Genomic DNA, 48,261 nt, shown 5'->3' on the forward strand with positions numbered 1-48,261 from the left:
TGGCGCCCCGCCCCTCGCGGTGTGGCAGGCATAACAGTCCGCGGCCACCGCGACATAGGCGCCGCGCTTGGCAAGATCCTTCATCTGATCGCTCGTCAAAGCCTGGTCGATGTCCTTTCCGACCACGCTCTTCTCAAACAGTCCCAGGAAAATAGCGCCTGCGACAACGGCGCCCAGGACGACCGCACCGGCTATGGTCCAAAACAATTTTCTGATCATGATCGCACTACGCCTTCACCAAACCGGGGGTCTGAAGGGCAAGATCGCGCACTGCCTCGAAATAACGGACATAGCCGGTACAGCGACAGATGTGGCTGCCGAGTGCATTCGTGATCGCCTGTTCGAGTTCAGCGCGCCTGACCGGCTCACGCCTGAGCTTATCCAGGAGGACGCTTGCAGCCGTCACGAACCCGGGCGTGCAATAGCCGCACTGAAAGGAAAAATGCTCGATGAAGGCCTGTTGTACCGGTGACAGTTCCGTGATCGCGCCATTGGCGTCACGCTTGGCGTGTCCCTCCACGGTTCTGACCTTGCGGCCGGCGAACCAGTGGGCACCAACAATGCAGGTGCGCATCTCTTCGAGCACACCATCATCCCTTTCGACGATGACGGTGCAGGCATGACAGATGCCCTGGCCACACCCCATGCGCGAGCCCGTCAGATTGAGGTATTCATAGAGGAAGTCCTGCATCATCATTGCTTCGGGCACGTCGATCGGGCCTACGGCCTTGTCATTGATGGTGAGCGACAGTTGCTTTGACGAAAGGGTCATGACAGCGCCTCCAGAATATTGTCCGAGGTGATTGGCAGGCTGTAGAACCGCTTGCCGATGGCATGCGCGACGGCGTTGGCGATCGCCGGGACGACGGCGATCATGACGACCTCGGCCATTCCCTTGGGCGTGTCGGTTTCAGAGAGCGGCGGCAGGATCTCGTAGGTCTGCGACCATACGGCAACATCCTGTGCCATCGGAAGCTCGTAGCGGTTCCAGTTCCACGTGCCATCGCCCGGACCATCCTCATAGAGCGGCAGGAACTCCTTAAGGGCATGGCCGATGCCCATGGCAAGGCCACCCTGGATCTGTCCCGAAACAAGTTCCGGCACGATCTGCCGGCCGCAATCCATGATCGAGTGATGCGAAAGCAGGGATACGTCACCCGTTGCGGTATCGACGACAATCTCGGCAAGCGTCGCCATAGGAGTATAGTAGGTTACACCGGCATTGTTGCGCTGGACCTGTGGGTAATCAACGCTCTTGCGGTCGACGAACTGCCACCCATCCAGCGTCATCAGCGCCTTGCGGTCAGCCGGAGCGCCATCACCATAGCGCACGGCCAAGGCGTCAATGGCGAAACGATGCTGCCCGAGCGTGCCGAGGTCGAACTCCGCTTCTGCCCATTGCCAACGATTGAAGGTATGGACCGTCACGCCGGTGACCAGCCCCTGTCGATGCGCTTCGGCCGCGACCTCTGCAAAGGTTAGCGGTTGCAGTCCGGCGGCGTTGACTATTCCGCCCGCGAGCCGCAGGTCGCGCCGCCGCACCGCCTCGGGCGCAATCTGTCCGCCGCCGATGCCTCGAGACCATAGCGCCTGAGCCGCTGGCCAAATCGCAAGATCGATCAGGGCCTGCGCCGCCTCGCGCGTAGCATGGCCGAGATAGTAGACGCTGTTAGACGCGCTCATTGGCGATGTGAAGGAAGGGGTCCAGCGCGGATTGCGCATCCGCTGGTTCTCCTCGTCCTGTGACATTGTGTAGGGCTGATCGGTGGTTTCCAGTGGCATTTGCGGCCAGCGCACCTTGCCATATTCGGTATCATCGGGCGCTACGCCGAGAATATCGGCCACCATGATGGCCTGCGATGTCGTCGCACCCGTGCCGATTTCATGGGCGACATGGACGAGCTTCAGCCGCCCCTTGGCATCAAACTCGATCGTGGCAAGCGCAGCCTCTGCGCCGGTCCCATAGTCCTTGTGGACATGTCCGTAGCCGACACCATATTTCTTGCCTGGATTGGCCGCGTCGAACGCCTCTTTCTTCTTCTGCCGATCGCGCCATAGCGGATGCGCGCGCGCTCTGCGAATAATCTCCTCATGGCGCATGGCGCCGGCGGGAACGGCACCCTGTTGGTTCTTCATGCCCGAACGCAGGACGTTTTTTAGCCGCAGGTCCATGACATCAATGCCGATCAACTCAGCCACCTCATCGACCATCATCTCGGTTGCCGACATGGTTTGGAGCGTGCCGTAGCCGCGGGTCGAGCCGGCGTCGACTGCCCGAGACGCGACCGCCGCCGCCGAAAAATCGCTTTTCGGCAGGTAGTATATCCCTTGTGCCGCGGTCGCCCCGACCGCGCCGACAGAGGGAGAGAAATTCTCGCGGCCGCCACCATCGTTCTTATAGACACCGGTCATGGCACGAAACTGCCCGGTCTTGCGGTCGACGACTAGGACATTGTCCATCCAGAACGCATGGCGCTTCAGCCCCATCTGAAACTGCTCGTAGCGATCATTGGCGAGACGCACCGGATGACCGTTGCCGTAGAGCCCAGCTAGGACACAGTAGAATGGGAAGATCGCGTGATCCTTGGTACCGTAGCCGACAGTATAGCCGACGCGAAGATCCACTTCCTTCAGAGGATATTTCGACTTCGAGACCATATGAGCTGCAACCTCGGCGACCTCATAAGGCGACTGCGTCGCGATCATCGCATGCAGAATTCCACTTGTGGGATCATACCAGACATTGCCGTTGTCGGCCTCCATCGCAGAGGCATCCGTCGACTGAGAAAAGAAATGACGTTTCAGGACCAATACATCGCCACCAGCTGTTGCGATTTCCCGTTCGATTTCGGCAGCTGCCGCCATGCCGCGCGCCATGGCGTCGCTGTCACCGGGGGCCGGCCATTGCGGCTCATCACCCTTGAAGCCGGCTCGGATCACCGTGTCCTTGAGGGATGAATAGCGGTCCTCCGCAGCGGGATCGCCCCCGTCGATACGCACATAGCGCGCAGAGGCGTAAGGACCGGGTGTGGTGGATGCCGCCTTTTCACCATATTGGACCACACGGTCGTCAAAGCGTACTAAGCGCTTGGCCGCGTCATAGCGGGCGAAGTCGTGATAGATGAGCAGAGCCACGGGCTGGCCAAGCAGGCGCGCCGTCTGCCCCTTCGGCACCAGAAAGACGTCACCATAAAAACCCGGCACCGGAATTTCGACGCCGTCGGCCGCCAGATCCTCGTGCAGCACCATGCGATCCGGCTTCAGATCCTCACCGAGCACCTTGAGGTCTATACCGGCAAAAGCGAGGTCCGTTCTCGTCGCATGCAGCAGAAAGGCATGCGACTGTTCCTTTGGCCATCCTTCGAGGTCGCGCGCACGATAGTCGCGTGAGAAGGTCTTTTCACCGGTGACCTTGGCGATGGCATCAAGCCGGTATTTCGGCTTGCCTGCGTTGTTCAGCCAGTCGGGGCCGGGTCGGGGCGGCGTCTCGATCAGCCGTGCCTCGGCCGCAGGCGCAAGAAACGTTACCTTGATCGCAACGCCTGCAGCCACACTTGCTTTCAGAAAATCCCTGCGAGAAAAGGCCCTGTTCATGGCACTGACTCCGTCGTGCTTTCGGATCGTTCCCAACTGCTAGTTTAGATCAACAGACTGATTTTTCGCAAGAATGTTGTGAGGCCGATCGAAAACTCGCGCCAGTGTCAGGCGTGACTGCGCCGGCCTCTCTCGGCGGCCTGCATCATCTCGATGAATCGTCTCACCTTGGCGGGACGAAAGCGGGCAATCGGCAGCACAGCATGGATTCCGCCGGCAGGCAGCGTCCACTCCGGAACCAGGCGCTGTAAGCGTCCGGTCGCGATATCATCGACGACCATATAGTCTGGGAACACCGAAACACCGATGCCGGCCTTCACACAGGCATAGGCAGAGGGTGTCTTGTCCGCGCGCACCGCGGAGCGCATCTCGACGATCTCCGATTGGCGCCCTTCTTTGGAAAAGACCCAGCGCAGCGGCTGGCGCAGAACGGCGTTCTCGATCCACGGCAGCGCCGACACATCGGCGGGCTCCATGGTCTTGGGGAAGCGTGCCGCGAGCCCCGGCGTCGCCACCAGATATTGCTGGAAAGTACCAAGGCGCTGCGCCTTGTTGCTCATATCTGTGAGCCACCCAACCCTGATAGCCAGATCCACCTGGCCATTGGCGAGGTCAATCACGCTGTCGTCGAATATGAGATCGACGCGCATTTGCGGGAAGCGATCGCGATAGGCAGCAACCACCGAGGCAACGACTGCGGCGCCATAATCCAATGGTGCGGTCAGCGTCAGAGTGCCGGCAGGTTCGCTCGCATGTAGGGACATTTCTCCATAGGCGGCTTCCGCTTCCCGCAGGATGATCACGCAGCGGTCGTAGAACACCCGTCCTTCTTCAGTTGCATGCAGCCGCCGTGTCGTCCGCATCAGCAATGAGACGCCAAGTTCCTCCTCCAGGCGCGCCACCTGGTGGCTGACCACGGCCTTGGCGACGCCAAGCCGCTCGCCTGCGGCCGTGAACGACCCCGTCTCCACGACGGAGGTGAAGAAAACCAGCCTGTTGAGATTAAGGAGCTCGCTCATGTCATTGTTTGATCAGATCATACGGTTTGTACGATTGACTGATATTTATCCACACGGCAAGAGCTGAGATGATCCGGCTCTAGAATCAAAGAAGTAGAGCATGATGTCGTGCGAAAACCGCATACACTTTTCGGCATCCTGCTTTAAACAGAGGACCCGAGCCATGCAGGAATTGTCAGCTACCTATCTCTTCGACCCCTTGTGCGGCTGGTGCTATGGCGCAAGCCCGATGATCGAGCGCCTGCTGTCGGCGGGCATCGACGTCCGCCTTCTGCCGACTGGCCTGTTTTCCGGATCCGGTGCCCGCGAGATGGATGCAACGTTTGCAGCCTATGCCTGGTCGAACGATCAGCGCATCGAACGTCTGAGCGGCCAGCCGTTTTCCGAGGACTATCACTCCAAGGTCTTGAATAAGGCAGGCTCGCTGTTCGACTCCGGCGCCGCCACCCTTGCTATCACAGCGACCGGCATTGTGGACTATCGCCGGCGCTTCGATGCGCTGCGCGTCATACAGCATGCCCGCTATGTGACGGGGCTCGACGTCACCAGTCTGCCTGTCCTCGCCGATCTGCTCGCCTCCGAAGGTCTCGCAGACGCAGCAAGCCTGCTGATCGAAGCGCCGGACGAACTCCTTGCCAGCAATCGGCACCTCATCGCGCAGGGTCAGGATCTGTTTCGCCGGCTTGGCGCGAACGGAGTTCCGGCGCTTGCGATCGAAAGAAACGGGCAACAGCGCCTTCTCGACGCCAGTGCTCTGTTCAGCAGCTATGACAACCTCGTGGCACATCTGAAAGCCGCTTGACCCCCGCGAACGATAAAGGAACCAGCATGTTTACCAGACGTGACGCACTGAAACTTTCGCTTGCCGCCAGCACCATCTCGATTATCTCCATGGCTGCCTCCCGCGCCGCAGGTGCAAAGCTCAACTGGCAATATTTCCAGGCGCCCGAGACAGGCTTTCGCCGCACGCCCGTGTTGCTCACCGGAAAGAAGGAGGCGATCCTCCTCGACGGCGGCTTCACCCTTTCCGACGGGCGCGCCGTCGCAGACGCCATCAAGTCGACGGGTAAGCAGTTGAGTACCATCTATGTGAGCTGCAATGATCCCGATTATTACTTCAGCCTCCGGCCGATCGTTGACGCTTTTCCAGATGCGAAGGTCATTGCCAAGCCTGCCACGGTTGCGGCCATCCATGCCAATGTGGAAGGCAAGCTCGCCACTTGGGGACCACAACTGAAGGAAAACGGTCCGCAGAAATTGGCCGATGTCGTCATTCCGACTGCGTCGGATCTGAAGGTACTCGAGCTCGACGGCGAAAAGATCGAGATCGTCGACATTCCCGACATGCATGATCGCCGCTATTTGTGGGTTCCTTCCCTCAAGGCCATATTCGGCGGCGTGCTGGTATCCTCAGGCATTCATGTCTGGGTCGCCGACGAGGCCACTCCTGAAAAGCGCCAGGCATGGATCAAGGCGCTTGACGAACTGGCGGCACGCAAGCCGGAGATCGTCGTCCCCGCCCATCAGACGGAGGGCGCGCCGCAGGGGCTTGATGCCGTCAAGTTCACGCGAGACTACCTTGTCGCCTTCCATGAGGAAGAACAGAAGGCCAAGGACAGCGCAGCTTTGATCGCCGCGATGACAAAGCGATATCCCAATCTCGCCGATGTCGGTTCCCTTGAACTGGGTGCCAAGGTCGTAAAGGGTGAGGTAAAATGGGGATGAGCGGCTTAATATCGGCTTAGCGACTGTCGCGCCAGGTCGTTGTGATGTCGCGATGCGGCCGAATGCCCTAGATCCGGCCTCGGGTTGCTGTGTGCGGACAAAAAGCTCACATTGGAGAGCTCTTCATCACGCCTGCACGAAATGATGGTCGCTAAGCTGACGATAATTGCGCTGCGGTGGCACATAGTCGACGGGCCGCATCGGGCTCTTCAACTCTTCCACCTCCATCATGTGGCGCAGATGTCGACGTTCCGGATCGGGGATTGGCACCGCAGACAGCAGTTTTTTCGTATAGGGATGCTGCGGGTTTTCGAAGATTTCCGACCGCTTGCCGATCTCGACGATTTCGCCCAGATACATGACCGCCACGCGATGGCTGACGCGCTCCACAACGGCCATGTCATGGCTGATAAACAGATAGGCAAGCTTGAGGCTCGCCTGTAGTTCGAGCATCAGGTTTATGACCTGCGCCTTGATCGAAACGTCGAGCGCTGAGACGGATTCGTCCGCGACGATGATTTTCGGATCCATGGCCAATGCGCGGGCGATGCAGACGCGCTGCCGCTGGCCGCCGGAAAACTCGTGCGGGAAACGATCGGCCATATCGGGCTGCAGGCCGACACGCTGCAGGAGATCCGCCACCTTTGCACGGGCCTCGACCTTTGTGCCCATACGGTGCTCGAGATAGGGCTCGGCAATGGCCTCGCCCACCCGAATACGCGGATTGAGGCTGGCGAAGGGGTCCTGAAAGATCATCTGCATCTTGTGGCGCATTTGACGCAGCGCCTTGCTGTCGAGCCGCAGCACCTCCTCGCCATCGACTTTGACCGATCCTCCCTGCGGCGCGATCAGGCGCATGATGGCACGGGCAGTCGTGGATTTGCCGCAGCCGGATTCCCCAACGAGCGACAGGGTTTCACCCGGTTGCAGGGTGAGACTTATATTCTCAATGGCATGCACCCGCCCCTGCAGACGGCCGAGCAGGCCGGCATGGATATCGAAACGCTTGACCAGATTCTTCACCTCAAGCACCGGTGGCGCAGCGTGGTCCACCGTATCCGGCGACACAACCGGCTCCTCGGGCAGACCTGTCTTTGGATCGAGATCGGGAAAGCGCAGCGGATGAGAATAGGGCTTCATGGAGCCGAGCATGGGCACTGCCGACAAAAGCGCCCGCGTATAGGGATGGCGTGAGTTGTGGAATATGTCGGAGGTTGGACCACTCTCCACCGCATCACCGCGGAACATGACCACGGTGCGATCGGCAATCTCGGCCACCACACCCATATCATGGGTGATGAAGAGGACGGAGGTGCCCTCTTCCTGCTGTAAAGTCTTGATGAGATCGAGGATCTGCCCTTGGATTGTCACGTCGAGCGCGGTCGTCGGCTCATCGGCGATCAAGAGCTTGGGACGCGCGGCAAGCGCCATCGCGATCATCACGCGCTGGCGCATGCCGCCGGAAAAGCGATGCGGATATTCATCGAAACGCGAAGAGGCAGACGGGATGCGCACGCGCTCAAGCAGGCGGATGGTTTCGGCGCGTGCTTCCTCTCGGCTCATCGGCGTGTGGCAGATCAGCGCCTCGGAAATCTGTTCGCCAATAGTGAAGAGCGGATTGAGCGAAGTCATCGGTTCCTGAAAGATCATCGACACTTCGCTGCCACGCACCTGCCGCATGATCGGTTCGTCGAGCGCTAGGATATCGCGCCCGTTGAGCATGATACGACCTTCGATGCGGCTGGTGTCCTTCTGCAGGAGCCGCATGATCGAAAGCGAGGTCACGCTCTTGCCCGAGCCGGATTCACCCACGACCGCTACGGTCTCACCTGGATTGACGGTAAAGGAGATATCGCGCACCACCGGCTTCCAGGCACCGTCCACCAGAAAGGACGTAGTGAGATTCTCCACTGAGAGCACAGGCTTAACGGTGTCATTCAGGGTCATGATCTCTATTCCTGTCTCATTCCACATTGTTCGGCAGATCTTTGCCCCAGAGCCAGTTCAATCTTGAGGAAGACAATAGCTCAATCGGGCCAGCGGCGAAGAGTGTCGAAACGGCGCCGGTTGCGGTCGCTAAGCGACGTCGCGATGATCTCATTGGATGCGCGTGCCTTGTCGAGTTCCTCGCCAAGGCGTTTGGCGACCACCTCTTCCTGGCCTGGATGCAGATTGCAGGGGTCGAGATAGAAGTAATGATGCTCCACCTCGTGGTCTCGCGCGATGACAGGCGGATTGCCCCGCGCCAAGGCATCGACAAGATCCCAGGCGGTGATATGCGCGACTGTTGGGTCGATGGTCACGCGCAGGCGATCAAGCGGATTGTGGGTGGGATCGGCCTCGATCACCGCACTTACTCCGCCATAGGCGCCGAGCGCCTCGCGCCAGAGGTCGAGATAGGATTTTTCGCGCGCGCGAATGGCGGCATGATCGCGCCTTTCCCAGGCCTCGAGCGCCGCCATGACGCCGTAGATGCTCTCCTTTCCGACCTTCATGCCGCGCCCTATGCCAGCGTTCTGAAGGAAGGTATTGCGCACCATTTCTTTCGGGCCGGCCACAATGCCGCTGGTCGGACCGCCGAGGAATTTGTGGCCTGAATAGAGCACCACGTCGGCGCCGGCTTCGAGAAAACCACGCAGATCATATTCTGATGCGGCATCGACGATCACCGGAACATTGCGCTCATGGCAGATTTCCGCGAAGCGGGTCAGTTCCAGAAGGCCGTAATTGACCACATGATGCGAGACGACGTAGACAGCCGCTGCGGTACGTTCGTTGATCGCGCCCTCCAGATGATGTTCAAAAGCGCTGGTCGCCTGCCCAATCAGCACCGGCTTGGCTCCGGTGATGCGGATCGCCTGATCGACCGGCGCGCCGTAGCTCACCACATGGCCCATCTGCACGATGATCTCGTTCTTCAGCCCGGTCGTATCCGGCAGACGCTCTATAGCAGCGAGATTGTCCTGCGTCATGCAGCCCGCAACAGCAAGCGTGATACCAGCCGAGCAAGAGGCAGTAACGAAGCCGGCTTCTGCTCCCGTCAGCCGGGCAATCACTGCACTCGCCCTGCGCTGAAGATCATTGATCTCCACGAATTGCGGCAGGATACGGCTCATCGCCTCCGCCACTTCAGGCACCGCGATGGAGGCGCCAAGCCCGGTCATCGTGCCCGAAACGTTGACGACTTCGCGCAGTCCAAGCATGTTGCGAATATTTACATTGGTCATCTTCATCTCCCGACCGATGCGCCGACGGCTCGGCGTTCACATTGTGGCGGATTATTCCATAAATCTGGTATTTACTTCGGTTTTATGTAACAAACGGCAATCGCGCCGCGGGAATATTGTGTCGCAACCAAAGCTTCGACGGAGCCATTTCATGCCCCCTGAACCCGCTCTTAAAACCGAACCTGCGTCCGCTGCCGAAAAGGCCGCCCGCCGCTCGCGTGTCAGTGGCATCGACCGGGTATTGCAGGTGCTCGATTTCCTCTGCGATACCGGGCGTCCAAGCGGCGCCTACGCTATCGCCAAGTCCATCGGCGCGCCGCTTTCCACCGTCTATGTCATCGTGGAGGACATGGTCGAGAAGGGCATGCTGTCGCGCGGATCCGACGGCAATCTCTGGTTGGGCGATCGCCTTTACCGTTACGGCCTCGCCTATGCGCGCTCGCTGGATTTTCTGAGCGTCGCCAACGGTGAAATGCACGAACTTTGCCGCCATATCGGCGAAACGATCCAGCTTTGCGGGCTGGACGGTGATCACATGCAAGTTCTCGCGATGGCCGACGGCCCCGGCCATTTCCAGGTCACTTCGCGGGTCGGAACCCGCGTTCCCCTCAACTGGACGGCATCGGGACGTCTGTTGGTTGGCCATCTGCCCGACGACGAACGGTTGGCCTTGTTCAGACGCTGCGCCACAGCTTCGCCCACCGGTCGCGCAGATACCGACCCGCAAACCCTTTCTGATGCGGCCAAGCGCGCCTTCGCTCAACGGCTTTCCATCCAGGCTGGAGAGTCCGACTATGCGGTCGCCTGTATCGCCTCGCCGGTCTGCAATGAAAAGGGTGTCTGCGTCGCGACCATTTCGATCGTGCTGCCTGAGCAGAAGATCGCGGAAAACCCGGCACATTACACCGAAAGTGTCCGGCAATCCGCCGAGCGGATCGAGAAGGCGATGGGCTGGCGCAATCATTGATCCATCCTGGTTCTTTGCCGGGCCGTTCTTGCGAGTAGAAAACCGGTCGACATGTTTCCTGGAGCCGCCCTATTCATGCAGGGCGACGATGGCTTCGATCTCGACGGAAATATTGTTGGGAAGCGAGCCCACCCCGATTGCCGAGCGTGCATGGTGGCCGGTCTGACCGAATACTTCGATGAAAAGATCCGAGCAGCCGTTGATGACGCGGGGATGTTCACCGAAGTCCGGCTCGGCATTGACCATGCCCAGCAGCTTGACGACGCGTTTGACCCGGTTGAGGTCGCCTAAAGCCTGATGCATGACGGCGAGAAGGTTGATCCCCGTCAAACGCGCATGCCGGTAAGCCTCTTCGATGGACACGGTGGTCCCGACCTTCCCCTTGCACAGGGTCCCGTCGGTTCCAAGCGGTCCCTGGCCAGACAAATAGAGCACATTGCCCTCTTGCACGTGCGTCACGAAGTTGGCGATCGGCGGCGGCGCTTCGGGAAGTTGGATGCCGAGAGCCTCGAGACGCTTGTAAGGATCGATCTCCTGGCCGGTCGTTGAATTTGCGATGCGGGTCGACACGGGAACTCCTGTCATTCTGCGGCGCTGGATCGGCTGCCGCGCTCTTTCTCAATAGGATCAGCGGCAATCATGGCCATGACTGTGACCGGCACAGCCGACCGCATCAGGCTGGTAACGGTTTGCCGGGAAGACGTCGCCGCCGATGACGGCGTATCGCGGCTCGAAAAGCCGGTTGAGAACCGCTTTGTGGCCGAGCGAGTCCGTCACGGTCAGTTCGGAATCGACAAGGTCGAATATGGTGAATTCACTCCGCGCCCCAGGCTTCAGCAGATCATTCATGGGCAGACGGATGACTTCTGCCGGAGCATGCGTCACCGCCTCCACGACCTTTTCAAACGGCATGCCGACACTTAGGAGCTTTGACATGGTCGTGCCGAGATCCCAGACCGACTGGTTCATGCTGCGCAGATGTACATCGGTCGAAATGGAGAAAGGCAACAGGCCGCGCTCAATTGCGATTTCCGCGACCTTGAACGAGAAAGACGCCCCGCCATGGCCGATGTCGAGGCGAATGCCGTCTCTCGCGCAGCGTTCGGCCAGTTGGAACAAGTCCTCGTCTTCGATGATGCTGCTGCCGACCTTGCCGTTGAAGCAATGGGTCACGATATCGCCGGGGCCGAGGATTTCCAGCACTTCGTCATAGAGCGCGGGCGGCTCGCCGACATGCACCATCATCGGGATCTTCAGGATTTTGGCGATCTTCTTACCGACCTTGACCGGCGTGACGCCCCATGAGCCGGTGATGACATGGCTTGCCCGAACCTTAATGCCGACAATATGGTCCCGATTGGCTTCGTAGCAGGCGACGATACGGTCGAGATCGATGGAGCGGATGTCACTCAGTTCGCTGACGCGGTTGCAGGCGACAAGGCCGATGGAACCGAGATTGAGGAAGGCTTTAATGCGCTCACGCGATTGTTCGATAATATATTCGCGAAAGCCGTGAAAATTAGCCTCGCCCGCTGAACCTGCATCGACGATGGTGGTCACACCGCGTTGCACGCCGCACAGATTGGGACGAACGGAAATATCCGTGCCGCCGTGCCAGACATGGGCATGCAGGTCGGCCCAGCCGGGTGAAATCCATGCGCCTTTGCCATCGATCACCTCTCCGGCGCCCTCTTGTGAGAGGTTCGTGCCAACGGTCGAGATCGTGCCATCCGGGCCGACCAGAATGTCGATTGGTCCCACATGGCCGTCAGCGCCGAAGGCTACGGGTTTGACATTGGCGATAAGCAGCGAAGCATTGGGGGAAGCATGCGCCGGCATGAGATCATATATCCTTTTTCAGGCGAGGATCGAGAAGGTCGCGGAAACCATCGCCCACCAATTGCAGTGACAGAACGGAGAGCACGATAGCGGCACCGGGAAACAGCGTCATCCAATCGGCCTGTCCGACATATTGCCGACCGGCAGCAATCATCGTGCCCCAGGTCGGAATGTCCGGGCTGACGCCGAGGCCAAGGAAGGACAGGCCCGCCTCGGCCAACATCGCGCTCGCAAACAGGAAGGTTGCCTGCACGATGATCGGCGACACCAGGTTGCGCAGCACATGGCGCGTCAGGATATGCCGCGTCGAAATGCCCATGGATACTGCAGCCTCGACGTAGGGCAGCTCGCGGATCACCAGCGACGAGGCACGCACCACCCGGGCAAGGCGCGGCGCATAGACGATGGACAGAGCCACGATCACGGTCGCCAGCGACGGCCCGAGCGCCGCGACCAGTGCAATCGCCAGCAGAATATCCGGGAAGGCCATCATTGCATCGATCAGCCGGGCGACGGGCGCATCGAGCTTTGGAAAGAAGCCCCCCAGCAAGCCCATCGTTATGCCGATGACAGAGGTGAGCGTAACGACGGCGGCGCCGACAAGCAGCGACAGCCGTCCGGCGTAAATGGTACGCGAAAAGACATCGCGTCCGAACTCGTCCGTGCCGAACCAGTAAACGCCCGATGGCGGCTTGAGACGATTAACGATCGAGAGCTTGTAGGGGTTGTAGGGCGCAATCCAGGGCGCCAGAACGGCAAGTAGCACAAAGACTACGAGGATCACAAGACCGACGGCAACGGTCTTGCGCTTCAGAAGGCGGCGCAGAAATTTCATGCGCTCACTCTGAATTCTGGTCTTACCGGTGGATTCGATGGCGGTATTGGTCATCAGTAGCGCACCCTCGGATCGACCAGCAAGTAAAGCATGTCGATGGCAAAATTGATCAACACATAGAGCGCGGCGATAACGAGAAGCGCCCCTTGAATGACAGGGTAATCGCGCCTCAACACCGCCGAGACCACCAAATTGCCGACGCCAGGCAGGCCGAACACAGTCTCCGTGACCACCGCGCCCGAAATTAACACGGCCATGGTAAGCCCGATGACGGTGATGATCGGGATCAAGGCGTTCTTCAATGCATGTCTGAGGACGACCCGTCGTTCATCGAGCCCCTTGGCACGCGCCGTGCGCACGTAGTCGTCGCCCAGAACATCCAGCATCGATGCGCGAGTAAAGCGCAAGATGAGCGCGGAGGATACCAGGCCGAGGGCAATAGCCGGCAGGCACAAATGCCACATCCGGTCGAGAAAACCGGCATCCGGTCCACCGTAACCCGATACGGGAAACCAACCCTGGCGTACCGCGAAAAACTGGATCAGCAACAGGCCGAGCCAAAAGCTCGGAACGCTCGCAGCAAACATGGCAAGCGCGGTCGCCGCCTGATCGACGAGGGAACCACGCCTGTAGGCGGCGTAGATACCGACCGGCAAGGCGACGACACAGGCGATAATGATCGAAAACAGCGTCAGGAAGAAAGTCGGTTCAGCCCGATCGCTGAGTGCCGACAGCACCGGTTGATTGAGGAAAATCGACCGACCAAGGTCACCTTTCAGCAGATTGCCGAGATAATAGATATATTGCAGGATCAGCGGCTGATCGAGCCCCAGTTGCGACCGAAGAGCGGCAATGTCGGCCGGCGTGGCATCCGGCCCCAACATGACTGCGGCCGGATCGCCAGGAGTGACGCGAACGATGATGAAAACGATCGTGACGACCAGAAACATCACGACGATCATGCCGATCAATCTTTGTACTATGTAGCGTATCATGACCCACGACAGTCCCGGCGGCTCGACAGGGGAACGCGAATTCCGGCCGGGCTGGCCCAGCCGGATGGAGCGTCCTATTTCTTTACCGATGCATTCCAGAAATAGGGCCACGGCGCCGGCGCTACCCCGTCCACCTTCTTGGATTTGGCAGAGACCGCGTTGAAATCACCTACCTTGATGAAGGGTACTTCATCCATGATCACCTTCTGTACGTCAGCCCAGAGGGCGACACGCTTCTGCGGGTCGGATTCCGCGTTGAAGGGGTTTACCACCTTTGCCCGATCCGGCGTGTCCCAATGACCCGGCGCGCTGGTCGACAGCATGCCGATCAGCGACGGCTCCGGCAGGAATGGCGAGTGGGTGATATAGATGTCCCAAAGCTTGGGATCGCTGCGGCGCTGAGTTAGCGTGGCCCAATCCACCACCTGCAGATCGACCGTAAAGCCGGCAGCTTTCAGATATTCGGCGGCGACCTGCGCCATCTTGTAGTGAAACTCGTATTGGCGGCTGGTGAGGATGCGTAGCGGCTCACCCTTGTAGCCGGCCTGCTTCAGCAGTTCGCCGGCTTTGGCAGGATCGCCGACGTTATAGTGTCCTTCGACGCCATCTTGCGTGTTCCATGCAAAACCCTTCGGATAGAGCGCACCATCCGCCGAATAGAAATCCTTCGATCCGAAGGCCGCGGTCATCATATCCTCGTCACCGAGTGCTGCCTGCACTGCCTGACGAAGCGCCTTGTTCTTGGTGATACCCTCGCCGGAATTGAGAACAAACAGTGCCATTCCGAACGGCTTCAGCATGACGGGTTCGGATGCAGCCGATGCCTTGATGCGATCATAGGATTCGACCGGAATGGAATCCACATAGTCATATTGGCCGGAGATGGCCGCCTCGATACGGGTATTGGCGTCGGGCACCGGCACGAAGCGGATCTCGTCCAGATACTGGTGACGCGCACCGCCATAGCCGTTGCTGTCGCCCGAGGGAGACTGATAGCCGGCAAAACGCTCCAGCTGGATATATTGATCCGGCTTGCGCTCCTTCAGCTTGTAGGGTCCTGTGCCGATGAATTCGGTCAACGGTTCCGCCTGCTTGGAGGCGGGCAGGATGATGGCGGCGGAATTGTTGAAGGCGAGCAGCGAGACCAGTGGCGCGTAGGGTGCAGAAAGCGTGATCTTGACGGTCAGCGAGTCGACCGCTTCGATCTTTTGTATCATGGTTGCGGTCTGCTTGCCGCGCGAGGCCAGCTTCGTCCAGCGTTCAAGCGACGCGACCACATCCTTCGCCGTCATTTCCGAGCCGTCGTGGAATTTCACGCCCTGCCGGAGCTTGATTACATAGGTCTTTCCGTCACCACTGATTTCCGGCAATGCCGATGCAAGAAGCGGCGTCGGCTTCCAGTTCGCGTCAAAAGTATAGAGCGTTTCGAAAATATGCTGACTGACGATGCCAACGAGGTCGGCCGTCGAAACCATTGGATCGAGCGTGGGTGGCTCGCCAACTGTGGCAACCGTAATCACACCCCCCTTTTGCTGCGCGAAGGCAAATGGCTGCGACGCGATCAACGCCGCGGAGACGAGCATAGCAAGCTTCAGGTGTTTCATTCCTTCTCCCCTTATTATACAATTATGGAATAGAAGATTTAATAGTGGAATGATAGATCGTAGAGGAGCCGTGTCAAGAGCCGAAGCGCGGGATGAGGAGAATGCACCTTCGGCATCGGACCGACGCGCTGATGATGTCTGTCGCCTGGTGCTTCTAGTCTCGGAAACGCCGAAGTTGAAAGGGCAACCCCGCCCTTCAAGCCAAAGGTCTCTGGAGACGAAACCGAAATTCGCAACTGAGCCTTTGCTGATCGGCTAAATATCACCACGCATTAAGCAATTGAGGAGCGCACCCTCAACGCAAACCTATCGTGCGACATCAGCAGTTCTGATGAAGTCCACGAAGGCCCTCAGCGCCCCCGGCAACTGCCTTCGGCTCGGATAGTAAAGATAGAATCCCGCATAGTAGGGGCACCAGTCCTCAAGGACGCGTTCCAACCGCCCTTCGGCAATTTCGGCCTCCACCTGGCCTTCAAAGGCAAAAGCGATGCCGGCGCCATCAAGTGCTGCCTTTACGGCAAGATCCTGATCACTGAGCGTCAGCCCGCCATTCACTTCGACCGTAAGGGCCGATCCGTCGCGCTCGAATTCCCAGGCATAGTTGCGCCCGTTGCGGAAGCGAAAGCCAATGCATGGTAGTCCCCGAAGGTCTTCTGGCCTCCTTGGCCTCGGATAGCGGCGAAAGAAGGCGGGAGAGGCAACATAGGCTGAGCGCTGTTTCGAGCCGAGCGGCACGGCAATCATGTCCTGAGCGACAGTTTCGCCAAATCGAACGCCCGCATCAAAACCTTCCGAAACCATGTCGACCATCGCGTAGTCGATTGTGATCTCCACGCTGATCCCCGGAAAGGCAGCGAGAAATCGCGTCACGAGCGGCAGCAATACCATCTCGGCGGATGCCCGGGCGGCATTGATGCGCAACGTGCCCGACGGGGCTCCTCTAAATTTGCCGAGATCCTCGATCGCGTCATCGATATCCAGAAACGCCGGGGCTACACGGGCAAACAGCTGTTCGCCCGCCTCGGTGAGCGCCACGCTGCGTGTCGTCCTGTTCAACAGGCGTAGCTCAAGCCGCTCTTCAAGCGTTCGCAGGGCATGACTAAGCGCTGATGGCGTACAGCCGATTTCGTCGGCCGCTTTGCGAAAGCTGCGATGCCGGGCAATCGCCAGAAATCTCGCCAAATCATTGTGGTCGACCCCACCCATTACTGAAATCTCTTCACTACTTCAGCAAAAACATAGCAGATTATTTCATGAGCAGGAAACCACTAGATTTCCCTAGGGAGGCCGGATCGGCCGGCATCGCAATTGGAGACATCCCATGAACACTTGGTTTATCACCGGCGTGAGTTCGGGCTTTGGCCGCACGATCGCCCAAGCGGCGCTTGATGCCGGCGACCGCGTCGTCGGCACGCTTCGCTCAGAGAAGGATCGAGCAGACTTCGCCGCCATTGCCCCTGGACGTTCCCACGGGGTGCTTCTCGATGTGGCGGACGCGGCGGCAATCTTACCGACAATCGAGCGCGTTGAACGCGAGATAGGGCCAATCGACGTGCTGGTGAATAATGCAGGCTACGGCCACGAGGGCATTGTTGAAGAATCCACCCTCGAGGAGATGCGCCGCCAGTTCGACGTGAACGTATTTGGAGCTGTCGCCGTGACAAAAGCGGTGCTGCCCGGCATGCGTATCCGGCGCGCTGGCCGGATCATCAATATCACCTCGATGGGCGCCTTCATCACAATGCCCGGTTTGGGCCTTTACCATGCCAGCAAGTTCGCGCTGGAGGGCTTCACTGAAACGCTTGGTAAGGAAGTCAAGGATTTCGGGATCCATGTCACAGCCGTCGAGCCGGGGTCATTCCGCACCAATTGGGGAGGCAGTTCGATGGTCCGTACGTCCCGATCCATCGCCGACTACGATTCTTTGATGAACCCGCTTCGCGAGCGCCGTAAGGCCTATGACGGTCGGCAGATCGGCGACCCAGCCAAACTTGGCGCGGCAGTTGTGACATTGGCCGGCTCGGCAAATCCACCTGCACATCTGCTCCTCGGGTCAGACGCACTCAGGCTGGTGGAGGAAAAGCTCGCCTTGATGCAGGCAGAGATTGCGGCGTGGAGGCACATCACGCTTGCCATGGACTTTGCAGAGTAAGCTCTTCGTCCTGACGCGTGAACCAACCCTGACGCGCTCAATTCAACACGTGACGGGATCGCCGCCGCCCGAGGGCTCAAGCGGCGACACCAGCATGCCGTGCGCTGGCAACAACTGTCGTATCAGCCCATGAGTTTGGGCAGTGTGGTTGCGAGCGCATCGACGGCAAGGCGAATCTTCTGCGGCAGATGCGGCGTCTGCAGCCATAGGCAGTTACAGTCATAGAGAAAGTCGGGCTGACCCGGCAAGACAAGGGCAAGCGCGCCTGCCTCGATCCATTCGCGAACGAGCCAATGTGGCAACCAAGCCAGACCCATGCCGGCACTTGCGGCATCAGCGATGGCGTCGAGGTCGTCGAGCCGGAGCCGGCTGCGTGGCGCAACCTCCGTCGCCGGCTGGTCCTGGTGCGGAAACAGCCATGGGGCGACCCGGTTAAGGCGGCTGTAGACGACGGCATGGTGTGCGTCGAGATCTTCGATCTGCTGTGGCCAGCCATGAGTCTCAAGATAACCCGGCGCACCGCAGACGACCATGCGCTGGCGTGCCACGCGACGCGCAATCACCCCGGCCCTGCTCTCCAAGGCGCCTGTGCGGATAACAAGATCGTAGCCATCGCTGACAAGATCAACGAACCGGTCGCTAAGGGACAGATCGAGTTCCAGTGAAGGATATTGCTGCGCAAGTTTGATGAGGATCGGGACAATGCAGCGCCGGCCGAGATGCACAGGCATGCTCACCCGCAGCTTGCCATGCGGCACGGAGATCTGATCGGCGGCGAGAGCATCCGCCGCCTCGGCTTCGGCAAGGACCACCCGGCAGCGGTCGTAATAGGCGTAGCCGAACTCCGTCAAGCTCTGGCGGCGTGTGGTCCGGTTGATGAGGCGGATGCCCAGGCGGTCCTCCAGAAAGCGGACATGCTTGCCGACCATCGGAGCAGACAAGCCCAACGCATCAGCGGCGGCCGCGAACGAGCCGAGCTCGATCGCTTTCACAAATACCGCCATGCTCGTAAGACGATCCATATTCGAAACCAATAGTTAATTCTGCCAATCTCGATGACCAATTTAACGGCAAACCTTAGGGCGATAAACACAATTATAAACCATTGTTTAGGAGAAGCAGACATGCGTGCAGTCAGATTTTATAAGCGTGGTAGCCCCGAAGTCCTGACCTTCGACGAAATCGAAACGCTGCGACCAGCATCAGGAGAGGTCGGGATTAAGGTCAACGCCTTGGGCCTTAACCGCGCCGAAGCGCTCATGCGGGCAGGCACCTATATCGAGACACCCTCGCTGCCGTCAGGGCTTGGCCTGGAGGCGGCAGGCATCGTCGAGAGCGTCGGAGAAGGTGTCGACAATTTCAAGCCAGGTGATGCCGTCAGCGTCATTCCGCCGATCTCGCAGTCAAAATCGCCGACCTATGCCGAGCACATCAATGTGCCGGCGGAGCGTGTTGTAAAGCACCCTTCGACCTTGAGTTTCGAAGAGGCTGCAGCGGCATGGATGCAATACATCACCGCCTATGGCGCCTTGATCGACATCGCCGGGCTGCGCAAGGGTGACTTCGTCGTTATCACCGCAGCATCAAGCAGCGTCGGACTTGCCGCGATCCAGATCGCCAACATGGTGGGCGCAACACCGATCGCCGCAACGCGCGCCTCCGGCAAGAAGCAGGCGCTTTTGGATTTCGGGGCCGCGCATGTCGTCGCGACAGCGGAGGAGGATCTGGAGGCTCGCCTGAAGGAGATCACCGGCTCGCAAGGGGTGAGGGTTGTGCTCGATTCGATCGGCGGCCCGATTTTCGAGCCGCTTACGGCCGCGATGTCTCGGGGTGGTATCCTCATCGAATATGGCGGCCTGAGCCCCGAGCCGACGCCATTTCCACTGTTCGCAGTCCTGAGCAAGAGCCTGACCTTGCGCGGCTATCTCATGCACGAGATCGTGCGCGACCCTGCCCGGCTGGAGGCCGCCAAGGCGTTCATTCTCGAGGGCTTGAGAGCCGGCTCGCTTCGGCCGCGCATCGCCAAGATTTTTTCTTTCAATGACATCGTCGCCGCTCATCGCTTCCTTGAGTCGAACGAGCAATTTGGCAAGATCGTAGTGAAGGTCTGAGGATCCGGCGGGCGGCGGGCTGGATGCGGAAAGAGTTTGTCTGTACATCCAGCTCCCGATTGACCTTGGCAAACGGGCGCTCAGGCTTCGCCGAGCGCTCTTACTGGCCCTGCCGGGAACGATCATGCACCCTGCCTAGTCTGCGCATTCAATCCGACCACCGTCATTCCCGCCACTCGTAAGAGCAAGCCTTTTTCAGGCGGCCGGCAAGCGGATGACGACCTCAAGTCCGCAGCTGCTGGACCGTTCAAACGCAATCGTTCCGTTGTTGAGGGCAACGATTTCGCGGGCGATCGCCAGGCCGAGGCCGGTACCGGTGCCCGCCTCGTCGACACGCTTGCCACGACGGCCGATCGAATTGAGATCGGACTGCGCAATGCCCGGACCATCGTCAGAAATCTGCAATTCGACCATTGCCCCGCCCGTTCTTGCTTGAACGTGGACCTGCGTTTTCGCCCACTGGGCGGCATTCTCCAGGATGACACCCACAAGCTCAATGAGATCGTTCGGGTCGATGTCCACGTTCAGGTCGTCGTCGATATCGACCACCCACTCGAGCTGCTCGCCCGTCAGCGTCTTCTTCAAGACCGCCACCGCGCCGGACACGATGCTGTTCAACGATGCGCTAAGGGCTTGCATCCGCGTACGTTGACGCAGGCGGACGAGACGCAGCTGATAGTCTATGCGGTCTCGCATTTCATTCGTGAGGCCAATGATCGAGGCTGCGCTGCGCGCATCACCGCGCCCTTCGAGTTCGTAGGCAAGCGTGCCGAGCACGGCAAGAGGCGTCTTCAGCCCGTGCGCGAGATCGGACGCCCTTGATCGCGCAAAGTCCATCGAAGTCTGCTGCAGGGCCAAGAGTGCGTTGACCTCGCTGACGACGGGAACGACCTCGCGCGGATAGGTGGCCTCGATTGCCGGAGCAATGCCCTTGCGGATGTTTTCGATGTCCTGACGTAGTGTCCGAAACGGCGACAGGCCGAATTGCACTTGCAGAATGGCGGCGACGACCAGGGCGACACCGAGGATTGCGAGTGCCACGGCCAATTCCTGCCCGAAGCGGGCGATCGCTTCGTCGAGGATTGACCGGTCTTGCGCGACCACGATCTGATACCGCCGCTCGCCCTTGGCTTTCGGAAAGCGTGCCGTCAGGGAAAAGGCGAGCAACCATTGGCCGACCGGACCCTGCATGGTCGACAGCTGCCCGCCTTCCACGGGAGAGCTGGCCTTGAGAACATGATCCCAAAGCGAACGGGAGCGAATGGTCTGCTGCGTGCCCAAATCCGTGATCTGCCAGTAGAGGCCGCTGATCGGCGTGTCGTAGCGCGGATCAGGCAACGCACCGGAGAGCACCGGCGCGGGACTGCGCGCGCTCGGATCGATGAGTGCGACAAGGCGGGACGTGGTTGCCGACAGATCCGCGGAGGCGCTGCTCTCGACGCTCTTCGTGAACAGATACCCGATGGCAAGCCCCGCCAATACCAAAGCAATGGCGATCCAAACGCCGGCCCCCAGTATCAGACGAATCCTTAGGGACTGGATCCTCACGCCTCATTCCCGCCGAGGATATAACCGAAGCCTCGGCGCGTTGCGATGATATCAGCGCCCAGCCGCTTGCGAAGACGGCCGATGAGGACTTCGACCGAGTTCGAACCGCCCTCGAAATCCTGCGTATAAAGATGCTCGGCGATTTCGAGCTGCGAGACGACGCGACCACCCTGATGCGCCATGAAGGCCAGCAGCCTGTATTCCTGTGGTGTCAGTGCGACCGGAATGCCCGCCCGCGACACCTGCCGCATCCGCGTGTCGAGCATGAACTCGCCGATTTCGATCTGTGACGAGGCAAAACCGCTCGCCCGGCGCACGATGGCCCGGATACGCGCCACGACTTCCTCCATGCGAAAAGGCTTTACCACATAGTCATCGGCGCCGGCTTCTATTCCCTCCACCCGCTCGTTCCATTGGCCGCGCGCGGTGAGGATCAAGACCGGTGTCTTTCGCCCGGCATGGCGCCAGCGCTTAAGGATCGTCAAGCCATCCAGCGTCGGAAGACCGAGATCGAGGATCACCACGTCGAATGGTTCGGTGTCGCCACGAAACCAGGCGTCCTCTCCGTCCGTGGCGTATTCCGGAACGAAGCCGGCCGTCGACAGCGCAATGCCGAGCGATGCGGCTATGCGACGGTCATCTTCGGCAACGAGCACCCGCATGTCTATCTCACCTTCACCAGTTTTCCCGTACGGGCATTGAAAGAATAGCTGCGAACTTCGTTATTGGTTTCGAGCACCTTTAGCTCATATCGCAACACGCCCTTGACGGTATGGAGACGGGTATCGATGATCTGCCCATCTGTCAGCCGTCGGGTGATGGCGACAATACCATCCAGCGGCAGCGCGCGATCGCTTTGAACGGCCTCCAACGCACCGTTTGGCCCATCAAACCTGTTGCCAAGCCCGGGATTGCCGTGTCCCTCGGAGGAGTAGGACTGGTCGTCCTCAGACCCGCCGGTATCGGCATCGTCGCCGGCCGAGCCCTTGTCCGTGTCTCCCGAATCCGAATCCTGCCCCGAAGACCCATCTGAATCGCCACTGTCGGCCACCAGCATAACGCGAAAGCCGCGTTCCATTGCCTGTGCGCTTGCGACAGCCGAAAACTGCGGCGCAAGGGCAATGGCTGCGAAAAGCGCGCAAAGTCTCATGGTCGGGAAACGCACACACCACTCCTTGGGTCATCGAAGCCGTCGGACGACAAGCATAAGCGGGCAAAGCTGACAATTCGCTGACAGCCGCCTCACGGGATTTTCAGCCACCCTGACGTATAGCAGTCACCGTCGAGACAAAACAAGACGACCACGGACAAGGGTTCGTCACGGCTCGACCGCAACTGAAGGAATAGTTTTATGCATATGCCGTTTCGATTTGCGTCAGCGATCATCTACGTGACCGTGCTGTCCGCCCTCTTCCTGTCGATGCAGCTTATGCGGCCGCCCCATTCCTGCGGGCCGTTTCATATCTTCAGGCACCACAGGACCAGCCAGCCGATGTCATGCCAAGGCAAGCAAATCGCCGATCTCGGTAACGATGGCGACACGCATCTCACGCCGGCGCCCCTAAGAGTCGTTCGATAATGCCGTTGAGGACTGACATCATGCTGAGGCTCTTTTCCGTCGCACCGGCCATCGTCTATGTCGCGGCGCTGCTTTTCGTTGTCCTGTCGATGCTGATCGTTCAGCCGTCACGGGTGAGCAAGCCATTGAGCCTGCATTGCGAAAACGCGCGATATTCCGATTGCAGGCTCCTGCGCTGATCGAACGATGCGGCTGCTCGTCCAACGCTTAACCCACCCGCCTTCAGTGAAGATGCATGCGGGAACGCTCCAACACAGAGACAAACCCAAGGTTTTCCATATGCCTCCAAAATCGATGTTGAACAGGATCGTGTCAGGCGGCCTGATACTGACGATGTCCAGCTATGCGGTGAACACGATACCGGTCGCCGCCGCGATCTACGCGGCGCAGGTGGCGTTTGCCTCCTCCGCAGCCGCCTCCACGCCGGAAACCAAGCGCAATGCCAAGGGGCTGCTTGCGGACATGCGTATCTCGCTCGGCATGGTCGCGCGCAGCTATAAGGGCGATGCATCCGGAGCTCGCCACAGAAGCGCCACCAGCGTCATCGAGGGCGTTACGCGAGCCGCGCGCGCCAACGAGCAGATGGAGATTGCGCTTTCTGGACGTAACGGCAAAGCCATTGCCGAGGCCACCGGCAACCTGTCACGAGCCATTGGCGACCTGCAAACGCGATACGCCCTAACGCCAGCGCAAAACGCCGAGGCCGAAAAGGGGATGCGCTATCTGAACGCTGCGTGGCGAAGCTATTCCTCGCGTTACGTTCTTGGGAAATCTGGCGGCAAAGCCGGAAAGGTGGACCAGGCTCAGGTCCGAGCGCTGCGCAGGAAGGTAAACACTCTGGAAAAGCGCGTCGGGGCGCTGGAAGACCAGGTTGCCACCAATGCGGCCCTTCGACGGCAGGTGACGCGATTGAGGCAAGATCTGGCCTATTACGACAGTCGCCCCGATGACTACCTGACCTATCAGGCCATGTTGCTGACGCTATCAACAGTATCCGGCTCCTTCGAGGCGCTTATCTACACGACGCGGGTCTACTATCCGACCTACTACACCTATTTCGAGCCTGTCGGTCCCGACTTCCACGCCTGGCGCTCGTACTGGGACGGCTATTATGATGGCTATTACGATGGCCGCGACTCTGTGTGGTATGATGAACCGGTCGTTATCAACGATCCTATCATAGTGATCCAAGAGGTCGACAACAGCACGCAGATTACATATCAGACTATTTACAACACGGCCGACGAGGTTCGCGTCGAATACGAGGCCTTGCCTCAAGAAAACCTAACGGCGGTGGAAATACCGGCTGCACCGCAAGACACTGTCTTCACCACCAATACAATGATCCACATAGAGCAAGAGAACGTCTCGCTCGACGCGGCCGAAGCAGCGCGCGAGCCAGAACCAAGAGAATCCAATGCTACCGTCCCATTTGACGATGAAGAGCGACCAGAAGCTGCACAGGCACGCGATAACAACATTGCCGACGAGAAAGCAAACGCTCCGGAGCGTGACGATGATCTGATCGAGAAGACGGAGGCTCCAAAGCAGGACAGCGATAGTCGCGATGATGACGAGGAGAGCCGCGAACATATTGCGCCGACCGAGCGGAGTTCCGAACAAGACGACAACTCTCGGCTTGAGATTCAGGATCGTCAGTATACGCAAAAATGTGAAGATAATTCCGCCAATTGCTGATCCACCGACATGAAATTTAATTCGGTTAAATGATATTCCTTTGGCGTATTTGAGATAGAACCAGCAAAGCGCATCCACATGGACCGGCGTCTAATTTACGGTCGTACCAGGAAGCATATAGATTTCGGTCAATATCAACTGACGGCGCTCCTGTAGCGGATGTTGATCTATGTCCGAATGAGAATGGCATAGACACTGTAAGGTACATTGGAAAATGATATGAAGATATTTGAATTTAGGGCTATAATCGAACTTCATTCGACGTTTACATCCAAATCAGATAGATCTTGGCAATATGAAAACTATCTTCAATGCCTCTTCATGGCGATAGCTGTCATCGTCATGACAATATATGGCGTATCACCGGTAGCCGCCGATCCAGTTGTTCTGCCGCCGATCAAGGGCCAGTTCGACTATCAACTCGGCGGCGCTTATGATCCGGCAACAAGCGTCAAGATTGTCGTGCGCGACCGGCTAAAGCCGCCGGCCACAGGAAAATACAACATATGCTACGTGAACACCTACCAAACCCAACCGGATGAGGGAAAATGGTGGGCATCGAAACACCCGGACCTGCTGGTCAGGAAAGATGGGAAATTCGTGGTCGACAAGCAGTGGAATGAATATCTGCTCGATACGTCGACGGACGCAAAACGAGCCGCTCTCATGGAGATAATCGGGCCCTGGTTCGATCGATGCGCAACGGATGGTTTCAAGGGCATCGATGCGGATAATCTCGATTCCTGGACAAGGTCCAAAGGCATTTTGGCGATGGCCGACAACGTCGCATTCGCCAAGCTGCTGGTGAAGCGCGCGCACGTCGCCGGTCTTGCCATCGCGCAGAAGAATGCGAGCGACCTCGCCCCGACCGGGTCCTCGAAAATCGGCTTCGATTTCGCAATCGTCGAGGAATGCCAGATTTGGAAGGAATGCGACAAGTTCACCGCCGCCTATGGCGGCTTGATTTATGAAATCGAATTTAATGACAATACCAAGGATTCCGAGGGTAATCCGGTTGATCCGCTCAGCATTTTCAACGCCGCATGCTCAGCGCGCGGCAATAAGATTTCCGTCATTTACCGTGACCGCGGATTGGTGCCTTCCAAGTCGCCGGATTACGTCTACAAGCTTTGCAAATAGCCTGTGGGAATGCGCCGGCGGAGTAGATGTTGCGCGAGGCAGCAAGCCTGCCTCTCCGCCTATCATTGTTGGTTGCAGGCTTTGCGAGGTTTCCCCTGCGCCTATGAGATATCCGTGCAGGGAAAGGCCGTGATCAAGGAGCTCGGACACAAACGTCGCAACCTTGGCATTTTCGCCATTCCTGTGTGCAGTCCTTTCAGAGACACGCCGCATCACTGTATGTCTGACGGCTATCGCTCCCTTCGACCAGATGACCGGATAACAATCGCCTCCTCGCGACTAGCAATCGGGGCTGGACCTCTCAGCAATACAATGGCGCTTCAGGCGCAAAGCCAAATTCAATGCAATTAGGTCCGGCGGGATCCTAGTGGTCTCTCAATAGCCGCAGCACAAGGCCGCGATCAACGCGGATGATTTGGCCAGCCTGGGCGACGGAGAAGGCGGCACCCCTGACAGTTCGGCTCATCCACCCGGCTTGGCCGTCGGCCTAGGCTCGATAGTGCATCATCGCGCTCAGGAGCTACGCACCAAATCGGCGGCCCCAGTTCAGAACGATCGACGCAAAGCACTTGTCGTTGCACACAGCGTGTGCATAATAAGATCAACGCCGATCTCGGCGACAATGGTCATCCTGCATTTGCCGGGAAGGAGAGAAAGAGATGAGTGAGAGTGCCGACGCCGCAAGACCGCAAGAGCCGGACTTCACGACGATCACGCCGGAGGAGCTGATCACCTATCGAGACGCCGAGAACCGGTTCCGCGCCTCCACGACGGCGCGGAAATTTCTCGGAGAGCCGGATCCGGACGCCATAATTGAGTGGCAGGACATGGCTCTGCCAGGACGAAATCTTCCCGTACGCGTGTATCGACCAGGACCTGCCATAACCAGCAAACTCACCCTGAGGCACGCCCTACCGCTTGTGATCCATGTGCATGGAGGCGGCTTTGTCGGCACGGCAACGCAATGCGACTGGACGAACAGTCACCTCGCCGTGCATTTGCCTGCAGTCCTCGTCTCGGTGGAGCACCGCCTTGTCGCGCCGGACAGCCCGCTTTCGAACGCCGCCGCAGATACCTGGGATGTGCTGTGCCATGTGATCGAGCGCGCCGATCAATGGGGCGTTGATCCGACGCGCATCGCCCTGTTCGGCGAGAGCTTCGGCGCTCTGCTCAGCGCCCTGAGTGCCATCCGCGCCAAGGAATCTGGCCTCGCCCTCAAGGCGCAGGTACTTGTCAATCCCGTTACGGACGTCACTGAGACGATGTATGACTATCCCTCAATTGCCGAGTATGCATACAATCCGACATGCGCACTCCCCCTACTCAAGTTCCTCCAGCGGCTCGCCGTGCCGCCAGGTAGCGATGCCCGTGCCTACTCGCCACTCTATGCTACCGACCTAAGCGATCTGCCTCCGGCGCTTGTCGTGGTTCCAACCCGGGATGCTCTCGCCGATCACGGGCGCCGCTATGCTGAACGGCTCCGCGAGGCCGAAACCTCCGTGCGTCTCTCCGAGTATCCGGGAGCGAAGCATGCATTCCTCACCCTGCCAGGCGTGGAGCCGCAGGCCAAGACAGCTCAAGGAGAGATCCTGAATTTCCTCACGCAGGCGTTGGCGGAATGATGGCCGAATAGGGCTGTCGCTCAGCAGGCTCCACCTTCGTTGGGAGGGCACTGCAACACGCTTGGTTACTGCCGTGACCATGCAACCGGCTCGTCTTCAAAGGTACCGGCCCTTCATCGCGCGTCTATCTCCTGTTGGATCTGGTTCAAATGCCCAGCAAGAAGCGCGGCAAAGGCGGCCTGACGGTCGATCTCGATCGGATGTAAGTCGCGGGCAAAGTGCGCCAATGCCGGATATTCACCAGGGGCTGCCCCGAGAACCGCGACCCTGAACAATTCCATGCCCTGCTGCCGCTCCTCTCTCGTCAGGGTGCTGATCCCACCGTCTGCGGCGATCAGCGCCGAGAGCAGAACCGCAGTGCGATGATAATGAATGCAGATCCGCTCGTCCGGCAGGCCGGTTTCCTGCAACGCCCGAAGCAGCGCCTCCATGACCGCGCGGGAACCGGCGCCGCTGGAGGCGTAGCGCGCCCACACCGTGGCGAGTTGCGGCTGCTGGGCGAACTTCTCGCGAAGGCGATGCGCGATGTCGGCGATACGCTGCTTCCAGTCACCTTCGAACCGGTAGTCCTCCATGGCCGAAAGAAGCACACGGTCGCCAACGGCACGCAAAAGCTCCGTCTTGTTGCGAAAGTGGCGATAGAGGCTGGACGCGTCGGTGCCGAGGGAGGCCGCCAGGCGGCGCACACTGAAGGTTTCGGCGTCTCCATGCTTCAGGAGTTCTGCCGCCACGTCGAGGATACCCTCGCCGGACCAGCGCTTTCGACGTATCATGACCGCGAATCTCTCCATCTCGCCGCCGTAACCATAGCTCATGCACCTGACTTTACGTATAGATTTCAAGCTGGAAGTGAGTGATTTCTCTCAATCGCGGCTACTCGTTTCATTCACGCATTGGCAATATGCCAGCGTCGAGTCCCGACCTCCTCACCTGAGGGCGGTACCGGCTGGAGACGCAATCTTTTGTACCTCGGTGAAACGCGACGGCGGTGACGTCGGCGTGTGTTGGCTTGATGACTAAAAGATCAAAGGCCAATATCACCATGTAGACCGTCAACGATCAAAGCCATTGCTCTTGACCTGGGGTCCTCGCACAAGCTGTTTGGCCTATCGGAGGTTTCCGCCAAAGCCAGTGACTGGCCGAGGCCGAGGCGATGCTGCTCGGGCGCGACATCGCCTCGTGGACGACATCAGGCGATCCTGCGGGCGACAGCGATCTGGCTTGCGCCGATGCTGGCAAGAGCGACGCTGAACAGGGTCGGGTTTGTGGCCGTCATCGTGGGAATGACGCCATTGCCGGCAACGTAGAGGTTCTCGAAGCCCCAGACCTTGGAGTTCCTATCGCAAACGCTGGTGCCATCGTCGTGTTCGCCCATGCGGATCGTGCCCTGATAATGCAGCGACGAGCCGACAGGCTGCACGAAGGTGGCAAAACCAGCTGCCGGGCGACCAATAATGGCAGAAATCCGCTGTGCGAGCCCCTTGGCGTCCTCAAGACGCGCCTTATCGCCGTCGGATTGGCGCCAGTGAATGGAGATGGCTGGCAGGCCAAGCCAGTCACGGCGATTGTCGTCGAAGGTTACGCAGTTGTCGGCGCTGATATCGGAGGGCACAAAAACGCCCATGCCAACCGGCTGACCACTCATTTCACTGGTATGCGGCATCGAGCGCAGGCTCGCCGGTGCGATGGTGACCGAATAGGGAAGATCACTTGTAGCCGGAACCCAGCTCATCGCGCTCATGGGCACATCGGTCTGCATCTCTGTGATCTGTGAGACGATGTAATGGTCGTTGATGTAGCGGCCAAGCGCTTCGGGGCGGATACCTGAGGCATAGAGCAGCTGCGGGGTGTGCAGCGAGTCACAGGCAACGACGACCGTGCCGGCGCCGACGATGAAAGTCTCTTGAGAGCCGGCGCGGGCGAGCTCGACACCCGTGACCTTGCCATGGTCATGGATCACGCGGCGGCAGGCGGTTTCGCAGAGAATATGGAAGCGTTCCGCCGGCTCGTCGACAAGATTGCCGAGCACGACGTCGGTGCCGTGATAGCGCAGGCCAGCGGGACCGGGCGTTGCGGCAAGCGGCATCGGCTGAACGAAGCGGTCGGACGTGCGACCGGGATTGAAGACTTCGCCCAGGCGCTCACGCATTGCGATGGCGGCAGCATCGCCGGCGTGGGGATCCTTATTGGTACCGAGCAACTGCGCCGATACGGCGAGAGCCCTGTGCATTTCATCGGAGGGGATGAAGGGCACTAGTTCGATCTCAGACGGCACCGGCGTGCCCGTCGACCATTTCGTACCCATGCCGCCGACATTGGCTGCTGAGAAGCCGGCAAAGAGGTTTTCGTCCTGCTCATCGGCATCGTTGGCAATGAAAAGGCCCGAGCGTCGCAGCAACGAGTGATCAAAACCGCCGGCGCGGCGGGCTTCCCACTCTTCCTTGTTGATCGGCATGCGCGGACTGCGGTCACCGCCCTGGGCCTGCACTTCGAAGGCCGCGCGTTCATCAAGATCGGCGATATTGTCGAGATGTGCGCCCTTCTGCGGCAGAATCTGCGGGCCGGCTTCCACCATCAGGATACGCGCTTCCGGCCAATTGTTTCTGATAACACGCGCATAGGCCGAGCCGGTCGGGCCACTTCCGATAATGACGACGTCGGCAGACTGACGAGACATTCCTGCTATTCCCTATTGTTAAATCAATTTGATTTTAGACAAAGATGTATCGTAGCCGAAGTCAACAGGCATTGTTAAGTTGTCGAACAAAGTTTTAGTGAAAGCGCTCGAGGAGAGGCATTATGAAGATAGGTTTGAGTTCATACAGTTTCCGTTCGTTGATGCAAAGCGGCGCCATGCAGATCGAGGATATCTTTGAGTGGGTCGGCGAACATGGCGGCGATCATCTCGAACTGTCGACGCATTCCGTCGCGCCCGAAGGCCAAGACGTCCAGTATGAACTCGGCAATGACGCGGAAATGCTGAAACGGCTGACCGACGCATCTCAGAGAAGCGGCGTACCCATTTCCGGCATTTGCACATCAGGAAATTTCATAGATGACAGCGAGCGAGCATTCCAGCTCAGCCGACTAAAGCACTATGTCGAGCTTTGCGACAAGCTCGGCGTCCGCTTCCTACGCCACGATGTCGTGCCATGGTCGCTGCGTGCGACCGACCCAGGTCAGTTCGAAGCGGCCTTCCCAGTAATCACCGACGCCACCCATGAGCTTGCCGCGCATGCGGGCCGCTATGGCGTCACCACCAGCGTCGAGGATCACGGCTTCTTCATGAATTCGAGCGAGCGGATCAAGCGGCTTCAGCACGCCGTCAACCTGCCGAATTTCAAACTGACCGTCGATATCGGCAATTTCCTCTGCGTCGATGAGAATCCGCGGACGGGCACGCGGGCCTGCCTCTCTGAGGCAAGCTTCGTCCACATCAAGGATTTCTACGTGCGCCAGACAGCTCCGGGCGCGGACTGGCTGCAGACTATCGGCGGCCAGGCGATCCGTGGCGCGGTCTTCGGCTATGGCGATCTGCCGGTCAGGTCGATCGTCGAAGACATCGTCGCCTCAGGTTATGACGGCTTCGTCTCGCTGGAATATGAAGGCAACGAGCCGGCGCAATTCGGCTGCGAAATCGGGCTGAAGAATGCGAAGGCAATGTTTGCGGCCGCGGCCGGCCGCTGAACATTGCCCTTTAGCCTTTCCGTATTTCTTGGAAATGCGGAAAGGCTCTATCTCCTTGTTTCAAGCAATTCCGGACGGAAAACCGCTACGCACTTTTCCTGGAATTGCTCTTGCAATCTGAAAATCAGAGCGCGGCGATCCGGTCGACGCGCTTCTTGAGATCGGCGAGGCGCTTGCGGTCGCCTCCCGGCACCTCGATCGAAGCCCAGCCGGAATAGCCGATATCTGCCAGGGCCTTGTTGACTGCAGCCCAATCGCACTCGCCGTCGCCGAGCTCGACATCGAAGCCCTTCCACGGGCCTTCGCTGTTCATCTTTTCAAGACTGTATTCCTTGATGTCGATCTTCAGAATGCGCTTGCCGAGCGCTTCGATCCAATCTGTCGGCCGACCGTAGCGCAGAACATTGCCGACATCGAAATACCAGCCGAGCTTCGGATGGCTGAAGCGATCGATGAAGCCAGCGGCCTCAAGCGGGCTCAGCAGGAAGTCATTCCAAACATTTTCGAGCGCGATCGATACGCCGCTTTCTTCCGCGGCGGGCAGGATCTTGGCGATTTCCTCGCCGGCTCGCGCGTAAGCCGTCTTGTAGCTGGTGCCTGCATTGACGACACCGGGGACGAGCAACACGGTCGTTGCGCCATAAAGCTTTGCGTCATGGAGAGCCCTGACCATCGAATCGACACAGGCCTGGCGCGCCAAAGGATCGGGATCCGTCAGCGGACGCTTCCAATGTACGGCATTGACGAGACCGGGAATAGCAAGGCCGGTCTTGTCGCGGGCGTTCAAGACCTCGTCGAGCGGCAGATTATTGGGTGAATCGAGCTCGACGCCGTCATAGCCGAGATCCCGCAGGAGCTGGAACTTCTCCAGAATGGAAAGTGAAGGCTCCTCGACCATACCCCATTTCAGGCTGATTTTCGTGAGCGGACGAGCGGAAGCGGGCAAGGAATTACTGACAGATTCGGTCATCGATGGGTCTTTGCTTGGCGTGGACGGATAGACGGCGGCACTATGTCAGCCAACAGGAGGCCGATCAATCGGTCATTGGAGACCAAGAAGCGATACTGGTCGCACCGCAACTGGATTGGAGGTCTCGGAGGCATAGCCAGCTGAGGGAGATCGATGTGTCAGGCGAAGTGAGAAATTGCCCCCCCGGGGTCAAATCATCACTTCGCTTGACACGATGCTCTCATGCTTCCGCACTCGATGCCGTTTTCCGTAGAAAACGACTACGTACGGCTGCTCATATTTGCCCCACGGGTCCTTTCCTCCAAAGTGACTTCTGGCCACCACGGGAATTCTCCAGCTTTTGCAGTTGGTTATCCCCCATGCTGATCAGCAGGCGCCGTCAACGTCTGCAACAAGGCCCCTGCCATGTTTGTCGAGCACATAGTCTCGCTGATGCAGGATCAATTCGGCTGAATTACCTTCGTCCAAGCATCATTGGCTCAGACGACCAGCCAAACGCGTCATGAGATCCATCCGCTCATGAAAGATGGCCACAATCAGAGCCGGCGCGCCCTCGCGTGACAGACAAAAGACTTAGTGATGCTCGCACCGTGCCATTCTCAACCCGGGGCAAAGCGCACTCATATCCTTGAACGGCCCCCTGCCTTCCGCAAGGCTTGCGATGCCGCGCTCCAAAACCAGGACGTAGCGGCGCACCTGAGGGCTACCCCATTGCGCACGCGTGTAACGGATTACGGAGCGCAGATCGGTTCTGCCTCTGTCGTAAGGATATAGGCCGTCAAGCACGATCCTCGGCAGTCTCTTCATCGAGAATATCGCTTACGGTCTTGGTCGATAGTTTTCCGGCGAGCCCATTGTTGATGCGTGTGTCCATCAACGTCTTCAACTCCTGCCAGGCTCGATCTCCATCCGTGTCGCCAGGAAATAAGCGCTCAAGTGCGTATTGCTTGATTGTCTTGCCCTGCAGAGCAGCCAACGCCTTGAGGCTTTGATGTTGCTGGTCCGTCATGTCGATTGTCAATCGGCTCATCCAATGTACTCCCTGCGCTACGCAGCCCACATCAGCACATATGTGGGGCCGTTACCACTGCACAATGCTTCCCAACAGTTCAGTACACCTTCCCCGCGAACTGGCCTCGATGTCCACTGAGGCGAGAAGCAACGCTCAGTTTCGCGAAAAATGGATCCGGCTCCTTTCGGAGCCGGATCTGCTTTCAGAAAAGCAGCCCCCTACGCAATTTTGGGGATCAGATCGCCAACGGATGCTTTGGCATCACCATAGAACATTCTCGTATTCGGTTTGTAGAACAGCGGATTCTCGATCCCGGAGTACCCCGTACCCTGACCACGTTTGGAGACGAACACCTGTTTTGCCTTCCAAACCTCAAGCACGGGCATGCCGGCGATCGGGGAGTTGGGATCTTCCTGGGCTGCCGGATTGACGATGTCATTCGAACCGATGACGATCACCACATCCGTCTCGTGGAAGTCCTCATTGATCTCGTCCATTTCCAGGACGATGTCATAGGGAACCTTTGCCTCCGCCAGCAGAACGTTCATGTGCCCTGGAAGGCGGCCGGCAACCGGATGGATTGCAAATCGAACGGACTTGCCGGCGGCGCGCAGCTTGCGGGTGAGTTCCGATACGGCCTGCTGCGCCTGAGCGACGGCCATGCCATAGCCGGGGACGATGACAACGCTGTCAGCATCATTAAGGGCCGCGGCAACACCTTCGGCATCGATGGCGATCTGCTCACCCTCGATTGTCATTGTCGGCCCTGTCGTTGCGCCAAAACCACCAAGGATGACCGAGATGAAGGAACGGTTCATCGCCTTGCACATGATGTAGGAAAGGATTGCGCCGGACGAGCCGACGAGCGCTCCCGTCACGATCAGGAGATCGTTGCCGAGCGTGAAGCCGATTGCCGCTGCTGCCCAGCCGGAATAGCTGTTGAGCATCGAGACAACGACCGGCATATCAGCGCCGCCGATGCCCATGATCAGGTGATAGCCAATGAAAAAGGCCACGGCGGTCATCAGGATCAGCGTCCAGGCACCGGAGCCGCCGACATACATCCAGAGCAGGATGAGCGAGAGAACCGCAGCGGCCGCGTTGAGAGCATGCCCACCGGGGAGCTTCTTGGCCTTGCCGTCCACCTTGCCGGCGAGCTTGCCAAAGGCGACGACCGAACCGGTGAAGGTGACCGCACCGATGAAGACGCCGAGGAAGACTTCGACCTTCATTATGGCAAGTTCAACCGATGTCTTGTGGGCGAGGATGCCGGCAAAGCCATCGAGCGTTGCTCGCATGGTCTCATCCATGCCGGCAACACGCCAAGCCTCGATATGGGCGTTAAAGCCGATAAAGACCGCGGCGAGACCGACAAAGGAGTGAAGGGCAGCAACAAGCTGCGGCATTTCCGTCATCTGCACGCGGCTCGCCACATAATGTCCAAGCACCGCGCCGCCGGCAATCATCAAGACAATGATGAACCAATTGCCGATGCCCGGCCCAAAGACGGTAGCGATGACGGCGAGCGCCATGCCGACAATGCCGTACCAGACCGCACGCTTTGCGCTTTCCTGTCCGGAAAGGCCGCCAAGTGAAAGGATGAAGAGAACAGCCGCAGAGATGTAGGCGGCCGAAACGATACCGATCGTCATGTTGATAACCTCCTAGCTGATCACGACCTTTGGAACATGGCGAGCATGCGCCGCGTCACGAGGAAACCGCCGACAATATTGATCGTCGCGACCAAGACGGACAGGGCGGCGAGAATGACGACCAGCCAATTGCCGGAGCCGATCTGCAGCAGAGCACCGAGAATGACGATGCCGGAAATGGCATTCGTGACCGCCATGAGCGGCGTGTGCAGCGAGTGGGAGACGTTCCAGATCACCTGGAAGCCGATGAAGCAGGCAAGCATGAAGACGACGAAGTGGTTCATAAAGCTCGGCGGTGCGAATGCACCTGCCAGAAGCAGCAAGGCAGTTCCGCCGGCAAGCAGCATGCCCTGGCTCTTCGTCTGCGCCTTGAAGGCCTCCGTCTCCTGTGCCCGCTTCTGCTCGGGCGTCAGCTCCGCGGCTTTCGGTTTTGGCTTTTGCGCCGCGATCGCCTGCACTTTCGGCGGTGGTGGCGGGAAGGTGATCGCGCCTTCGAAGGCAATGGTCGCTCCGCGGATCACGTCGTCCTCCATATTGTGAACGAGTTTGCCATCCTTGCCGGGCGTCAGATCCGTCATCATGTGCCGGATGTTGGTGGAATAGAGTGTCGAGGCCTGCGCCGCCATGCGACTTGGAAAGTCGGTGTAGCCGATGATGACGACGCCATTGTCGGACACCACACGTTGATCTGCGATCGTAAGGTCGCAATTTCCGCCGCGCTCGGCGGCAAGATCGACGATCACCGAGCCCGGCTTCATCGCGGCCACCATGTCCGCCAACCACAGTTTGGGCGCATCACGACCCGGGATCAGCGCGGTGGTGATGACGATATCCATGTCCGGCGCAAGCTCCCGGAACTTCGCGAGCTGCTTCTCGCGAAATTCAGGCGATGACGGCGCCGCGTAGCCGCCGCTTGCCGCGCCGTCCTGCTGTGTACCGGCAAAATCAAGATAGACGAACTCAGCTCCCATGCTCTCGATCTGCTCGGCAACCTCGGGGCGCACGTCGAAGGCGTAGGTAATGGCACCAAGCGAGGTGGCGGTACCGATTGCGGCAAGCCCGGCGACACCTGCCCCGATGATGAGGACTTTCGCGGGCGGTACCTTGCCTGCCGCCGTCACCTGTCCGGTGAAGAAGCGACCGAAATTGTTGCCAGCCTCAATGACCGCGCGATAGCCCGCAATATTGGCCATCGACGACAAGGCATCCATCTTTTGCGCGCGCGAAATGCGTGGCACCATATCCATGGCGATGACATTTGCGCCCGTGGCTCTCGCTTGATCGAGCAATGTCGCATTCTGCGCCGGATAGAAGAAGGAAATGAGCGTCTTCCCCGGTCCGAGCTTTTCGATTTCAGCCACTTCCGGCGGACGGACCTTGGCGATCACATCAGCGGATGCGTAGAGCTCGTCGCAGCTCTCGACGACCGTAACACCTGCATCACGATAGGCCTTATCTGAAAAGCCTGCCGCCTTACCGGCGCCGCTTTCGATAAGACATTCGTAGCCGAGCTTTTGCAATTGCAGCGCGCTTTCGGGTGTCATCGCGACACGCGCTTCGGCAGTGGACCGCTCCCTTGGAGCTCCAACTCTCTTCTGCATTTATGTTTAATCCTCTCTCCACTCGTCCGCTCCACATCGGCCGAGCACCAAACGATGCAGCAACAACAAGGAAAATTGAGATTGTCTAGTGCACAACGACGCTAACATGACTGCTTTTTGCGGACGATCGAGATCTCTAATCGATTTTAATCGTATCGAGCCGCCAGAAGCCATATGACATAGAGAGGTGGATCAGTGGCCTGCGGCAAATCCTACCCGCGCGCACTTGGTAAATGACAACCTGCCCTTCCCCGCTCTGCCAGTTCAAAGCTGCAGGTTTCGCCACCTCCCCTACTGAACGGTATCATCGTGTCATGCGTATTGCGCGAAGCCCCGACCGAGCGACCAGTTCTCCTTCTCGACTTCGACAAGCGACACAAACACGTCATCCGATCGAAGGCCCGGATTCTCGCCAAGCAATTCGGCGATACGGTGGAACAGCACTTTCTTCTGCTCGACAGTGCGGGTGTTGTTTGCGGTGATCTGGATAAACACGAGATCGTCGCTGCGGACCATGCCAAGATAGGCCGGGTCGTAGCGGAAGTTCGCTGCCTCATGCTCCGTGATGATCACGAAGTCATTGTCTTCGGGCACGTTGAATGTTTCGTGCATCGCACGGTGGAAGCTGTCGCAGATCGCCTGGCGATAGCCTTCGGGCTTTCCTGCGCGCAGAGCGATGTGAGTGAGCGGCATCGAGAGATCCTTTCGAATTTGTCCTGGACTGCAGGTTAGCCGCCGATCTATTATTTTCATACGCTATGGATAGTGATTTTAATAATAACGACTGGAAATGATGAGCGCTCCACTTGATCTCGACGCCGTCCAGGCATTCCTGCACATTGCAGAGCTCGACAGCTTCACACGTGCTGCCGAGGCCATGCAGACGACGCAAGCTGCGATCAGCCTGAAGCTGAAGCGCCTCGAAAAGCGGCTCGGCCACCGGCTTGTCGAGCGAACGCCCCGCCATGTTCAGCTTTCAGCACATGGTGCAGCATTCCTCGAACCGGCTCGCCACCTGCTGGAGGCACATGATCGCGCCCTCAGCACATTTGCGCAGACCCGGCAGCGTCTCACCATAGGCATCAGCGATCACGTCGCAGGCCCGGAGCTTCCGGCATTGATCGCGCGTATGAACGCACAGGATCCGCAATTGCTGATCGAAATCCGGATAGGTTCGTCAGGTGACCTGCTACAGAGCTTCGACAGACGCGAGATCGACACGGTCATTGTTCGCCAATATTTTGGGCGGAGCGACGGAGAACTGCTGACGGAAGAACAATTCGGCTGGTTTGCCGCGCCAAACTGGCAGCGACGCGCGGGCGAGCCCCTGCCGGTTGCCACGATGGCCGAGCCGTGCGGCGTGCGCGCCTTGGCCGAACAGCATCTCGATGCCGGCGGTGTGCCATGGACAGAGGTGTTCGTTGGGGGCGGTGTTCCCGCAGTCGTTGCGGCTGTCATGGCAGGGCTTGGTGTTGCCGCATTGGCGCCGCGCATGTTGCCGTTTGGCGCGGTCGATGTCGGCGCCAGGCTCGGCCTTCCCGATCTCCCACGCTTGCCGATCCTCCTGCATACAAGGATCAGGGCCGGTCGGCCAAGTGACGCGCTTGCGGCTCTTGCGGCGGCGTTCAGGAGTGCGGTGCGAGGCTAGCAGGCTCATCCGCCCAAACGCAGTTGCTACCCATGGCGTCCTGCCGAAACCGCGCTTTGTTCAACAAGAGATGGGTGCGAGAGCGATTTTCGCATCCACCAGAGTCGAGAGGGCGGGGCCGAACCGTTCAGCCTCAGAAATGCCATTGATCAACTGGTTACGTCGCAGCTCTGCTGACAGACGGCGCGAAATGCGACATTGGGCAGATCGCGCCGAAGGTGGACATGTTGTTGTGCCGTCCGGTGTGGTCAGTAGCGATAGTAGCGGCGATGGTGGTGATAGCGGTGGTGGTGGTGACGAGCCTTGTACCAACCGCGATGATGGCCACGCCAATAATGGCTGCGGTAGCTGCGGTGCGACCGCCAGCGGTGAGGACGATGATGTCGCGGACCATGCCAATGGCGACGATGATCATAACGGACCGTCTGAACGGACGATTGGATCTCCGGCTTCGTCATGTTCGTCATCGGCGCCGCGGACGCAGCACCCGCACCGATAAGCATGCCGAGACCAAGAAGCGACGCGAGCAGATATTTAAAGATTTTCATAGCGAACCTCCGTCAACGTGATGATCCTGAGACCACGCGGCTGAACACAGCATGAATGGTCGTTTCCCCCTCATTCCGGTCGCGATTTCGACCAGACTCCGCTCACGTGGAGCTTCGAGCAAAGGCGGGGCCATGGCCTGTACGCGCCCTAAGCGGCAGAACTGCATCTAGGTACTTTCAGTCCAAAGTCCGCATTTAATCGAGACTTTGGTCCATGTTCATGAACAGCTCATATGGCATATTAACATCCGAGGCGAGGTTGAGCCTTTGCCAATGAATGTGTCCAAATCGGATGGAACGAAAACATGAAAAAAATCGTGATCTTAGCTCTGGCAGTCGCGGCGACCTTGTCAGCGTCACCGGCATTCTCCCAGGTTTACTTTGAGTATGGGGTTCGGCCCAGTTACGACTATGACCGGCCGCCGCCGCGGTACTATCGTTATCCCCCAGCCTACGCATATCATGACTATTATGGCGGCCCGAGATATCGCTATGATCGGCACTGCTGGACAGAGAGGCAGTATGCCTACCGGCATCACCATCGGGTGGTGATTCGCAGGACCGTCTGCGATTAAGGCACAGGAAAGCCGACTGCCTCCGGGGAGATTGGAATCCAAAATCTCCCGCACAGGTTCGTGCATCTAATGACATCCTGCTCGGCCCGCTTACGGCATCGTCAAAGCGGCCCGAGGCTTTGCCAGTCCACCTCCGGCAAGACCCTGTTGTCGCCACATATCAGAACAGCGCTGTCATCCCTCGAAACAACAAGGGCCGCCATACCGTTGGCGGCCCTTCTATCGTTGCGAGACTTTGCGGCGGCGCTTGGAACGTCTTGCTCGCCGCCAACCTGCCGCCGACCGACTTTTCGCCTCGCCTTGGAGGTGGAACAGCAGATTGGCATCAAGACCCACTGATCCGGCGTCTGCAGCGAGAGACCTACCGTGACTGAGCTACGGCACCGGTACCGTCGAGACCGGAGAAGCCGTCTGTCAGATCGAGTTTCGGCGCTAGTTTCGAACCGTTTTCAAGCGTGAGGGACCAGCGATTTCGACGCCCAAGCTGGTGCGGCACCGCTTCTCGGCCAGGTGCAATCGATCGCCGAGATCCGCCTAATATTTCCACCGTGCAAGTACCGCGGGCCACATATCGTCAACGGGTTATGAGGTGACCTATCGCCGGATCGAGTCCTGTTGGGGGCGGAGACTCGATCCGACGATAGAGCCGGCTGTTACACCGGCAGGGGGATGGCGCCCATTGACGCCAAACTTGCAAATGACGGCGGCGGAAAACTGCCGTCTAAATATTCAGCAATCGGAACATCCGCTCCGAGAGGCCGCGAGCGCCACGCCCTTAATTGACAGTTGTTTCATCGCCATCAACCGGCGTCTCGGTTTCGGATTTCTTTTCGAGAGCCTCACGCACTTCCGCGATCTTCCCCTTATTCGTTCCGGCGCCAAGGATGCTCTTTGCTTCGGCAAGCTCCTGGCTTGTGACCGGCTTGTTCGACAGCTGCTGCAACGCCGAACGCAGGGCGTTGTCGCTAAGCGCGGGATCCGTCGGCACGGCGGTTGTTCCATATTGTATTTCGAACTCGGCATAGGCCTTCACATAGGCTGCGAGCGCCGCCATCTTGGGATCCTTGGAGTTCAGATAGGCATGATAGTTTCTGTTCAGCGAATGAAGGCTGCCGGCGCCGAGTTTGGAGCTGTGCTTTTCCGCTTTCTCATCATGCGTCTTGGAATGCTTGTCCGAATGATGTGATTTTTCCGACCATGAAGAGCCCTGGCCCGTGGATGCGTTTGCAGACGTGCCGTCCGTGTCGTTACCACCGGCTTTTTCATGGTCGGATTTTCCTTCACCATGACCTCCGCCGTTACCGTGGCCGCCGCCGTCGCCATTTCCGCCCTTGGCGAAAGCCGTCTGTATCAGGCCGACGGCACCTCCTCCCATGGGGGCAACTGCCAAGATGAGGCCGAGGCTTGCAGTGCTGACGATAGAACGGATTTTCATGCGCAGTTCCTTTACGAAAAGCCGTCGCCTTCAGCGGCGGCCGTGTCTAGCAAATCATCTCGCACTACAATATTGCCGAAATTCTAGGTTTCTACACCGCTCGGACCTATGCCTTGGGCATTTGGACCATAGTCTGATTGATCGCGCCCGATGGTCGCTTAGATTGCTGAGGCGGGTAGCAGGACCCTTTTGGGGCGAAAGCGCTGATGATGCCGATGAGCGGCAGTTGACACCCGTGTCTGTCGGGATAGCTATTAGGAGTTGGGAGATCAGTGCTGATAATGCCGGTTCTGCGAACAAACCAAAAATACAAGATATCTCTGGTGGGTTTGATCGCGCGCTGGAATTCTCAATCCTTGGCGCGGCAGTTCCTGCTCGCGGGTGGCTTGGTCGCGCTCTGTGCGATGATTGTCGTGGGGGCCTTCGTCGCCAGTCTGATCGAAAACGCGGTCACGCGCAATTCGGCAGCAACGACTGCGCTTTACGTCGATAGCGTCATCGCTCCGCTTCTGCCGGATATGCAAACGACCCAAATTCTCGACGACTCCGTCAGACAGGCGCTGGATGAGACGCTCGGCCAGGGTGCGCTCGGCAATCGGCTATTTTCCTTCAGGCTTTGGCGCAACGACGGAACCGTTCTCTACTCCAACGACAAGAACCTTTCTGGAAAGCAATTCCCACTTTCAAACGACCTCAGATTGGCCTTTTCCGGCCAAATGGTCGCCAAGTTCAATCGGATCGACGATGTCGAAAGCGAGGCTGAACGCAATAGCGGCAAACCGCTTCTGGAAATCTACAATCCGGTTCTGCAACCCTGGTCTGGCAAGGTCGTCGCTGTTTCCGAATTCTACGAAGTCGCCAACGATTTCGAGGGGAGCCTCAATCAAGCGCGTCTGCTGAGCTGGCTCGTGGTTGCTGCATTTACGATGACATTTTTCGCGCTTTTGTCGATTATCGTTCTACGGGGCAGCCGCACCATTGACAGCCAGCGCGAGGCGCTCAACGGCCGCATTGGCGAACTATCGGCCCTCCTGCGGCAGAATGAGGCTTTGCGTGCACGTGTTCAACGAGCAACGCAACGGTCCGCCTCCCTTAACGAAAGCTATCTGCGCCGCATCGGTGCCGACTTGCACGACGGTCCGGCGCAGCTGATCGCCTATGCCTCCTTGCGTCTCGACAGCCAGACCCTCATCGCGCCCACCACGCAACCCGATGAGCGTGAGGCATCCTTGAAAACTATCAAGTCCAGTCTCGATGATGCCATGACGGAAATCCGCGGAATTTGCAGCGGGTTGATGCTGCCACACATCGAGACGGATACGCTGACGGACCTCCTGAAACGGGCGATCCGCGCGCATGAACAACGCACCGGCGTTTCCGTTGCGCTCTCCTTGGACAAGACACCCGCCGACCTTTCCACGTCGGCAAAGATATGCATCTATCGTTTTGTCCAGGAGGCACTCAACAATGGCTATCGCCATGCCGGGGGCATTGGACAGAAGGTTGCGCAATCGTCGGAGGACGGGCAGATCATTGTAGAAGTTGTCGACAAGGGGCAAGGTTTCGATACGAACGGCGTCGCGCCGCAAAAGCTTGGCCTTGCCGGCCTTAGAGATCGTGTCGAAAGCCTTGGAGGGACCTTTCAGCTTTCATCATCCGATCGCGGAACCACCGTGCGAATGTCATTGAATATCGAGGAAATGGAGCAGGCATGACAGCTGCAATCAGCTTGGCGGTCGTGGACGATCATCCCCTCTTCAGAGAGGGAGTGATCCGAAGCCTGACCGAAATGGAAGGGCTTAGCATCGTCGGGGAAGGCAGCAGCAAGGACGACGCGCTGCGTATAGCAGCGACCCATCGCCCCGATGTCCTGCTGCTCGATATTTCCATGCCGGGAGGCGGTCTGGAAGCCATCTCCCTTATACTCGAGCAGATGCCCGACCAGAAGATCGTGATGCTGACGGTTTCCGAGGCAAGCGACGACGTCATGGCGGCGCTCAAGTATGGCGCCAAGGGCTATGTATTGAAAGGCGTTGGCGCGCGCGCACTCGCCGATATCATTCGTAGCGTTGCGGCCGGCAACAGCTATGTCGCCCCCACTTTATCCGCACGTCTGATTTCGGAAGGCGGATCGAGCACCGAGGTCAATCCCTTCGTCGCACTCACAGATCGGGAGCGGGAGGTGCTGGAACTGGCATCTGGCGGATTGAGCAATAAGCATATCGGCCTGAAACTGGATCTGCACGAAAAGACCATCAAGCATCATATGACGCAGATCTTTGCCAAGCTTGGCGTCAGTAATCGCACGGAAGCTGCGATGGCGTTTCGCGACGAGCTTGAAAAGCGCCGTCAATGAAGGAAGGATTTAAGCCGCTCTTCATCGGCGGCCGTTGCGTTGCGGTTGACGATTGTTCGTCCTTTTGAATCCCTCATAACGTAACGCCCGCTCCGGATGTTTTCGCTGATGCCGTCCTTGTGACGAACGGTGAGCGAGCCATTGCCCTCGTTCACGGATTGATCGGAATAGGTCTGACTTTGCGTTGCGCTCTTGGTACCCGACTGCTGGCCATTGTCGTGTCCCTTGCCGTTTGAGCCGCTGTTGCCATTCCCGTTGCCGCCACCATTACCATTGCCGCCGCCGTTACCGCTATTGCCGCCGCCGTTACCGTTGCCGCCGCCGTTTCCACCACCGTTGCCATTGCCGCCGCCGTTACCGTTCCCACCCTTGGCTTCGGCCATTTGCTGCGCAAACGTCGCGGACGTGCCGTGGATGCTCATGGTGTAGGGAAGCACCGTGTTGACTAACGTCAACAGCAGGCACGGGAGGGCGGCAACTAGTTTACGGCGCAACAACACACCCAGCCTCCTCAGGCTCCGGTTGGATCCGGCGATCAATGCGGCGCAAAACGCCACCGCAGACCACCGACTGGCAAAGTTTTGATTCCCTATCAAATCGTCTCTATGCTGCGAGCGGTCAAGTCTAATCAAATGGATAAGGCCCCGTTCGGACTTCAGCAATTGCGCAAGCGACCTTTCGCCGAAACAACATCAGACCAACGTCGGAAAGCGAGACCGACCGAAGCCCCATTTCGGCTCGTCTTATCAAAAGCTACTCCTCCGCATTCTTCTATGCTGCGGGCAAACGCTCTAACCAGGTCGCTTTCGGCTGCGTCCAGCCAGCTGTCGCGCTGTTCGCCGGACTGCCAGCGAATAGCGAATAGAAGCTTTCCCGATCAGAAGCTCGCTTCTTGGGCAATACTCGCATTTGCCTGTCCCAGCAGATGATCGACTGTGAAATCCATGAATGCCCTGACCCGCGCAGAGACCATATGCCCCTCGCTATGCACGAGATGGATCGGAACCGGCTCGCGCTCATAATCTGCAAGAATGATCTTCAACCGGCCCGCCTTGACGTCCTGCGCCACCTGATAGGATTGGAACCGGGACAAGCCGGCGCCTGCAATTGCCGCGGCAATCGCCGTATCATTCGTGTTGCAGATCAGCGACGAGTTGATCGGAACACGGATGTTGCTGGCCTTGCCGAACAGCCATTCTGACTGCCCAAACAAGCCGTCGCGCCCGATGACCTGGTGATGGCGAAGATCTTCAGGGGTTTGCGGCTCGCCAAACCTGGCAAAATACTCAGGAGAGCCGCAAAGAACCTGCCTGATTGAGCCAACGCGTCGGGCGATCAGGCCGGAATCGGGCAGCGACGCGATACGCACGGCAATGTCCAAGCCCTCTTCGACCAGATTGGTCACCCGATCGACAAAGACGGTTTTGACCTTCATGTTCGGATAAAGGCGAAGGAAATCGAGAATGGCGGGAAGCACATGAATTCGCCCGAAAAGCACCGGAGCCGTCACGGTTAGCACGCCTGCCGGCTGCGTGTAGCTTCCCGCCGCATTGGCTTCGGCTTCGCTGATATCGGCAAGGATCCGACGGCAGTCTACCGCGTAGCCCTCGCCCGCCGAGGTGAGCTTCATCGAGCGGGTCGTTCGCACCAGAAGGCGCGTTCCGATATTGTCTTCTAGCTGCGCAATCGCACGCGTTACCGAGGGCGCACTCATGTGCAGGCGCTTTGCGGCAGGCGCAAAGCCTCCGCTTTCCACGACCTGCGCAAAAATTCGCATTGCCTGTAACCGGTCCATGCATACATCCCCTCTGATTATTTCAGATTATGAAATGGATATGTGCAATTTTCAATGCTTATCGACATATCGATTAATAGTCATAGTTCCTGCCATCAGATGCCAGGAGGCAGCCATGAAACTCTACTATCACCCCCTCTCCGGTCATTCTCATCGCGCTCGACTGTTTCTGTCGCTGCTCGGAGTGAAGCACGAGCTCGTGTTCGTCGATCTTTCGGTCAAGGCGCATAAGCAGCCGGAGTTTCTCGCCCTCAATCCCTTTGGACAATTGCCTGTTCTTGACGATGACGGGATAATCGTCTCGGATTCCAACGCCATCCTCGTGTACATCGCCAAGAAGTTGGGGCGGACGGACTGGCTGCCTGAAGACCCTATTGGAGGTGCTGCCGTTCAGCGTTGGCTATCAGTCGCAGCCGGCCAGATCGCCTATGGCCCGGCAATGGCGCGTCTGATCACAGTTTTCAATGCACCATTTCGTTCCGAGGAAATCATCCCTCGCGCACATGCCATTCTGATGCTGATAGAAGCGGCACTTGACGGTCGCGAATGGATCGCCACGGACAAGCCGACGATCGCCGACGTCGCGCTCTACAGCTATGTGGCTCGCGCGCCAGAAGGCGATGTCGATCTCGCGCCATATCCGCGTATTCTTGGCTGGCTTACGAGAGTCGAGGCGCTGCCAGGCTTCGTCGAATTCCAGAAGACCCCCGTCGGGTTGGCGGCATGACAGATATAGCGATAGGCGCGGACCTACCACGACCATCGCCGTGGCACGACGGCGAGGTCAGTCTGCAGCGATCGGCCGATGTCGAAGGCCGCATGAGCGAAATCGGCCCCAAGGTCATCCGCAATCATCTGATCGACCAGCACCGAGAGTTCTATCCGCTTCTGCCCATGGTCGTCCTTGGCGCAGTCGATGACGACGGCGACGCCTGGGCAACGCTGCGCGCCGGCAGGCCGGGCTTTCTCCAGGCGGCCGATCCCTATCACCTTGGCGTCACGCTTGCCCGGGAGGGTGCGGACCCGGCAGACGCCGGAATGGAGGATGGCCGGGAAATCGCCCTTCTTGGCATCGACCTTGCGACGCGACGCCGCAATCGCCTGAATGGTACGCTGCAACGCCATGCACGAGGTTTCGACATCACAGTCGATGAGAGCTTTGGCAACTGTCCGAAATATATTCAGGCGAGAAGCGTCAGCTTCATCCGCGACCCGGCCGACGTTACCGATATGCCCGCAATTGTAAGTTCGGCACTCGACGATACTGCCCGCGCCCTCATCAGCCAAGCAGACACGTTGTTTGTTGCATCTTATTTCGAGGGCAAGGGCAAGCGCCGCGTCGATGTCTCCCATCGCGGCGGACGGGCGGGCTTCGTCCGCGTCGGTGAGGATGGCTGGTTGACGATCCCGGATTTCGCTGGAAATCGGTTCTTCAATACGCTCGGGAACATCGCCTTGAACCGGAAGGCAGGTGTGACATTCGTAGACTTTGCCTCGGGAGGGCTCCTGCAAATGACCGGCGATGCCGAGCTTATGCTTGATCCCGCGCCGGATCTTTCGGTGAATGGCGCCGAGCGCTATTGGCGCTTTCGCCCTAGGATCGTAGCATGGCGCCCCGAAGCCCTGCCGATCCGCTATGACATGACGGATTGGTCACCATTCAGCCTGGCGACCGGAACATGGGAAAATCCAGACTTCAGGTCCTAGATTGCCTTTAGCCTCCTGGTCGTGTGGACGCAGAGAAGCCCGCGTTAGTCATCGATGATCGCGACAGCTCTTGTCCATCCGGCTGAAGCCTTTTCAATTTTTACAGGGAAGCAGGAGAGAGTGAATCCGGTCGAAGGCAGCTCTTCGAGGTTATGAAGCTTCTCGATATGGCAATAACCGCGATGGCGCCCGGCCTTGTGCCCCTCCCAGATCAGCGATGCATCCTTGGTCGCTGCATATTTCTTCGCCGTATGGATAAAGGGCACGTCCCAGCTCCATCCATCCGTACCGGTGACTTTCACGCCGCGCTCAAGAAGATGCATAGTCGCCTCGTATCCCATGCCGCAACCGCTTGCGACATAGTTGTCCTGGCCAAAGCGAGCGCCTGCAGCCGTGTTGACGACGACAATATCAAGCGGACGCAAGACATGGCCGATACGCTCGAGTTCGGCTTCAACGTCCCTAGCAGTGACGAGATAACCGTCCTCGAAGTGTCGAAAATCGAGTTTGACGCCCGGCTGAAAGCACCATTCCAGCGGCACTTCATCGATCCGCAGCGATGGAATGCCGTGATCCATGGTCGGATGATAATGATAGGGCGCATCCAGATGCGTGCCATTGTGCGTCGATAGCGTTACGCGCTCGACGGCCCACCCTTCGCCGTCAGGCAGATCGTCCGCCTGTAGTCCCGGAAAGAACGGCAGCAGTTGCGGAACGCTCTGCTTATGATCGATATAGTCGATGTGCGGGATTTGGATCGGGGGATCGGCGGGGATATCATTGGCAATCGGCACCGAAAGGTCGGTTATGCTTCGCGTCACGGGTTTCCTCCTCCTCGCAGGCCGTCAGTCCGCAATCAGGCGACGTCCCCAATCGTTGCGGGCTGGATTGAAATGCGGCTCTGAGGCATATGTGGTATGCATAGGACCGCATCCGGTTGCGATTGGTCAGGCAAACTCCTGACATCAGGCCATGATGGTGGATGCACTTTCGGCTTGTTGGTGTAGCGCACGAATAGCCGCTACTAGCCTTGATGGCTCTATTGATCGACGTCGCCTTTTATCGTCGATTGCGCGACAGATTCCTTGAACCTCACTCCGACCCCTCCCCCATTGGCCGGGATGAATTCGATTCCAGCGGCCTCCAAAGCTATGCGAACGGCATTTAGATTTGCGTTTGTGATCGACGGAACACCGTCCTCAACTTCCGCCCGGCTCACCGTAGCGACACCGACCCCGGCTGCGACCGCTAGATCCTTTGCACTCCACCGGATAAGCCCGCGAGCTGCGCGCAACTGAGCTCCAGTGATTTTCTTTTCATCATTTGATTTCGAATTGATCACTTTCATCTCATGTGATATACGTGCCGTTGTTCTGGTCCAAAGCTCAATCTCGGAATGGTCGAGCGAAGGAAAAGCGGCTGCAAGCAGTGCTACCAACACCGAATGCAGCCTAACCACAACCAAGCTTTAGGGAGCTCGGATCATGGGTGATTCTGAGAATAGCAGAACTTTGTCTTCAAATACCCGCATAAACATTATTTCGCGCACGACAGACTTTCTAATGCGAGGGCAGAAGCACCAAAACAGCAGCGCCGGTATCGATCCGGCGCATGCAAAGT

At 58.6% G+C, this 48,261-nt stretch carries 43 protein-coding genes and 2 pseudogenes; 15 read left to right on the forward strand and 30 right to left on the reverse strand.

Features of this window, described 5'->3' with window-relative positions; all coding sequences use genetic code 11:
* The 4 genes and pseudogenes from QD461_RS32125 to QD461_RS32140 all read right to left on the reverse strand — a co-directional run.
* Nucleotides 1–219, reverse strand: a pseudogene (locus tag QD461_RS32125) (cytochrome c); the annotation flags it as partial.
* A 7-nt stretch (nucleotides 220–226) separates the two neighbouring features.
* Nucleotides 227–772 (reverse strand): (2Fe-2S)-binding protein, encoded by a 546-nt coding sequence (locus QD461_RS32130; protein ID WP_414091121.1) that lies wholly within the window; start codon nucleotides 770–772, stop codon nucleotides 227–229.
* Nucleotides 769–3,594 (reverse strand): xanthine dehydrogenase family protein molybdopterin-binding subunit, encoded by a 2,826-nt coding sequence (locus QD461_RS32135; RefSeq protein WP_414091122.1) that lies wholly within the window; start codon nucleotides 3,592–3,594, stop codon nucleotides 769–771. Before QD461_RS32135 ends, QD461_RS32130 begins: the two co-directional genes overlap by 4 nt.
* 107 nt (nucleotides 3,595–3,701) lie before the next feature.
* Entirely contained in the window at nucleotides 3,702–4,613 is a 912-nt protein-coding gene (locus QD461_RS32140) for a LysR family transcriptional regulator (protein ID WP_414091123.1), read from the reverse strand.
* Nucleotides 4,614–4,776: 163 nt separating this feature from the next.
* Between QD461_RS32140 and QD461_RS32145 the strand changes: the two genes are divergently transcribed.
* Together QD461_RS32145 and QD461_RS32150 are read left to right on the forward strand one after the other, a co-directional pair.
* Entirely contained in the window at nucleotides 4,777–5,415 is a 639-nt protein-coding gene (locus QD461_RS32145) for a DsbA family protein (protein ID WP_414091124.1), read from the forward strand.
* A 26-nt stretch (nucleotides 5,416–5,441) separates the two neighbouring features.
* Nucleotides 5,442–6,338, forward strand: a complete 897-nt coding sequence (locus tag QD461_RS32150; protein ID WP_414091125.1) for an MBL fold metallo-hydrolase — start codon at nucleotides 5,442–5,444, stop codon at nucleotides 6,336–6,338.
* Between the two features lie 126 nt (nucleotides 6,339–6,464).
* On the opposite strand, the gene QD461_RS32155 is transcribed toward QD461_RS32150, so the two are convergent.
* Together QD461_RS32155 and QD461_RS32160 are read right to left on the reverse strand one after the other, a co-directional pair.
* Nucleotides 6,465–8,285, reverse strand: coding sequence for an ABC transporter ATP-binding protein (locus QD461_RS32155; RefSeq protein WP_414091126.1), 1,821 nt, complete (start codon nucleotides 8,283–8,285; stop codon nucleotides 6,465–6,467).
* Between the two features lie 80 nt (nucleotides 8,286–8,365).
* Nucleotides 8,366–9,565: an aminotransferase class V-fold PLP-dependent enzyme gene (locus tag QD461_RS32160; RefSeq protein ID WP_414091127.1), complete on the reverse strand. Its 1,200-nt coding sequence runs from the start codon at nucleotides 9,563–9,565 to the stop codon at nucleotides 8,366–8,368.
* Between the two features lie 151 nt (nucleotides 9,566–9,716).
* Between QD461_RS32160 and QD461_RS32165 the strand changes: the two genes are divergently transcribed.
* Nucleotides 9,717–10,532, forward strand: coding sequence for an IclR family transcriptional regulator (locus QD461_RS32165; RefSeq protein WP_414091128.1), 816 nt, complete (start codon nucleotides 9,717–9,719; stop codon nucleotides 10,530–10,532).
* Between the two features lie 69 nt (nucleotides 10,533–10,601).
* Here QD461_RS32165 and QD461_RS32170 read toward each other — a convergent pair whose 3' ends face one another.
* The 6 genes from QD461_RS32170 to QD461_RS32195 form a co-directional block, all read right to left on the reverse strand.
* Complete coding sequence (locus tag QD461_RS32170; RefSeq protein WP_414091129.1) at nucleotides 10,602–11,117, reverse strand: RidA family protein; 516 nt, start codon at nucleotides 11,115–11,117, stop codon at nucleotides 10,602–10,604.
* Between the two features lie 42 nt (nucleotides 11,118–11,159).
* Nucleotides 11,160–12,371, reverse strand: a complete 1,212-nt coding sequence (locus QD461_RS32175; RefSeq protein WP_414091130.1) for an amidohydrolase/deacetylase family metallohydrolase — start codon at nucleotides 12,369–12,371, stop codon at nucleotides 11,160–11,162.
* A gap of 4 nt (nucleotides 12,372–12,375) precedes the next feature.
* Nucleotides 12,376–13,260, reverse strand: a complete 885-nt coding sequence (locus QD461_RS32180; protein WP_414091131.1) for an ABC transporter permease — start codon at nucleotides 13,258–13,260, stop codon at nucleotides 12,376–12,378.
* A complete protein-coding gene (locus QD461_RS32185) occupies nucleotides 13,260–14,201 on the reverse strand; it encodes an ABC transporter permease (RefSeq protein ID WP_414091132.1) in 942 nt (313 codons plus the stop codon). Before QD461_RS32185 ends, QD461_RS32180 begins: the two co-directional genes overlap by 1 nt.
* Before the next feature lie 74 nt (nucleotides 14,202–14,275).
* Nucleotides 14,276–15,805 (reverse strand): ABC transporter substrate-binding protein, encoded by a 1,530-nt coding sequence (locus QD461_RS32190; RefSeq protein WP_414091133.1) that lies wholly within the window; start codon nucleotides 15,803–15,805, stop codon nucleotides 14,276–14,278.
* Nucleotides 15,806–16,111: 306 nt separating this feature from the next.
* Nucleotides 16,112–17,011, reverse strand: coding sequence for a LysR substrate-binding domain-containing protein (locus tag QD461_RS32195; RefSeq protein ID WP_414091134.1), 900 nt, complete (start codon nucleotides 17,009–17,011; stop codon nucleotides 16,112–16,114).
* Between the two features lie 115 nt (nucleotides 17,012–17,126).
* On the opposite strand from QD461_RS32195, the gene QD461_RS32200 reads away from it, so the two are divergent.
* A complete protein-coding gene (locus QD461_RS32200; protein ID WP_414091135.1) occupies nucleotides 17,127–17,957 on the forward strand; it encodes an oxidoreductase in 831 nt (276 codons plus the stop codon).
* 122 nt (nucleotides 17,958–18,079) lie between these two features.
* Here QD461_RS32200 and QD461_RS32205 read toward each other — a convergent pair whose 3' ends face one another.
* On the reverse strand, nucleotides 18,080–18,979 hold the full coding sequence (locus QD461_RS32205; protein WP_414091136.1) for a LysR family transcriptional regulator: 900 nt from the start codon (nucleotides 18,977–18,979) through the stop codon (nucleotides 18,080–18,082).
* A gap of 102 nt (nucleotides 18,980–19,081) precedes the next feature.
* Between QD461_RS32205 and QD461_RS32210 the strand changes: the two genes are divergently transcribed.
* Nucleotides 19,082–20,068 carry a zinc-dependent alcohol dehydrogenase family protein gene (locus tag QD461_RS32210; protein ID WP_414091137.1) on the forward strand — a complete coding sequence of 329 codons (987 nt, stop codon included), beginning with the start codon at nucleotides 19,082–19,084 and terminating at the stop codon, nucleotides 20,066–20,068.
* 195 nt (nucleotides 20,069–20,263) lie between these two features.
* Here QD461_RS32210 and QD461_RS32215 read toward each other — a convergent pair whose 3' ends face one another.
* The 3 genes from QD461_RS32215 to QD461_RS32225 are packed head-to-tail and all read right to left on the reverse strand — an operon-like array spanning nucleotide 20,264 to nucleotide 22,781.
* Nucleotides 20,264–21,616, reverse strand: a complete 1,353-nt coding sequence (locus QD461_RS32215; RefSeq protein ID WP_414091138.1) for a sensor histidine kinase — start codon at nucleotides 21,614–21,616, stop codon at nucleotides 20,264–20,266.
* Entirely contained in the window at nucleotides 21,613–22,278 is a 666-nt protein-coding gene (locus QD461_RS32220) for a response regulator transcription factor (RefSeq protein ID WP_184710589.1), read from the reverse strand. Before QD461_RS32220 ends, QD461_RS32215 begins: the two co-directional genes overlap by 4 nt.
* A gap of 2 nt (nucleotides 22,279–22,280) precedes the next feature.
* Nucleotides 22,281–22,781 carry a PepSY domain-containing protein gene (locus QD461_RS32225; RefSeq protein ID WP_414091139.1) on the reverse strand — a complete coding sequence of 167 codons (501 nt, stop codon included), beginning with the start codon at nucleotides 22,779–22,781 and terminating at the stop codon, nucleotides 22,281–22,283.
* Between the two features lie 434 nt (nucleotides 22,782–23,215).
* Between QD461_RS32225 and QD461_RS32230 the strand changes: the two genes are divergently transcribed.
* From QD461_RS32230 to QD461_RS32245, 4 genes are all read left to right on the forward strand, one after another.
* The gene (locus QD461_RS32230) at nucleotides 23,216–23,374 is read left to right on the forward strand and encodes a hypothetical protein (protein ID WP_184710591.1); all 159 of its coding nucleotides are present in this window, start codon (nucleotides 23,216–23,218) and stop codon (nucleotides 23,372–23,374) included.
* A 154-nt stretch (nucleotides 23,375–23,528) separates the two neighbouring features.
* Entirely contained in the window at nucleotides 23,529–24,893 is a 1,365-nt protein-coding gene (locus QD461_RS32235; protein WP_414091140.1) for a hypothetical protein, read from the forward strand.
* Nucleotides 24,894–25,214: 321 nt separating this feature from the next.
* Nucleotides 25,215–26,033 (forward strand): endo alpha-1,4 polygalactosaminidase, encoded by an 819-nt coding sequence (locus QD461_RS32240; RefSeq protein WP_414091141.1) that lies wholly within the window; start codon nucleotides 25,215–25,217, stop codon nucleotides 26,031–26,033.
* 659 nt (nucleotides 26,034–26,692) lie between these two features.
* Nucleotides 26,693–27,655, forward strand: coding sequence for an alpha/beta hydrolase (locus tag QD461_RS32245; RefSeq protein ID WP_414091142.1), 963 nt, complete (start codon nucleotides 26,693–26,695; stop codon nucleotides 27,653–27,655).
* 113 nt (nucleotides 27,656–27,768) lie between these two features.
* Here QD461_RS32245 and QD461_RS32250 read toward each other — a convergent pair whose 3' ends face one another.
* On the reverse strand, nucleotides 27,769–28,428 hold the full coding sequence (locus QD461_RS32250; protein ID WP_414091143.1) for a TetR/AcrR family transcriptional regulator: 660 nt from the start codon (nucleotides 28,426–28,428) through the stop codon (nucleotides 27,769–27,771).
* 416 nt (nucleotides 28,429–28,844) lie between these two features.
* The gene (locus QD461_RS32255) at nucleotides 28,845–30,332 is read right to left on the reverse strand and encodes a GMC oxidoreductase (RefSeq protein ID WP_414091144.1); all 1,488 of its coding nucleotides are present in this window, start codon (nucleotides 30,330–30,332) and stop codon (nucleotides 28,845–28,847) included.
* Between the two features lie 122 nt (nucleotides 30,333–30,454).
* On the opposite strand from QD461_RS32255, the gene QD461_RS32260 reads away from it, so the two are divergent.
* On the forward strand, nucleotides 30,455–31,342 hold the full coding sequence (locus QD461_RS32260; RefSeq protein WP_414091145.1) for a sugar phosphate isomerase/epimerase family protein: 888 nt from the start codon (nucleotides 30,455–30,457) through the stop codon (nucleotides 31,340–31,342).
* A 124-nt stretch (nucleotides 31,343–31,466) separates the two neighbouring features.
* On the opposite strand, the gene QD461_RS32265 is transcribed toward QD461_RS32260, so the two are convergent.
* The 6 genes and pseudogenes from QD461_RS32265 to QD461_RS32290 all read right to left on the reverse strand — a co-directional run bounded on the left by QD461_RS32265 (nucleotide 31,467) and on the right by QD461_RS32290 (nucleotide 37,270).
* Nucleotides 31,467–32,312: a sugar phosphate isomerase/epimerase family protein gene (locus QD461_RS32265; protein ID WP_414091146.1), complete on the reverse strand. Its 846-nt coding sequence runs from the start codon at nucleotides 32,310–32,312 to the stop codon at nucleotides 31,467–31,469.
* Between the two features lie 471 nt (nucleotides 32,313–32,783).
* A pseudogene (locus tag QD461_RS32270) lies at nucleotides 32,784–33,094 on the reverse strand (type II toxin-antitoxin system RelE/ParE family toxin).
* Nucleotides 33,091–33,342, reverse strand: coding sequence for an antitoxin (locus QD461_RS32275; protein WP_414091147.1), 252 nt, complete (start codon nucleotides 33,340–33,342; stop codon nucleotides 33,091–33,093). The pseudogene QD461_RS32270 and the gene QD461_RS32275 overlap by 4 nt, the downstream one beginning before the upstream one ends.
* A 200-nt stretch (nucleotides 33,343–33,542) precedes the next feature.
* Nucleotides 33,543–34,976: an NAD(P)(+) transhydrogenase (Re/Si-specific) subunit beta gene (locus QD461_RS32280; protein WP_414091148.1), complete on the reverse strand. Its 1,434-nt coding sequence runs from the start codon at nucleotides 34,974–34,976 to the stop codon at nucleotides 33,543–33,545.
* Between the two features lie 20 nt (nucleotides 34,977–34,996).
* Nucleotides 34,997–36,577, reverse strand: a complete 1,581-nt coding sequence (locus QD461_RS32285) for a Re/Si-specific NAD(P)(+) transhydrogenase subunit alpha (protein WP_414091149.1) — start codon at nucleotides 36,575–36,577, stop codon at nucleotides 34,997–34,999.
* 312 nt (nucleotides 36,578–36,889) lie between these two features.
* A complete protein-coding gene (locus QD461_RS32290) occupies nucleotides 36,890–37,270 on the reverse strand; it encodes a tautomerase family protein (protein WP_414091150.1) in 381 nt (126 codons plus the stop codon).
* Between the two features lie 97 nt (nucleotides 37,271–37,367).
* On the opposite strand from QD461_RS32290, the gene QD461_RS32295 reads away from it, so the two are divergent.
* Nucleotides 37,368–38,225: a LysR family transcriptional regulator gene (locus tag QD461_RS32295; RefSeq protein ID WP_414091151.1), complete on the forward strand. Its 858-nt coding sequence runs from the start codon at nucleotides 37,368–37,370 to the stop codon at nucleotides 38,223–38,225.
* 157 nt (nucleotides 38,226–38,382) lie between these two features.
* Here the strand turns inward: QD461_RS32295 and QD461_RS32300 are convergent, their stop codons facing one another.
* Together QD461_RS32300 and QD461_RS32305 are read right to left on the reverse strand one after the other, a co-directional pair.
* Nucleotides 38,383–38,640: a hypothetical protein gene (locus QD461_RS32300; RefSeq protein WP_414091152.1), complete on the reverse strand. Its 258-nt coding sequence runs from the start codon at nucleotides 38,638–38,640 to the stop codon at nucleotides 38,383–38,385.
* Nucleotides 38,641–40,123: 1,483 nt separating this feature from the next.
* Nucleotides 40,124–40,783 (reverse strand): hypothetical protein, encoded by a 660-nt coding sequence (locus QD461_RS32305; RefSeq protein WP_414091153.1) that lies wholly within the window; start codon nucleotides 40,781–40,783, stop codon nucleotides 40,124–40,126.
* A gap of 281 nt (nucleotides 40,784–41,064) precedes the next feature.
* On the opposite strand from QD461_RS32305, the gene QD461_RS32310 reads away from it, so the two are divergent.
* Entirely contained in the window at nucleotides 41,065–42,498 is a 1,434-nt protein-coding gene (locus QD461_RS32310) for a sensor histidine kinase (protein ID WP_414091154.1), read from the forward strand.
* Entirely contained in the window at nucleotides 42,495–43,139 is a 645-nt protein-coding gene (locus tag QD461_RS32315; protein WP_414091155.1) for a response regulator, read from the forward strand. The genes QD461_RS32310 and QD461_RS32315 overlap by 4 nt, the downstream gene beginning before the upstream one ends.
* Here the strand turns inward: QD461_RS32315 and QD461_RS32320 are convergent.
* Together QD461_RS32320 and QD461_RS32325 are read right to left on the reverse strand one after the other, a co-directional pair.
* Nucleotides 43,133–43,639, reverse strand: coding sequence for a hypothetical protein (locus QD461_RS32320; protein WP_414091156.1), 507 nt, complete (start codon nucleotides 43,637–43,639; stop codon nucleotides 43,133–43,135). The genes QD461_RS32315 and QD461_RS32320 overlap by 7 nt on opposite strands.
* Before the next feature lie 377 nt (nucleotides 43,640–44,016).
* Nucleotides 44,017–44,934, reverse strand: coding sequence for a LysR family transcriptional regulator (locus QD461_RS32325; protein WP_414091157.1), 918 nt, complete (start codon nucleotides 44,932–44,934; stop codon nucleotides 44,017–44,019).
* Nucleotides 44,935–45,049: 115 nt separating this feature from the next.
* On the opposite strand from QD461_RS32325, the gene QD461_RS32330 reads away from it, so the two are divergent.
* Both QD461_RS32330 and QD461_RS32335 read left to right on the forward strand, forming a co-directional pair.
* On the forward strand, nucleotides 45,050–45,661 hold the full coding sequence (locus QD461_RS32330; RefSeq protein ID WP_414091158.1) for a glutathione S-transferase family protein: 612 nt from the start codon (nucleotides 45,050–45,052) through the stop codon (nucleotides 45,659–45,661).
* The gene (locus QD461_RS32335; protein WP_414091159.1) at nucleotides 45,658–46,641 is read left to right on the forward strand and encodes a pyridoxamine 5'-phosphate oxidase family protein; all 984 of its coding nucleotides are present in this window, start codon (nucleotides 45,658–45,660) and stop codon (nucleotides 46,639–46,641) included. The genes QD461_RS32330 and QD461_RS32335 overlap by 4 nt, the downstream gene beginning before the upstream one ends.
* Nucleotides 46,642–46,685: 44 nt before the next feature.
* On the opposite strand, the gene QD461_RS32340 is transcribed toward QD461_RS32335, so the two are convergent.
* Together QD461_RS32340 and QD461_RS32345 are read right to left on the reverse strand one after the other, a co-directional pair.
* The gene (locus QD461_RS32340; protein WP_414091160.1) at nucleotides 46,686–47,462 is read right to left on the reverse strand and encodes a cyclase family protein; all 777 of its coding nucleotides are present in this window, start codon (nucleotides 47,460–47,462) and stop codon (nucleotides 46,686–46,688) included.
* 218 nt (nucleotides 47,463–47,680) lie between these two features.
* Nucleotides 47,681–47,989: a transcriptional regulator gene (locus QD461_RS32345; RefSeq protein ID WP_414091161.1), complete on the reverse strand. Its 309-nt coding sequence runs from the start codon at nucleotides 47,987–47,989 to the stop codon at nucleotides 47,681–47,683.
* Nucleotides 47,990–48,261: the final 272 nt, after the last annotated feature.

Origin of the sequence: Rhizobium sp. BR 314, assembly GCF_047445805.1 — a bacterium.
Lineage (GTDB): Bacteria > Pseudomonadota > Alphaproteobacteria > Rhizobiales > Rhizobiaceae > Rhizobium > Rhizobium lusitanum_B.

Bases quoted from the DNA above. Each gene is read 5' to 3' on its own strand.
- QD461_RS32130 (WP_414091121.1), bottom strand. From the start codon at position 772: ATGACCCTTTCGTCAAAGCAACTGTCGCTCACCATCAATGACAAGGCC.
- QD461_RS32135 (WP_414091122.1), bottom strand. From the start codon at position 3,594: ATGAACAGGGCCTTTTCTCGCAGGGATTTTCTGAAAGCAAGTGTGGCT.
- QD461_RS32140 (WP_414091123.1), bottom strand. From the start codon at position 4,613: ATGAGCGAGCTCCTTAATCTCAACAGGCTGGTTTTCTTCACCTCCGTC.
- QD461_RS32145 (WP_414091124.1), top strand. From the start codon at position 4,777: ATGCAGGAATTGTCAGCTACCTATCTCTTCGACCCCTTGTGCGGCTGG.
- QD461_RS32150 (WP_414091125.1), top strand. From the start codon at position 5,442: ATGTTTACCAGACGTGACGCACTGAAACTTTCGCTTGCCGCCAGCACC.
- QD461_RS32155 (WP_414091126.1), bottom strand. From the start codon at position 8,285: ATGACCCTGAATGACACCGTTAAGCCTGTGCTCTCAGTGGAGAATCTC.
- QD461_RS32160 (WP_414091127.1), bottom strand. From the start codon at position 9,565: ATGACCAATGTAAATATTCGCAACATGCTTGGACTGCGCGAAGTCGTC.
- QD461_RS32165 (WP_414091128.1), top strand. From the start codon at position 9,717: ATGCCCCCTGAACCCGCTCTTAAAACCGAACCTGCGTCCGCTGCCGAA.
- QD461_RS32170 (WP_414091129.1), bottom strand. From the start codon at position 11,117: ATGACAGGAGTTCCCGTGTCGACCCGCATCGCAAATTCAACGACCGGC.
- QD461_RS32175 (WP_414091130.1), bottom strand. From the start codon at position 12,371: ATGCCGGCGCATGCTTCCCCCAATGCTTCGCTGCTTATCGCCAATGTC.
- QD461_RS32180 (WP_414091131.1), bottom strand. From the start codon at position 13,260: ATGACCAATACCGCCATCGAATCCACCGGTAAGACCAGAATTCAGAGT.
- QD461_RS32185 (WP_414091132.1), bottom strand. From the start codon at position 14,201: ATGATACGCTACATAGTACAAAGATTGATCGGCATGATCGTCGTGATG.
- QD461_RS32190 (WP_414091133.1), bottom strand. From the start codon at position 15,805: ATGAAACACCTGAAGCTTGCTATGCTCGTCTCCGCGGCGTTGATCGCG.
- QD461_RS32195 (WP_414091134.1), bottom strand. From the start codon at position 17,011: ATGGGTGGGGTCGACCACAATGATTTGGCGAGATTTCTGGCGATTGCC.
- QD461_RS32200 (WP_414091135.1), top strand. From the start codon at position 17,127: ATGAACACTTGGTTTATCACCGGCGTGAGTTCGGGCTTTGGCCGCACG.
- QD461_RS32205 (WP_414091136.1), bottom strand. From the start codon at position 18,979: ATGGATCGTCTTACGAGCATGGCGGTATTTGTGAAAGCGATCGAGCTC.
- QD461_RS32210 (WP_414091137.1), top strand. From the start codon at position 19,082: ATGCGTGCAGTCAGATTTTATAAGCGTGGTAGCCCCGAAGTCCTGACC.
- QD461_RS32220 (WP_184710589.1), bottom strand. From the start codon at position 22,278: ATGCGGGTGCTCGTTGCCGAAGATGACCGTCGCATAGCCGCATCGCTC.
- QD461_RS32230 (WP_184710591.1), top strand. From the start codon at position 23,216: ATGCTGAGGCTCTTTTCCGTCGCACCGGCCATCGTCTATGTCGCGGCG.
- QD461_RS32235 (WP_414091140.1), top strand. From the start codon at position 23,529: ATGTCCAGCTATGCGGTGAACACGATACCGGTCGCCGCCGCGATCTAC.
- QD461_RS32240 (WP_414091141.1), top strand. From the start codon at position 25,215: ATGGCGATAGCTGTCATCGTCATGACAATATATGGCGTATCACCGGTA.
- QD461_RS32245 (WP_414091142.1), top strand. From the start codon at position 26,693: ATGAGTGAGAGTGCCGACGCCGCAAGACCGCAAGAGCCGGACTTCACG.
- QD461_RS32250 (WP_414091143.1), bottom strand. From the start codon at position 28,428: ATGATACGTCGAAAGCGCTGGTCCGGCGAGGGTATCCTCGACGTGGCG.
- QD461_RS32255 (WP_414091144.1), bottom strand. From the start codon at position 30,332: ATGTCTCGTCAGTCTGCCGACGTCGTCATTATCGGAAGTGGCCCGACC.
- QD461_RS32260 (WP_414091145.1), top strand. From the start codon at position 30,455: ATGAAGATAGGTTTGAGTTCATACAGTTTCCGTTCGTTGATGCAAAGC.
- QD461_RS32265 (WP_414091146.1), bottom strand. From the start codon at position 32,312: ATGACCGAATCTGTCAGTAATTCCTTGCCCGCTTCCGCTCGTCCGCTC.
- QD461_RS32275 (WP_414091147.1), bottom strand. From the start codon at position 33,342: ATGAGCCGATTGACAATCGACATGACGGACCAGCAACATCAAAGCCTC.
- QD461_RS32280 (WP_414091148.1), bottom strand. From the start codon at position 34,976: ATGACGATCGGTATCGTTTCGGCCGCCTACATCTCTGCGGCTGTTCTC.
- QD461_RS32285 (WP_414091149.1), bottom strand. From the start codon at position 36,577: ATGCAGAAGAGAGTTGGAGCTCCAAGGGAGCGGTCCACTGCCGAAGCG.
- QD461_RS32290 (WP_414091150.1), bottom strand. From the start codon at position 37,270: ATGCCGCTCACTCACATCGCTCTGCGCGCAGGAAAGCCCGAAGGCTAT.
- QD461_RS32295 (WP_414091151.1), top strand. From the start codon at position 37,368: ATGATGAGCGCTCCACTTGATCTCGACGCCGTCCAGGCATTCCTGCAC.
- QD461_RS32300 (WP_414091152.1), bottom strand. From the start codon at position 38,640: ATGATCATCGTCGCCATTGGCATGGTCCGCGACATCATCGTCCTCACC.
- QD461_RS32305 (WP_414091153.1), bottom strand. From the start codon at position 40,783: ATGAAAATCCGTTCTATCGTCAGCACTGCAAGCCTCGGCCTCATCTTG.
- QD461_RS32310 (WP_414091154.1), top strand. From the start codon at position 41,065: ATGCCGGTTCTGCGAACAAACCAAAAATACAAGATATCTCTGGTGGGT.
- QD461_RS32315 (WP_414091155.1), top strand. From the start codon at position 42,495: ATGACAGCTGCAATCAGCTTGGCGGTCGTGGACGATCATCCCCTCTTC.
- QD461_RS32325 (WP_414091157.1), bottom strand. From the start codon at position 44,934: ATGGACCGGTTACAGGCAATGCGAATTTTTGCGCAGGTCGTGGAAAGC.
- QD461_RS32330 (WP_414091158.1), top strand. From the start codon at position 45,050: ATGAAACTCTACTATCACCCCCTCTCCGGTCATTCTCATCGCGCTCGA.
- QD461_RS32335 (WP_414091159.1), top strand. From the start codon at position 45,658: ATGACAGATATAGCGATAGGCGCGGACCTACCACGACCATCGCCGTGG.
- QD461_RS32345 (WP_414091161.1), bottom strand. From the start codon at position 47,989: ATGAAAGTGATCAATTCGAAATCAAATGATGAAAAGAAAATCACTGGA.